Source organism: Streptomyces sp. NPDC006208, from assembly GCF_040613775.1.
Classification (GTDB): Bacteria; Actinomycetota; Actinomycetes; order Streptomycetales; family Streptomycetaceae; genus Streptomyces.
This window is the reverse complement of the sequence record NZ_JBEXSW010000046.1, coordinates 1-56,391: the sequence shown is the minus strand read 5'-3', so window position 1 is coordinate 56,391 and position 56,391 is coordinate 1. Positions and strand designations below refer to the sequence as shown.

The 56,391-nt window shown below is 68.4% G+C and carries 52 protein-coding genes and 8 pseudogenes (1 of these 60 only partly in view); 28 read left to right on the top strand and 32 right to left on the bottom strand.

Going from position 1 to position 56,391, the window contains the following annotated elements:
• Together ABZ208_RS30875 and ABZ208_RS30870 are read left to right on the top strand one after the other, a co-directional pair.
• A protein-coding gene (locus ABZ208_RS30875; RefSeq protein ID WP_356912744.1) for a SpoIIE family protein phosphatase crosses the window boundary here: on the top strand, positions 1-860 show its end. Its footprint begins 1,540 nt before the window's first position; the window shows 860 of its 2,400 coding nt (coding positions 1,541-2,400); the start codon falls outside the window, past its left edge; it ends in the stop codon at positions 858-860.
• 19 nt (positions 861-879) lie between these two features.
• Positions 880-1,008, top strand: coding sequence for a hypothetical protein (locus ABZ208_RS30870; RefSeq protein WP_356912743.1), 129 nt, complete (start codon positions 880-882; stop codon positions 1,006-1,008).
• Positions 1,009-1,017: 9 nt separating this feature from the next.
• Here the strand turns inward: ABZ208_RS30870 and ABZ208_RS30865 are convergent, their stop codons facing one another.
• The 5 genes from ABZ208_RS30865 to ABZ208_RS30845 all read right to left on the bottom strand — a co-directional run bounded on the left by ABZ208_RS30865 (position 1,018) and on the right by ABZ208_RS30845 (position 5,903).
• Positions 1,018-2,064 (bottom strand): NAD(P)-dependent alcohol dehydrogenase, encoded by a 1,047-nt coding sequence (locus tag ABZ208_RS30865; protein WP_356912742.1) that lies wholly within the window; start codon positions 2,062-2,064, stop codon positions 1,018-1,020.
• Between the two features lie 23 nt (positions 2,065-2,087).
• A complete protein-coding gene (locus tag ABZ208_RS30860) occupies positions 2,088-3,311 on the bottom strand; it encodes a cytochrome P450 (RefSeq protein WP_356912741.1) in 1,224 nt (407 codons plus the stop codon).
• A 55-nt stretch (positions 3,312-3,366) separates the two neighbouring features.
• Complete coding sequence (locus ABZ208_RS30855; protein ID WP_356912740.1) at positions 3,367-4,770, bottom strand: FAD-dependent oxidoreductase; 1,404 nt, start codon at positions 4,768-4,770, stop codon at positions 3,367-3,369.
• Positions 4,767-4,985 (bottom strand): ferredoxin, encoded by a 219-nt coding sequence (locus tag ABZ208_RS30850; protein WP_356912739.1) that lies wholly within the window; start codon positions 4,983-4,985, stop codon positions 4,767-4,769. The genes ABZ208_RS30855 and ABZ208_RS30850 overlap by 4 nt, the downstream gene beginning before the upstream one ends.
• A 507-nt stretch (positions 4,986-5,492) precedes the next feature.
• Complete coding sequence (locus tag ABZ208_RS30845) at positions 5,493-5,903, bottom strand: SRPBCC family protein (RefSeq protein ID WP_356912738.1); 411 nt, start codon at positions 5,901-5,903, stop codon at positions 5,493-5,495.
• Positions 5,904-6,119: 216 nt separating this feature from the next.
• Here ABZ208_RS30845 and ABZ208_RS30840 point away from each other — a divergent pair, with 216 nt between their 5' ends.
• Positions 6,120-6,305: a DUF6207 family protein gene (locus ABZ208_RS30840; RefSeq protein ID WP_356912737.1), complete on the top strand. Its 186-nt coding sequence runs from the start codon at positions 6,120-6,122 to the stop codon at positions 6,303-6,305.
• A gap of 42 nt (positions 6,306-6,347) precedes the next feature.
• On the opposite strand, the pseudogene ABZ208_RS30835 reads toward ABZ208_RS30840, so the two are convergent.
• Positions 6,348-6,504 (bottom strand): annotated as a pseudogene (locus ABZ208_RS30835) (HNH endonuclease); the annotation flags it as partial.
• A 197-nt stretch (positions 6,505-6,701) separates the two neighbouring features.
• Between ABZ208_RS30835 and ABZ208_RS30830 the strand changes: the two are divergent.
• Positions 6,702-7,199, top strand: a complete 498-nt coding sequence (locus tag ABZ208_RS30830) for a hypothetical protein (protein WP_356912736.1) — start codon at positions 6,702-6,704, stop codon at positions 7,197-7,199.
• Positions 7,200-7,618: 419 nt separating this feature from the next.
• On the opposite strand, the gene ABZ208_RS30825 is transcribed toward ABZ208_RS30830, so the two are convergent.
• From ABZ208_RS30825 to ABZ208_RS30815, 3 genes and pseudogenes are all read right to left on the bottom strand, one after another.
• The gene (locus ABZ208_RS30825) at positions 7,619-8,746 is read right to left on the bottom strand and encodes an NADH:flavin oxidoreductase (RefSeq protein ID WP_356912735.1); all 1,128 of its coding nucleotides are present in this window, start codon (positions 8,744-8,746) and stop codon (positions 7,619-7,621) included.
• A gap of 131 nt (positions 8,747-8,877) precedes the next feature.
• Positions 8,878-9,435 carry a carboxypeptidase-like regulatory domain-containing protein gene (locus tag ABZ208_RS30820; protein ID WP_356912759.1) on the bottom strand — a complete coding sequence of 186 codons (558 nt, stop codon included), beginning with the start codon at positions 9,433-9,435 and terminating at the stop codon, positions 8,878-8,880.
• A gap of 36 nt (positions 9,436-9,471) precedes the next feature.
• Positions 9,472-10,911: pseudogene (locus ABZ208_RS30815) on the bottom strand (MFS transporter); the annotation flags it as partial.
• A 137-nt stretch (positions 10,912-11,048) separates the two neighbouring features.
• On the opposite strand from ABZ208_RS30815, the gene ABZ208_RS30810 reads away from it, so the two are divergent.
• The 3 genes and pseudogenes from ABZ208_RS30810 to ABZ208_RS30800 all read left to right on the top strand — a co-directional run bounded on the left by ABZ208_RS30810 (position 11,049) and on the right by ABZ208_RS30800 (position 11,876).
• Complete coding sequence (locus ABZ208_RS30810; protein WP_356912734.1) at positions 11,049-11,489, top strand: MarR family transcriptional regulator; 441 nt, start codon at positions 11,049-11,051, stop codon at positions 11,487-11,489.
• Positions 11,474-11,675, top strand: a pseudogene (locus tag ABZ208_RS30805) (IS5/IS1182 family transposase); the annotation flags it as partial. The gene ABZ208_RS30810 and the pseudogene ABZ208_RS30805, both read left to right, overlap by 16 nt.
• Positions 11,676-11,684: 9 nt before the next feature.
• The gene (locus ABZ208_RS30800; RefSeq protein WP_356912760.1) at positions 11,685-11,876 is read left to right on the top strand and encodes a hypothetical protein; all 192 of its coding nucleotides are present in this window, start codon (positions 11,685-11,687) and stop codon (positions 11,874-11,876) included.
• Positions 11,877-12,553: 677 nt separating this feature from the next.
• On the opposite strand, the gene ABZ208_RS30795 is transcribed toward ABZ208_RS30800, so the two are convergent.
• Both ABZ208_RS30795 and ABZ208_RS30790 read right to left on the bottom strand, forming a co-directional pair.
• A complete protein-coding gene (locus tag ABZ208_RS30795) occupies positions 12,554-12,940 on the bottom strand; it encodes a hypothetical protein (protein ID WP_356912733.1) in 387 nt (128 codons plus the stop codon).
• 769 nt (positions 12,941-13,709) lie between these two features.
• Positions 13,710-14,456, bottom strand: coding sequence for a dienelactone hydrolase family protein (locus ABZ208_RS30790; protein WP_356912732.1), 747 nt, complete (start codon positions 14,454-14,456; stop codon positions 13,710-13,712).
• A 110-nt stretch (positions 14,457-14,566) separates the two neighbouring features.
• Here ABZ208_RS30790 and ABZ208_RS30785 point away from each other — a divergent pair, with 110 nt between their 5' ends.
• Together ABZ208_RS30785 and ABZ208_RS30780 are read left to right on the top strand one after the other, a co-directional pair.
• Positions 14,567-15,052 (top strand): MarR family winged helix-turn-helix transcriptional regulator, encoded by a 486-nt coding sequence (locus tag ABZ208_RS30785; RefSeq protein WP_356912731.1) that lies wholly within the window; start codon positions 14,567-14,569, stop codon positions 15,050-15,052.
• Between the two features lie 422 nt (positions 15,053-15,474).
• Positions 15,475-15,666, top strand: coding sequence for a hypothetical protein (locus ABZ208_RS30780; protein ID WP_356912730.1), 192 nt, complete (start codon positions 15,475-15,477; stop codon positions 15,664-15,666).
• 143 nt (positions 15,667-15,809) lie between these two features.
• Here the strand turns inward: ABZ208_RS30780 and ABZ208_RS30775 are convergent, their stop codons facing one another.
• Entirely contained in the window at positions 15,810-16,862 is a 1,053-nt protein-coding gene (locus tag ABZ208_RS30775; RefSeq protein ID WP_356912729.1) for an alcohol dehydrogenase catalytic domain-containing protein, read from the bottom strand.
• A gap of 175 nt (positions 16,863-17,037) precedes the next feature.
• Between ABZ208_RS30775 and ABZ208_RS30770 the strand changes: the two genes are divergently transcribed.
• The 5 genes and pseudogenes from ABZ208_RS30770 to ABZ208_RS30750 all read left to right on the top strand — a co-directional run bounded on the left by ABZ208_RS30770 (position 17,038) and on the right by ABZ208_RS30750 (position 20,682).
• Positions 17,038-17,751, top strand: coding sequence for a TetR/AcrR family transcriptional regulator (locus ABZ208_RS30770; protein ID WP_356912728.1), 714 nt, complete (start codon positions 17,038-17,040; stop codon positions 17,749-17,751).
• Between the two features lie 488 nt (positions 17,752-18,239).
• Positions 18,240-18,545, top strand: coding sequence for a hypothetical protein (locus ABZ208_RS30765; RefSeq protein WP_356912727.1), 306 nt, complete (start codon positions 18,240-18,242; stop codon positions 18,543-18,545).
• Positions 18,546-19,618: 1,073 nt separating this feature from the next.
• Positions 19,619-19,840: a hypothetical protein gene (locus ABZ208_RS30760; RefSeq protein ID WP_356912726.1), complete on the top strand. Its 222-nt coding sequence runs from the start codon at positions 19,619-19,621 to the stop codon at positions 19,838-19,840.
• Positions 19,776-20,125 (top strand): annotated as a pseudogene (locus ABZ208_RS30755) (winged helix-turn-helix domain-containing protein); the annotation flags it as partial. The gene ABZ208_RS30760 and the pseudogene ABZ208_RS30755, both read left to right, overlap by 65 nt.
• A pseudogene (locus ABZ208_RS30750) lies at positions 20,122-20,682 on the top strand (transposase). The pseudogenes ABZ208_RS30755 and ABZ208_RS30750, both read left to right, overlap by 4 nt.
• A gap of 94 nt (positions 20,683-20,776) precedes the next feature.
• Here ABZ208_RS30750 and ABZ208_RS30745 read toward each other — a convergent pair.
• The 3 genes and pseudogenes from ABZ208_RS30745 to ABZ208_RS30735 form a co-directional block, all read right to left on the bottom strand.
• Entirely contained in the window at positions 20,777-21,751 is a 975-nt protein-coding gene (locus ABZ208_RS30745) for a GNAT family N-acetyltransferase (protein WP_356912725.1), read from the bottom strand.
• A 304-nt stretch (positions 21,752-22,055) separates the two neighbouring features.
• Positions 22,056-22,193 (bottom strand): annotated as a pseudogene (locus tag ABZ208_RS30740) (DDE endonuclease); the annotation flags it as partial.
• A complete protein-coding gene (locus tag ABZ208_RS30735) occupies positions 22,154-22,381 on the bottom strand; it encodes a hypothetical protein (protein ID WP_356912724.1) in 228 nt (75 codons plus the stop codon). The pseudogene ABZ208_RS30740 and the gene ABZ208_RS30735, both read right to left, overlap by 40 nt.
• A gap of 282 nt (positions 22,382-22,663) precedes the next feature.
• Between ABZ208_RS30735 and ABZ208_RS30730 the strand changes: the two genes are divergently transcribed.
• A complete protein-coding gene (locus ABZ208_RS30730; RefSeq protein ID WP_356912723.1) occupies positions 22,664-26,155 on the top strand; it encodes an NB-ARC domain-containing protein in 3,492 nt (1,163 codons plus the stop codon).
• A gap of 345 nt (positions 26,156-26,500) precedes the next feature.
• On the opposite strand, the gene ABZ208_RS30725 is transcribed toward ABZ208_RS30730, so the two are convergent.
• A complete protein-coding gene (locus ABZ208_RS30725; protein WP_356912722.1) occupies positions 26,501-27,817 on the bottom strand; it encodes an MFS transporter in 1,317 nt (438 codons plus the stop codon).
• 89 nt (positions 27,818-27,906) lie between these two features.
• Between ABZ208_RS30725 and ABZ208_RS30720 the strand changes: the two genes are divergently transcribed.
• The gene (locus ABZ208_RS30720) at positions 27,907-28,863 is read left to right on the top strand and encodes a winged helix-turn-helix domain-containing protein (RefSeq protein ID WP_356912721.1); all 957 of its coding nucleotides are present in this window, start codon (positions 27,907-27,909) and stop codon (positions 28,861-28,863) included.
• 480 nt (positions 28,864-29,343) lie between these two features.
• On the opposite strand, the gene ABZ208_RS30715 is transcribed toward ABZ208_RS30720, so the two are convergent.
• Together ABZ208_RS30715 and ABZ208_RS30710 are read right to left on the bottom strand one after the other, a co-directional pair.
• Entirely contained in the window at positions 29,344-29,925 is a 582-nt protein-coding gene (locus tag ABZ208_RS30715; protein ID WP_356912720.1) for a hypothetical protein, read from the bottom strand.
• Between the two features lie 657 nt (positions 29,926-30,582).
• Entirely contained in the window at positions 30,583-31,458 is an 876-nt protein-coding gene (locus ABZ208_RS30710) for a VOC family protein (protein WP_356912719.1), read from the bottom strand.
• Positions 31,459-31,543: 85 nt separating this feature from the next.
• On the opposite strand from ABZ208_RS30710, the gene ABZ208_RS30705 reads away from it, so the two are divergent.
• Together ABZ208_RS30705 and ABZ208_RS30700 are read left to right on the top strand one after the other, a co-directional pair.
• Positions 31,544-32,497, top strand: a complete 954-nt coding sequence (locus tag ABZ208_RS30705; RefSeq protein WP_356912718.1) for an AsnC family transcriptional regulator — start codon at positions 31,544-31,546, stop codon at positions 32,495-32,497.
• A gap of 247 nt (positions 32,498-32,744) precedes the next feature.
• Positions 32,745-32,924 carry a hypothetical protein gene (locus ABZ208_RS30700; RefSeq protein WP_356912717.1) on the top strand — a complete coding sequence of 60 codons (180 nt, stop codon included), beginning with the start codon at positions 32,745-32,747 and terminating at the stop codon, positions 32,922-32,924.
• A 325-nt stretch (positions 32,925-33,249) separates the two neighbouring features.
• On the opposite strand, the gene ABZ208_RS30695 is transcribed toward ABZ208_RS30700, so the two are convergent.
• The 3 genes from ABZ208_RS30695 to ABZ208_RS30685 form a co-directional block, all read right to left on the bottom strand.
• On the bottom strand, positions 33,250-33,390 hold the full coding sequence (locus ABZ208_RS30695) for a hypothetical protein (protein ID WP_356912716.1): 141 nt from the start codon (positions 33,388-33,390) through the stop codon (positions 33,250-33,252).
• Between the two features lie 793 nt (positions 33,391-34,183).
• Entirely contained in the window at positions 34,184-35,188 is a 1,005-nt protein-coding gene (locus ABZ208_RS30690; protein WP_356912715.1) for a helix-turn-helix domain-containing protein, read from the bottom strand.
• 381 nt (positions 35,189-35,569) lie between these two features.
• A complete protein-coding gene (locus ABZ208_RS30685) occupies positions 35,570-36,157 on the bottom strand; it encodes a peptidoglycan-binding domain-containing protein (protein ID WP_356912714.1) in 588 nt (195 codons plus the stop codon).
• Between the two features lie 615 nt (positions 36,158-36,772).
• On the opposite strand from ABZ208_RS30685, the gene ABZ208_RS30680 reads away from it, so the two are divergent.
• From ABZ208_RS30680 to ABZ208_RS30665, 4 genes are all read left to right on the top strand, one after another.
• On the top strand, positions 36,773-37,222 hold the full coding sequence (locus tag ABZ208_RS30680) for a hypothetical protein (RefSeq protein WP_356912713.1): 450 nt from the start codon (positions 36,773-36,775) through the stop codon (positions 37,220-37,222).
• Between the two features lie 18 nt (positions 37,223-37,240).
• Complete coding sequence (locus ABZ208_RS30675; protein ID WP_356912712.1) at positions 37,241-37,711, top strand: hypothetical protein; 471 nt, start codon at positions 37,241-37,243, stop codon at positions 37,709-37,711.
• Positions 37,708-38,076 (top strand): transposase, encoded by a 369-nt coding sequence (locus ABZ208_RS30670; protein WP_356912758.1) that lies wholly within the window; start codon positions 37,708-37,710, stop codon positions 38,074-38,076. The genes ABZ208_RS30675 and ABZ208_RS30670 overlap by 4 nt, the downstream gene beginning before the upstream one ends.
• Positions 38,077-38,152: 76 nt before the next feature.
• Positions 38,153-39,199 (top strand): hypothetical protein, encoded by a 1,047-nt coding sequence (locus ABZ208_RS30665; protein WP_356912711.1) that lies wholly within the window; start codon positions 38,153-38,155, stop codon positions 39,197-39,199.
• Positions 39,200-39,390: 191 nt separating this feature from the next.
• On the opposite strand, the pseudogene ABZ208_RS30660 reads toward ABZ208_RS30665, so the two are convergent.
• Positions 39,391-39,489 (bottom strand): annotated as a pseudogene (locus tag ABZ208_RS30660) (helix-turn-helix domain-containing protein); the annotation flags it as partial.
• A 325-nt stretch (positions 39,490-39,814) separates the two neighbouring features.
• Positions 39,815-40,450, bottom strand: a complete 636-nt coding sequence (locus tag ABZ208_RS30655) for a hypothetical protein (protein WP_356912710.1) — start codon at positions 40,448-40,450, stop codon at positions 39,815-39,817.
• Between the two features lie 270 nt (positions 40,451-40,720).
• Between ABZ208_RS30655 and ABZ208_RS30650 the strand changes: the two genes are divergently transcribed.
• On the top strand, positions 40,721-41,263 hold the full coding sequence (locus ABZ208_RS30650; RefSeq protein WP_356912709.1) for a hypothetical protein: 543 nt from the start codon (positions 40,721-40,723) through the stop codon (positions 41,261-41,263).
• A gap of 975 nt (positions 41,264-42,238) precedes the next feature.
• On the opposite strand, the gene ABZ208_RS30645 is transcribed toward ABZ208_RS30650, so the two are convergent.
• The 3 genes from ABZ208_RS30645 to ABZ208_RS30635 form a co-directional block, all read right to left on the bottom strand.
• Positions 42,239-42,823, bottom strand: a complete 585-nt coding sequence (locus ABZ208_RS30645) for a hypothetical protein (protein WP_356912708.1) — start codon at positions 42,821-42,823, stop codon at positions 42,239-42,241.
• A gap of 34 nt (positions 42,824-42,857) precedes the next feature.
• Entirely contained in the window at positions 42,858-43,016 is a 159-nt protein-coding gene (locus ABZ208_RS30640) for a hypothetical protein (RefSeq protein WP_356912707.1), read from the bottom strand.
• Positions 43,017-43,479: 463 nt separating this feature from the next.
• Complete coding sequence (locus tag ABZ208_RS30635) at positions 43,480-44,820, bottom strand: LCP family protein (protein WP_356912757.1); 1,341 nt, start codon at positions 44,818-44,820, stop codon at positions 43,480-43,482.
• A gap of 716 nt (positions 44,821-45,536) precedes the next feature.
• On the opposite strand from ABZ208_RS30635, the gene ABZ208_RS30630 reads away from it, so the two are divergent.
• Positions 45,537-46,526, top strand: coding sequence for a HAMP domain-containing sensor histidine kinase (locus ABZ208_RS30630; RefSeq protein ID WP_356912706.1), 990 nt, complete (start codon positions 45,537-45,539; stop codon positions 46,524-46,526).
• A 316-nt stretch (positions 46,527-46,842) separates the two neighbouring features.
• Here ABZ208_RS30630 and ABZ208_RS30625 read toward each other — a convergent pair whose 3' ends face one another.
• Positions 46,843-47,391 (bottom strand): GNAT family protein, encoded by a 549-nt coding sequence (locus tag ABZ208_RS30625; RefSeq protein ID WP_356912705.1) that lies wholly within the window; start codon positions 47,389-47,391, stop codon positions 46,843-46,845.
• A 306-nt stretch (positions 47,392-47,697) separates the two neighbouring features.
• On the opposite strand from ABZ208_RS30625, the gene sulP reads away from it, so the two are divergent.
• Both sulP and ABZ208_RS30615 read left to right on the top strand, forming a co-directional pair.
• Positions 47,698-49,413: a sulfate permease gene (sulP, locus tag ABZ208_RS30620; RefSeq protein ID WP_356912704.1), complete on the top strand. Its 1,716-nt coding sequence runs from the start codon at positions 47,698-47,700 to the stop codon at positions 49,411-49,413.
• A gap of 555 nt (positions 49,414-49,968) precedes the next feature.
• The gene (locus tag ABZ208_RS30615; RefSeq protein ID WP_356912703.1) at positions 49,969-50,439 is read left to right on the top strand and encodes a universal stress protein; all 471 of its coding nucleotides are present in this window, start codon (positions 49,969-49,971) and stop codon (positions 50,437-50,439) included.
• 305 nt (positions 50,440-50,744) lie between these two features.
• Here the strand turns inward: ABZ208_RS30615 and ABZ208_RS30610 are convergent, their stop codons facing one another.
• From ABZ208_RS30610 to ABZ208_RS30595, 4 genes and pseudogenes are all read right to left on the bottom strand, one after another.
• Positions 50,745-52,160 (bottom strand): SPFH domain-containing protein, encoded by a 1,416-nt coding sequence (locus ABZ208_RS30610; protein ID WP_356912702.1) that lies wholly within the window; start codon positions 52,158-52,160, stop codon positions 50,745-50,747.
• A 57-nt stretch (positions 52,161-52,217) separates the two neighbouring features.
• Positions 52,218-52,724 (bottom strand): hypothetical protein, encoded by a 507-nt coding sequence (locus tag ABZ208_RS30605; RefSeq protein WP_356912701.1) that lies wholly within the window; start codon positions 52,722-52,724, stop codon positions 52,218-52,220.
• A 349-nt stretch (positions 52,725-53,073) separates the two neighbouring features.
• The gene (locus ABZ208_RS30600) at positions 53,074-53,370 is read right to left on the bottom strand and encodes a hypothetical protein (protein WP_356912700.1); all 297 of its coding nucleotides are present in this window, start codon (positions 53,368-53,370) and stop codon (positions 53,074-53,076) included.
• 58 nt (positions 53,371-53,428) lie between these two features.
• A pseudogene (locus ABZ208_RS30595) lies at positions 53,429-53,554 on the bottom strand (response regulator); the annotation flags it as partial.
• Positions 53,555-54,038: 484 nt separating this feature from the next.
• On the opposite strand from ABZ208_RS30595, the gene ABZ208_RS30590 reads away from it, so the two are divergent.
• The gene (locus ABZ208_RS30590; RefSeq protein ID WP_356912698.1) at positions 54,039-54,698 is read left to right on the top strand and encodes a response regulator transcription factor; all 660 of its coding nucleotides are present in this window, start codon (positions 54,039-54,041) and stop codon (positions 54,696-54,698) included.
• Positions 54,699-55,037: 339 nt separating this feature from the next.
• Positions 55,038-55,199, top strand: a complete 162-nt coding sequence (locus ABZ208_RS30585) for a hypothetical protein (RefSeq protein ID WP_356912697.1) — start codon at positions 55,038-55,040, stop codon at positions 55,197-55,199.
• Positions 55,200-55,534: 335 nt separating this feature from the next.
• Here the strand turns inward: ABZ208_RS30585 and ABZ208_RS30580 are convergent, their stop codons facing one another.
• A complete protein-coding gene (locus ABZ208_RS30580; RefSeq protein WP_356912756.1) occupies positions 55,535-56,242 on the bottom strand; it encodes an immunity 49 family protein in 708 nt (235 codons plus the stop codon).
• Positions 56,243-56,391 lie beyond the last annotated feature (149 nt).

The window sequence follows — 56,391 nt, the reverse complement described above, 5'->3', positions numbered from 1 at the left end:
CGGACGAGTTGCTCACCCGGATCGCAGACCTGGTCCAGCGCCTCGCAGCCGAAGCACCGCTCGGCGACCACGACGACGTCGGCGCCACCTGCCTGTACGCGGTCTACGACCCGGTCACCAGGCGCTGCGCCATAGCCAGTGCCGGCCACCCGCCACCCGTCCTGGTCCGGCCCGACGGGACCACCGAAGTCGTCGCAATCTCCCCGGGACCACCACTCGCCATCGGCGGCCTGCCGTACGAGACCACCACGATCGACCTCGAGCCGGGCAGCGTCCTCGCCCTCTACACCGACGGCCTGGTCGAACACCGCGACCGCGACATCGACCAAGGGCTGCGGTGCCTGACGGATGCCCTCGCCGCGTCCTGCCGTCCGGATCGCCCTCTGGACGAAACCGGCCGGGCTCTCCTCGCCGGCCTGACAGACCAAGCGCCGCGCGACGACGCGACGCTGCTCCTGGCCCGCACCCGCGCCGTCCCGGCGGAGAACACCGCTCACTGGGAAATCCCGGCCGACCCTGCCGCCGTCTCCAAGGCCCGAGAATGGATAACCCGCCAACTCACCACGTGGGGGCTGCAGGACCTCCTCTTCACCACCGAACTCATCGCCAGCGAACTGGTCACCAACGCCATCCGCTACGGCCGTGCACCGGCGGAGCTGCGGCTCATCCGCCACAACGTCCTGGTGTGCGAGGTCACCGACTCCAGCAGCACCCAGCCCCGTCTACGGCGCGCCCACACCACCGACGAGGGAGGACGCGGTTTGTTCCTCGTCGCCCAGCTCGCCGAACGCTGGGGCTGCCGCCATGGCCAGAACCGCAAGACGATCTGGTCCGAACAGCCCATCGAGTGCCCCCGCTGACCGGAGCCTGGCCGAAGGCATGGCCGTCCTGGCGAACATGGGCCGGCAGATCCTGCTCGCCATGGGCCTGGCCACCACCGACCTGGGCGTCATCGCCCAGGTCCGGCCAGGCGCAACGCTGCGGGTCGGCACCGGCCCGGTCGCCTGATGACAGTACTCACGAGTGGGGGGTGATGACGGCGCGTCCTTGGATCTTGCCGTCGTGCAGGAGCTGGTACGCCTCGTTGGCGCGTTCCAAGGGGAAGTGCTCGACCAGCATTTTGATCTTTTGCTGCTGGGCGAGCGTGATCACTTCCATCAGTTCGGGAAGGGAGCCCCAGTAGGGCGAGGCGACCGAGCACTCGTGCGGTGGGCTCGAGAAGTTGACGGGCAGGGCTCCGCCGCCGAGGCCGACGATGGTCAGGTGGCCAAGCACCCTGGCCACCTGAGCAGCCATGCGCAGAGTCGGCTCTATGCCGACCATGTCCAGCACGAGCTGGGCGCCCTGCTGCTCCGTCATGTCCTTGATGCGCGTGACTGCCTCCTCGCCCGAGAGCAGCACCTCGTCCGCACCCATGCGCTTGGCGATCTCCAGCTTGCCGGCATCGGTGTCCACGGCGACGACGGCGGTCGCCGCGCTGAGCGCTCGCACCATCTGGATGGCCATCTGGCCCAGACCGCCCACCCCGATCACCACCGCGGTCGAGCCCGGCCTCAGCAGGTGCACCGATCGTTTGACGGCGTGATAGCTGGTCAGCCCCGCGTCGCTGAGCGGGGCGGCCTGGCGGGGGTCGAGGGTGCCCAGCGGAATCAGGAATCGCGCCGCCGGGACCAGCAGGTACTCAGCCATTCCGCCGTCGTCACCGCTTCCCAGGCCCCCGCCCTGACCACTTACCTTCTGGCAGTAGTTCTCCCGGCCCTCCCGGCAGTTGGCGCACGCCCCACAGCCCCAGGGGCCATAGACCATCACAGGGTCTCCGGGCGCGAACCCGGTGACACCCGATCCCAGTCTCTCCACCCATCCCGCATTCTCATGGCCGAGCGTGAAGGGCAGTTCCGTGGCGAAACCGGGTGGTGGTCCGGGTGCCTCCATGATGTGCAGATCTGAGTGGCACGCACCGGCACCCCCGACCTTCACCAGGACCTGCCCCGGCCCGGGCTCGGGCACCGGCACCTCGCGCAGCTCGGGCGGTTGCTGCCATCCGACCAGTTGAAAAGCCCGCATAGCGATCCTTTACGCATGCCGAGTCAGTCGCGGATCCCGTCGATGTCGACCAGGAGGTGGCGCGGGCCGCGGAAGATCTGGTTACGGCGGTAGGGCGGTGGGTCCTCGACGAGCCGCGGGTTCTCCACGCGGCGGAAGAACTCGCTGACAGCGGTCTGGACCTCCAGCCGCGCAAGCGGGGCGCCGAAGCAGTAGTGGATGCCCTGACTGTAGCCGACGTGCTCGTTGTTCGGGCGCTCGAGGTCGAGCTTGTCCGGATTGGCGAACCGCTCCGGGTCGCGGTTCGCCGAGGCGTAGCACAGGAAGATCGTCGAGCCCGCCGGGATGGTGGTGCCGGCGATCTCGATGTCCTCGACGGCGGAGCGGGTGTGCCACAACTGGACCGACGACTCGAAGCGCAGCAACTCCTCGATCCCGGGCACGATGAGCTCGGGCCGGCGGCGCAGTTTCTCGAGCTGGTCGGGGTGCCGCAGCAGGGACAGCACGCTGTGGGCGATCAGGTTGACCGTCGTCTCATGCCCGGCGAAGAGCATGAGCATCGCATTGCTGACGAGTGACTCCTGGGGCAGGCGCCCCTCCGGGCCGTCGTCGTTGCCCATCCCCGACAGCATGCCCGGGCCGGGCTGCTTGCGGTACTGGTCGAACAGGTCGGCCAGGAACTGCCCCATCTCGGCCACCTGAGCGGGAACCGCCGCCAGGCGGCGCTGCTGCTCCGGGTCGCTCGCCTCCGGTCCGAGGTCCAACCCGTCCAGGGCTGTCTCGATCCAGCCGTGGAATCGCGGGATGGACTCCAGCGGCACGCCCAGGACCTTGCAGATGACGGTCACCGGCCCCGGGAAGGCGAACTCGTCGACGACGTCGATGCGGGTCTTGCCCTGCATGTCGTCCAGGAGCTCGGCGAAGATCCGGCGGATCTCGGGCTCGAAGTCGGCGATCATGTGGGGACACTCGGGCGGCACGAAGTGCCGCATCATCCGGCGGCGATCCACATCGTGCTCGGGCGGGTCCTCGGTGATGATCGTCCCCTCGAAGGGGTCTACCCCCAGGATCGCCCCGGGGCGCTTCCTCGTATCCGAGCTGACCAGGGGGTCATGGAGCAGCTGGACGACCTCTCGATAGGTGCTGACGACATAGCTGCCGTCCGGCTGCCGCGACACCGGAGCCTTCCGGAGCTCCTCGAAGAACGGGTACGGATTGGCGCGGTTGGCGTTGCGGAGGGCCTGCTGCCAGGGGGTTTCCTCGGCCATGATGCTCTTCTTCCTGTTGGCGCTGTCCCGTGACGCGCTGGTCCAAAGGGGCGCGTCAGCGGCTTCGAGGCCGGAACTCGGCCCTCCGCTCGTTCGGGTCGTGGCCGGTCAAGACAACGTCGGGCAACTCCGTCGGGACGCCCGGCGGGGGGAACTCGGCCGGCATCGAGTTCATGTCGTCGGGCCGGTCCCAGCCCGGCGGCGGGGGCGGGAACGGAGCCGATTGCTCGATCAGCCGCGCGTAGTGCTCCAGCCACCTGCCGTGATCGAAGGTGACCGCAGCGACGATGCGGCCCCGGCGACCGTAGGCGGCGGCGAAGCGGCGCTCCTTGACGGACCCCTGCGTGAAGACGATCTCGTCGCCGAAAGGAGGCACACCGACGGACTTGATGTTGACGCCGAACTGACCGGACCAGAAGCCGGGCAGCAACAGATGCGGGCGATAGTGGGGCTCGAGGTTCACCATGTTGTGGGCCGCGACCGCGGCGCCGAGAACGGCATTGTCCCAGTGCTCCATCGCGAGGAACTGGTACTCGTACAGCACGTGGGGCGCGCGCGCCACGTCCCCTGCCACGTAGATGCTGTCGGTGACCACGCCGTTGACGTCGAAGGCGCGACCGCCGGCGTCGCAGCCGATGCCCCAGAAACCGGACGCCAGCCCGGCGCCCTCCAGCCACTCCACGTTGCGGATCGACCCCAGCGAGGCCACCACCACCTCAGCCTCGACGATGCTCCCGTCCGAGAGATGAGCACGCCGCACGTGTCCGCTCCCGTCGCCTTCCAGTGACGACACGCCCAGCCCGCAGCGCAGGTCCACGCCGTGTTCGCGCTGCATCTCCGCGGCGATCTTCCCGATCACCCCGCCGAGCGCGCCGACCAGCGGCGCCGAGCCCCGCTCGACGACGGTCACCGACAGATCGAGTTCCCGGCAGACGGAGGCCATCTCCGAGCCGATGAACCCGGCTCCGATGACCAGGACCCGCGACGGCCGCGCGGCCAGCGCCTTTTGCAGCTGTGCGGCATCATCACGCGAGCGCAGCGTGTACACCCCATCCAGGGCGGCCTCGTCCGGGTTCGGCCACCGCCGCGCGCGGGTGCCCGTGGCGATCAGCAACCGGTCGTACGGGATCTGCTCGCCGTCGGCCAGGCGCACCTGCCTGGTGGCCCGGTCCAATCCGGCGGCGGCCACCCCGAGCCGCCACTCCGCACTCACTTCTCGCAGGCGGGGCAGCTTGGTGTGGTCGGCCGGCACCCAGCCTTTGAGCACCTGCTTGGACAGCGGAGGACGGTCGTAGGGCTCATACGGCTCGTCCCCGACGAGGGTCAGAGACCCGGTGAAGCCCTCATCACGCAGGGCCTCGGCGGCCCGCAGCCCGGCCAGGGACGCACCGACGATGACGATCCGGCCGTTGGCTCTGAACTCGCGCACCAGCTCTGCGACCGTTGCCGGCACGGTCATGATGCCGCGCTCCCCTCGGCGCCGTCCAAGCGGTCGATCACGATCGCTTGGACCGGACACGCCGCAGCGGCTCGCTCAACCTGCAGGCGCCGCTCGTCATCGGGGTTCGGCTCGTAGGTGAGCGCCTCCTGGCCAGTCAATCTGAAGACCTCGTGCGCCAAATACACGCATTGTGCGTATCCCTGGCACCGATTCAGGTCCACGGCGATTCGCATGGGCAGACTCCTTCCGACCGGCCGCCCAGCTGGACAGCCCACCCGTCGCCCCACGCGTCGCCCCCGGCCGACGCCCCCGGCTGAGCACCCGGATGTTCGATCTCCTTCGCCACGGCAGTACCTTGCGGTGACGCTTACTGCCGGTGAGCCTCACGGTCCGAAGGTCGCGTTACACATCCGATGGCGTCGGCATCAAGTTTCGCCCCGGCCGTCCCCCTAAAAAATACTCGCCCCGTCTTCCGACGACCGCAAATGCGCTGTGACGGAAGACATCTCACAGGACCGCTGCCGTTCTTGATCACTGACCGGTCCGCGCAGGTCGGGGACCTTCCGGAGTGCCTGCCCGCATGGAAGCGGCCACCGTGATCAAGATCATTCGTGGAGACAATACGGCATGATCGCGCCGTTGGACGCGGCCCGGCCCAGTCCGCCGTCCCGGCGCAGCCGCTCGGCCGCCGCAACCGACACTCGCGCAAAGGGTCGACCACCTCCACGCTGACACCCGGTTCACCGTTCAGCTTTTTCCACCGCCTGCTTGATACCGCGCAGTGCCTCCTTGAGGCGGTGCTCGACCTGCTCGCCCGTGTGCCCGGTGTGCAACTCCACCGTCAGTCGACAGGTGCCGGCGTCCTCACCTTCGTCCACGTGCGCCCTACCCCGGTAGTCGTGCGGGCCGGGCGCGGCCCATTCCAGGCTCTTGCCCTCCTCGACCACATGCACCCACGCCTCGCTGGTCACGTCCTGCTCCGGGGCGTCAGCGGGTTCGATATGGGCGGTGACGGTGACCTGTTCGCCTTCATGAGGGTGCACGGAAGTCAGCCGCGGCATGTAGGAGGGCAGGTGCTCCACATCAGACAGATAGGCAAAGAGCCGGTCCGGCGGGACGTGCACGGTAATGCTGTCGCTGTATTCACCCATAGCCAACCAGGTCCCCGAAGCAATTGGTTAGCAAACGGAAAAACGCACGCTTCGCCCGGCAAGCCCACACCTCGTGCCACGCTGCCTCTCCCCGAATCCTGCGTCTCCCAGGTTGCCCGCTGATTGCTCCTGTGACTGATGCGGGTGGGCTATGTCATTGTCGTCCGCCGGGCGACGAGGCCAGAGTTGGGTTCTGCGGTTCATTGAAAGGTGCCGGTGGCGGTCGCAGTCGTGGGCGGAGGCCGCGCCGCGGACGAAGCGACCTCACAGACCGTCATGCACGACCTCGATCAGTGCTGGGCCACCTCCGGAACCAGCCCCGTCCATCGCCGGCCCGGCGAGCCCGGCGTGAGGGTGCGCGTCTATGCGGACGTAGGACGCCCCGGCCGCCTGCCCGTCTGAGACCAACGGGGCGCCACACCACCTGGTCCGGGCGGACCGCTTCTACGGTGCGGGCGTGTACTGGACGACCGTGATCTCGCACGGCTCGTCGGCGAACACCTTCAAGGCCTCCAACTCGGCTGTGTCCCGCGGCCAGCTGCCGGCGGAGCTTGGTCACAACCCACTCCCCCACATACCGACAGTGCGCATCCGCAGTCGGGCAGCCGCATTCCGAACAACGCTATTCCGGGAGCGGATCCTGCGCCGTAGGTGTACCTGATGGGCCTTCGGGGAGAGCATCCAGTCAGGCTGAGTGCTCGGGGCACGTGACGGCACGCGGGGGGCTTGTGAATGCGCTCCTGTATGTTCTTCCGGACGTGCGGAGGGCGCGTCCCCTGGTGGCTGAAGAGGTCGATCGTGGCTGATGAACGGCTTGATGCCAAGTGGGTCCGAGTCTGGTGCGAGCAGGCGGATGCGGCACTGACGGAACTCATGCAGTCGTTCGAGGCGCGGCACGGCTTTCCGCCCGATAGGAACGTGGTCGCGCTCGCAACGGAGGAGAGTCACAAGGCTACGGACGCACTCGTGGAACTTACGCCGATACCCTCGGACCTGACGACGATGTACTGGGTGATCGACGAGGTCTCCCTTCCCGATGTGGACAGCGGCTTTTTCATCCATCCGTCATCAAGGGTCGCAAGCCACTTCCGTGAGTACGGATCCATCCAGATCGACGGGGATGAGCCTGCCCTGGTGTTCGCCGGCGACGGCGGCGGCCATCTGTTCGCACTGGCAGGATCCGGGCGGGTTTGGAGGTCCACCACCGCCTCGTGGCTCGATCAGTTCGACCTCGCCGCAGCCAGCCTTCAAGAGCTTTTCGAAGTGCTGACTCAACGCATCACCGGTCAGCTGTAAGCGGCTGGGTAGTCGTTGATCCAGGGCAGGCCCCGATGTCGAGGCGGGCTCGGGTGACGGCTACGTAGGCGGGGCGTGCCTTCCCTTCGCTCGATGGTGGGAGCGAGGGTGTCGGGGCGGCCGGCTGAGCACGCAAGAGTGCGGCTGGTCGCGTGGATGAGGGTGTGCCAGGGTCGGCAGGCACCGCCTGCACCGGAGTCGAAAGCGGTCACCGCTCCTCCGACCGGCCGCAAGCGGGGCAGCAGGGTGGGGCGGGCATGAAGGGCGCACCCGGCCGCTGAGGCCGACAGGACACGCCCGGAGAACAGCAGGTGCGGCTGGTCGTGTGCCCACACGGGCCGGGAACGAAGCGGCCCCGCGCCTGCCGGATGGCGAGCGCGGGGCCGGAGGTACAGCACGAGACGGGACAACGGGTACGCCTAGCTCAGCGTCTTCAGCGCCGCCGCGTCGTACGGCTTCAGCTCCTCGAACCGGTCCCCCAGGACCTTTGCCGCCCACTGCGGATCCTGGAGGAGGGCGCGGCCGACGGCGACCAGATCGAACTCGTCGCGCTCCATGCGGTCGAGGAGATTGTCGATGCTGCCGATCTCGGCGCCCTCGCCCGCGAACGCGCGGATGAAGTCGCCGTCGAGGCCGACCGAACCGACGGTGATGGCGGGCCTGCCGGTGAGCTTCTTGGTCCAGCCTGCCAGGTTCAGGTCCGAGACTTCGAACTCCGGGAGCCAGTAGCGGCGGGTGGAGGCGTGGAAGGCGTCGACGCCGGCCGCGGCGAGCGGGGTCAGGATCGCCTCCAGCTCCTCCGGTGTCTCGGCGAGCCTCGCGTCGTAGGCTTCCTGCTTCCACTGCGAGTAGCGGAAGATCACCGGGAAGTCGGGCGAGACGCTCTCGCGGACCGCGGCCACGATCTCGGCCGCGAACCTCGTACGGGCCACCTGGTCGCCGCCGTAGGCGTCGGTACGGCGGTTTGTCCCCGCCCACAGGAACTGGTCGAGGAGGTAGCCGTGGGCGCCGTGCAGTTCGACGCCGTCGAAGCCGATGCGTTCGGCAGCCGCGGCAGCCTCGGCGAAGGCACTGATGACGTCGTCCAGGTCGCGCCGGGTCATCGCCTTGCCGGCGTTCTCGGTGCCGTCGACGCGGATGCCGGAGGGGCCGATGGCGGGTGCCTCGGCGTAGGGCCCATCGCCCTGCTTGCGCACCATGCCGATGTGCCACAGCTGCGGCACGATCGTGCCGCCCGCAGCGTGAACGGCCTCGGCGACCTTCGTCCACCCCGCCAACTGCTCCTCACCGTGGAACCGCGGCACACGGTCGCTCGACCCGGCCGACTCGTGGCCGACATAGGTCCCCTCGGTGACGATCAGGCCGACACCCGCAGCGGCGCGACGAGCGTAGTAGGACCGCACGTCCTCACCCGGGACGCCGCCCGGGGACAACATGCGTGTCATCGGCGCCATCACGATGCGGTTCGGGACGGTCAGGCCGTTCAACGCGACAGGCCGGGACAGGATCTCGGCCGCACGGGAGGCGGAAGACGTAGTGACGGTCATGGGGGTGCTCCTTGTGTCAGTCTCAGTAGATATGTGTAACGCGCATTGAATGCGTACAGGGGTCGACCGTCCGGGCGGTCACGGCATTCCGCCAGTCCGGCGAGCTGCCCTGTGGTCCCGGACACCGCCGCCTACTGCGTAGCGTGGTGCGCCAGTGTCATGTCGAAGCGGTCCGTACCGCGGCCCTCGGCGACGGCCAGCGTCGACGCCACGGGCGGGTAGCCGGCGGCGATGAGCGAGTACTCCCCCGCGGTCAGGTCGGTGAAGGCGTACGCGCCGTCGGCGTCCGTGCTGGTGGTGCGCACCACGTTCCCGGCGGCGTCCACCAGCGTCAGCCGGGCATCGGGCAGTCGGCGGCCGCCCTCCCCGGCGCGTACTGTGCCTCGCACCTGCAGACCGGCCGGTCCTGTGGCGCGGGGGAGCCTGACGCCGTACGCAACCGGGGTGGCCGCCGCCATGACCGTGGCGGCCTGCGGCTGATGGCCGTCGGCGATCGCGATCAGGACGTACGGGCCACCGGTCGGGGCGTCCAGTGCGTACCGGCCGTCGGGGTGGGAGATCGTGCGGCCCACTTGCCGTCCATCCGGCGAGACGAGGGCGAGGGCTGCACCGCCCAGCACCTCGCCGTCGGCGTCCCGTACCAAGCCGTGGAACCCGGCCCCGGCCGGGACAGCAACGACCGTCTCCACGGCCGGAGTTGATGAGGTTCCCGCGCTTGCCTCACCCGCCTCGACGACCCGGAGGCCGTGCTGTCCGCGCAGTCCGAGCAGGCTGATCACCGCGACCAGCGCGAAGGCGACAGCCCCGATGCCGAAGGTGAGAGTGAACCCGGATTCGGCGGGCAGCGGCGGAACGCCCGCCGGCAGGTGCTCGATGGTCTTGGACGCCAGGATCGTGGTGACGACGGCACTGCCGATCGCGCTGCCGGTGGAACGGGAGATCGAGTTGATGCCGTTGGCGATGCCGCTCTGGTGGTGCGGGACGCTCGCCATGATGACGGCGGGCATGGCGGCGTAGCCGAAGCTGACGGCCGCGCCGGTCATGAGGCCGGCTCCGATGACCGAGGCGGTGTGGGCGTGGTCGAGGGCCAGCCAGCCGAAGCCGGCGGCCCCGAATGCGGCGGCCATGCCGAGCACGTACCGGGGGCCGCGGTGGCGGACGAGCCTGCCGCCGATGGGCGAGGCGAGCAGGGAGACGATCGCGCCGGGCAGCAGGAACTCGACGGATGCGCGCAGGATGGACGCGTCGAAGCCGAAGCCGCTGAGCGCCTCGGGCATCTGCACGAGGTAGGAGACCCCGAGAAAGTTGGCGAACATGCCGAAGCCGACGAGGATGCCGGCCAGGTTGGCCATGAGGACCGGGCGGTGGACGAACATCCGCATGTCGACGAGGGGCTCGCGGACCTTGAGCTCGACCAGGATCCAGATCGCGGTCATGACGACCGCGCCGACGAAGGTGCCCAGCGTGCGGCCGGAGGCCCAGCCCCACTCGTGGCCCTGGGAGATCGGCAGCAGGAGCAGCAGCAGGGCGATGCCGAGGGTCAGCGCGCCGAGGAAGTCGGTGCGTCCGCCGGTCTTGTGCCGGGTCGCCGGGACCAGGGATACGACGGCGATCAGGGCAAGGACCGCGAATCCGGTCGCCATCCAGAAGGCGTTGCGGTAGTCCGCTTCTTCGCCGGAGGTGAGCAGGCCCGTGGCGACGAGCGCGAGCCCGCTGCCGAACGCGAGGGTGCCGCTGACCAGTGCCATGGCGCCGGGCAGCTTCTGCGGCCGGACCTCTTCACGCAGGACAGAAAGGGCCAGCGGGAAGATCGCGGTGGCGGCACCCTGGAGCACCCGGCCCAGGATCAGCAGCGGCAGTGAGCTCGCGACCGCGGCGATGACGGAGCCCGCGACCATGACGACGAGCACGGCCACCAGGGTGGGCTTCTTGCCGTGCTGATCGCCGAAGCGGCCGAGCAGCGGGGTGAAGACGGCGGCGGAAAGCAGGGTGGCGGTGGTCACCCAGCTGACGTTGGCGGTCGAGGTGCCGAGGTCGCCCTGGATCAGGCCCAGGATCGGGACAGGCAGGGTCTGCATCATCGACACGACCATGGCGGCCAGGCTCAGGGCGAAGACGATGACCGTCTCGTTCCGTTGCCCAGGGCTGGATACGGAGTGGCTCATGGGTGGCGGGACCTTCTCAATGCTTCAGATCTTTGATGTTTGATGACATCAAGTACTCCCCGGGACGGTAGAGCCTAATACTTAAGGTAGTCAAGTAAATAATTGATAATGAGAAGCATCTTGAGTACGCTCCAGGCATGAGCGCCACCACCCCGCAGGCACCCACCAAGCTGCAGCTGCTGGAACTGCTCGCCGCCATCGGCACCGCCCAATGGCGCGATTTCGCTGCCGCCGCCGCCCATCACGGCCTCACCGCCATGCAGGCCAAGGTCCTCGCCCAGCTCGACGGCCCGCTGCCGATGCGCGGAATCGCCACCCTGCTGGTGTGCGACGCGTCGAACGTCACGGGGATCGTGGACCGCCTGGAGGCCCGCGAGCTGGTACGCCGTGAAGCCGACCCCGCGGACCGCCGGGTGAAGAACGTCATCGCGACCGACGCGGGCCGCCAGATCATCCGCCGCGTGCGTGAGGAGATGCAGGAGACCCACGGCGCCCTCGACGCCCTGGGCGAAGCCGACAGCGCGACGCTCTACGCCCTGCTGCAACGCTTGCGACCGACGATGGACCAGGACGCCTGACAGGCCAGAATCCTGTCGACCCGGGCAAGTACGGCTCGAAGATCCATTTGATCACCGAGCGGACCGGTCTGCCCCTGTCCGTCGGTATCTCGGGGGCGAACGTGCACGACAGCGAGGCCTGCTCCCCGTGATGAGCTCCACGCAGGCAAGGGTTACGACTGCTCTCACCTGCGTCGATGGCTGCGACGCCTCCGGTTGGGCCAGCTCGAACATCCGCTCCAGATCGGTACCCCGGACGCGAACGGGGAAGCCATCCCGGACATCTGGGCCGTGAAGTCCGACGATTCCGTTCGCTTCTACGCCAGCAGCAAGACCGCGCTTGCAGGATCCGGCACAGAGACCACCGCTCCCGCCGGCTACCGGCAAACACGTATCGCCATCGGCTGACGTGTAGTGCGGACGTCGTGAAGGGTCAAGGCAGCCACCTGCCTTGGCCCTTCAGTCGTGTACCCCTCAAGGCGCGCAGACGAAGCGTGAGCCCAGCGCCTGATGACTGCTCGCAGTGGCGGCCGGGGACTGCCCAAAGATTGCGTACGCCCCGGTGTGAACCATCCGGCATGAGACGTCGTTTTCCGCCGGGAAGGTCATGGATGGGCCGGGACGGCGATGATATCCACGCGGACGGCGGCGAGGTCCGGCCAGGCGGAACCCACGGGCTTGACGCTCGTCGCACTGGGTTCCTCGCTGGAAACAACCCAGTTGAGCGCCTCCGCCCAGAACCGGCCCAGCGCCGAGTCGTCCCGGGCTTTGAAGTTCAGCTCAATAGTTGCAGCGCCATGCCGCCAACCCTAGAACCAAGGGATGAACTGACAGTCGAGACCGCCGAATTGGGACGGGCGGCCGGAAGCCGATCACGACTTCCCACCGGGCCGGGGCGGAGGCCACGGCCGCATGTCGCGTGACTGTCACAAACGTGCCGACTTCCGGCCGACAATCCCGTCCCCCGCCTGTCGGATGCCTGCGCGCCCCTGCCGTGCCGGGTTGCGGACCAGGACCACCGTCGGACCGTGCCCCGATCGTCGTCGCCGGCGACTTGGTGAACTCCTGTCAGAGGCAGGGAGGCGTCACTGCGAGAGCGGGGATTCCTGAGCCGTGATCTTCTCGTGGACCACGTAGTCGAAGTCGTTGCCCTCCCGATACTTCCACCTGCCCAGGTAGATCGGATCCATACCGGCGCGCTGGAGGCCAGCGACGAGCTGACGGAGTGTGCGCTGGGGAAGCTCGCGCTCGTCCGAGGGCCCTGCGACCCGGAAGATTCGGGTGTCGGTCTTCTCGGGCGCCGTGGTGTGGGTGCGCGTGATGTCGATCTCGACGCCCGCGAGGTCGGCAATGACCCACTCCCAGTAGTTCTCCCCGTCGGTGATGCGAACTGGTGCATCGAGCACTGCCGCGATTTCTTCGAGTGGCAGGTGCGTCCGGAACCAGACGTCGGTGCACTCTTGGGATTCCATAGTTGCTTCGGCTCCTTCGGCCGGAGTTCCGGCCCGTAGGTTGTTGCGGCGGCGGCGCTGTGGAGGTCGGGCAGAGGTCGCCACCGCGTGATCATCAGTGTTTGTGGAGTTGTCAGTAAAAGCGGAACGGACCTTCTTGACCGCGGGATCCGCCTACCGGGAAGACTGCGCCGCGACCGTCCGGCCGACGAGTGACGAGTCGATATCAACTTCGTCAGCGTGCAACTTCACGCTGGACATGGCCTTTTGCCGACAACTGGGCTCGGCCGTGCCACGGAAGTCCGCCTCGCGCCCCGGGCTGGAGCGGAGCGTACCTGCAGGCTTCGCGGCACTGCAAAGCCTTTTCGATCAGGCTGAGCCTGACGGGTCGCACAACGCGGATGCTGTGCGAGCACGACGAACAGACGGCCGCAGCCGCCGTGGCGGAGGGATCGTGACCACGTACCACGCCCTCCGGAAATTCCGCATCCTCGCAGGTCCTACTCCGTGGCATTTTCCGCGAGTGCTACCGGGACCCCGTCTCCCGGGAAGACTTCTTCGCGCCCGCTGGACAGTTCGACTGCTGGTCCAGCGCCGCAACCACTGACCTTGCGCAGGGTGCGGCCGCCGCGGTACCGGCTCGTCGCTGAGGAAGCTCCCACCAGGTACCCGCGATTGCGGCGCATGACCACGATCACCAGGTCCCGGCCGCCGCGTCCGCGTTGCGGCTGGCGTGCGAGCTACGGGCTGCGAAGCCGTGCACTTCGGGTTTGGTTTCCGGGCCGGAGCCTCAGCCGTTGGCCAGGGTGCGGTCGAGGAGGGGCAGCAGGCGGTCCCAATGGCGCTGCAGTGCGGCGGGGTTGAAGGCGTCGGTGTCGGACATGGTGAAGCCGTGGATGGTGCCGGGGTAGATCTCGGAGGTGTAGCCGACACCTGCGGCATCCAGGGCCTGGTTGAGCTCGCCGAGGGCCTCGGGCGTCATGTCGGTTTCGGCGTGGCCGAGGTGGACCTGGGCGGTGAGCTTGGAGAGGAGGCGGTGCAGGCTGTCGGGCCCGTCGGCGCCCACGGGGCCGTGGAATCCGGCGACGGCGGCCACCTGGCCGGGGTGGGCCGCGGCGGTGCGCATCGCCAGCAGGCCGCCTATGCAGTAGCCGGTCACCGCGACCGGTCCGGCGCCGACCTCGGGCTGGGTGGTGAGGAACCTGAGGTAGGCGTCGGCGTCGCTCAGGACACGTTCGGCGGTGAGCGCCTCGAGCAAGGGCATCAGCTGGGCCATGACCGAGGGCCGGACCTCTTCTCCGATGTGCTCGGGAAGTTCGATCAGTGGTGCCGGGCCGTGCCGGTAGAGGAAGTTGGGGACGAGCACGTAGTACCCGTGCCCGGCCAGTTCGCGGGCCATCTCCCGCAGCACGGGCCGGATGCCGAAGCCGTCGGCGTACATCAGCACCCCTGGGTGCCGCTTGCCGTGGTCGGGGAAGGCGGCGAATGCGTCGGCCTGGCCGTCCGCGGTGGGAATCTGCAGTGTCTTGGTGGGCAAGAGCTTCCTTCGTCGGAGTACACTCAATCTAGCGTTAGTGGCACTAACGGTTTAGGCACCAGTGAACGTATATCGTTAGTCGGACTAACGCAATGGGAAGAGTGGATGCCATGACCAGACCCGAGGCCGCGGACATGCCCGACGACGGCGCGCCCAAGACGCCCGACAGGCTGCGCCGACGGGCGAGCCGACTGTTGTCGCAGCTGTCCGCGCGGTCGGACCGGCTGATTAACGAGGGGCTGGCAGCCCAGGCCGACGCCCGCAAGTGGCACTACGCCGTGCTCGCCTCACTGCAGGATTTCGGGCCCGGCAGCCAAGCGACGCTGAGCCGGCGCACCGGCATCTACCGCAGCGACATGGTCGGCGTGCTCAACGAACTGGCCGAGCGCGACCTCGTCGAGCGGGTGCCGGATCCCGACGACCGGCGCCGCAACATCATCACGATCTCCCCCCGAGGCCGCCGTCACCTAAGCCTGCTCGACAAGGTCCTGGACGACCTCCACGACGAACTGCTCGCGCCGCTGAGTCCGGCCGAACGCGACCAGTTCGTGCAGTTGCTGACTCTCTTGCTGGACCACCACGCCCGGACCTCCTGAGCCGCGTAGTGGCATGCGGCACAACGCTGCCCGGGGCGCCGCTTCATAGGTGGTCGCCCGTGAAACACCGCGCCGCCCGCTGATCATGCTGCAGGTTCTCTGTATTCATGAGGTGTTGCAAACGGCTGGGCGATTGAAACGACCGCCGCGTCGGATGCCTGTGCGGTCAGAGCGTGATGGGCAGTGGTCATGAAGAGTGCTTCCGGCGGAGCTGCAACAGCTCGTCCACTGCTCCAGGCGAGGCAGGGGTCGCTGATCGGCGTGCAAGACGCGGGCGAGACGGCGCGAGGTCAGGGGCGTGACCTGGGCCGGGCACAGATCCAACGGCTCCGAGGCGAGGCTGCCGGCGGTGACGGGGCGGTGCCCGCCCGGCTGCCTGGGCCGCTTTGCGGGCCTCCAACACGATGACGTCCTCGTTGAAGGTGCCTGCCGCAAGGGCCGTGCGGATCCCGGCCAGGCCGCGGGCGCGCCACGACCCGGCGGAACGCGTCCGCTTCATCGACCTGCTCCTGACGGCCCGACAACCGCAGAGCCGCCTGCGGGTGCTGCTTGCGGTGCGGGCCGACTTCTACGGCCGCTGCGCCGAGCACCGCGACCTTCCCCTCGACCACTGACAGTGCACCCCGCAGCCGCGGTTGCCAGGGGTCGGTGACCGCCGTGACCGCGTGCTGCGCGGGCTGCGCCGGTGTGCGACGGCCGTAGGGGGTAGTGCTGCCGCCGTCCGAGGTGCCTGACGCGACGGCAGCAACGAGAGGGATCAGCGGGTGGGGTCGAGAAGGACCTTGCGAACACCATCGGCGCGGCTGTCGAACAGCTCGTATGCCGCCGGGCCCTCGGAGAGGGCGTAGCGGTGGGAGACCACGACCTCCGGCGTGATCCGTCCGGCCTGGGTGAGCGCGATCAGGGCGGGGAGTTCGTAGTGGACCGAGCACAGCCCGATGGCGAACTCCAGCTCCTTCACCTGGGCAAGTCCCATGTGGAGGGGGAACGCCTTGTTCTGGCTGACCCCGATCACGCTGACTCGTCCTGCCTGCCGGACGGCTTTGAGGGCGAGCTGGATGGTGGCGTCCGAGCCCACAGCTTCTACCACGGCGTCCGGTCCGCGTCCTGCGGTCATCTCCCGGACGGCTGTCCGTGCATCCTCGCCCTCGACCGGCTCGATGCCCAGGGTGGCAGCGAAGGCGCGGCGCTCGGCGACCAGGTCCGCGCCCAGCACACGGGCGGCGCCCATGGCGAAGGCAGACTGGGCGGCCATGAGGCCGACCGGTCCGAGGCCTATGACCAGAACCGTTTCGCCGGGCTGGATGCGGGCGCGGCGGCAGCCGTACCAGGCGGTGGGGGCGTTGTCCGTCAGGACGACGGCGGCCTCGTCGGAGATACCTTCGGGCAGGTGCACCAGGTTGACCTCGGCATGGGGCACGGCCAGAGCCTGGGCCTGACTGCCCTGGAGGTGTGGGCTCACTCCGTAGCAGAGGTCCGTCGAGGACCGGGCGCGCTCGCACCTGGCGGTGAGCCCGGCCGCGCACGCTCTGCACAGGGTGCAGCCGGCCGAGGCGGGAACCAGGACCCGGTCGCCAGGCTTGAACCGGGCGACCTGGCTGCCGGTGTCGACGACCACGCCGACGCACTCGTGTCCCGGGGTGTAGCCCAGCTCCGGGCTGAAGGGATTGCCGCCGTAGATGTGCAGGTCGCTGCCGCAGATACCGGCTGTGGTGACCTGGACGACCGCGTCGGTGGGGCTGGTGACGGCCGGGTCGGGAACGTCCCCGTACCGGATGTCGTGGCGGCCGTGGAAAGTCAGTGCCTTCACTGGCGTCCTCCATTCAGGCGCAGGACGGCGCCAGCGGCGATCCGGGCTGGTTGCCGCTGGACGTCGGGATCGGTCTTGAAGTCCGAGGAAATGGACAAGCCCCGATATTCAGGAGCTCGCTTTAGCATTTAATGCGACCGTATCACTCTGGCGGATGACAGTATCATGGGCGACCGTGACAGCCCATGAGACCCCAGAGCCGGATGCGTCGGCCCGGAGCCGGAAGCCCCGTGACACCCGCGGCACACTCATACGGGCCGCCGAGCAGCTGTTCGCGGAGAAGGGTGTCGACGGGGTCTCGCTCAGCGAGATCAAGCGGGCCGCCGGCCAGCGCAACGCGATGGCCCTGCAGTACCACTTCGGCGACCGGGCAGGTCTGCTGCGGGCCGTACTCGACAAACACACCCCGGCCGTGGACGCCCGCCGGGAGGTGCTGCTGCAGCAGTACGAGGACAGCGGCACCGTCGATCTCCGCTCCCTCGCCGCCGCCCTGGTGCTGCCGGCCGCCGCGAAACTCACCGATCCCGACGGCGGCCGCGCATTCCTGCAGATCGTGGCCGAACTGCTCAACCGGCCCGAGCCCCTGGTAGAACTCGTCGTACCGAACGAGGAGTCGAGCATCTACGCCTGGCGGCGCCTGGTGGAGCCTCTGCTGCCTCCCGAGTCGACCGCGGTGCTCCACACCCGCTTCACGACCCTGCGCTTCTGCCACGCAGAACTCGCTGCCCGAGCCGCCGCCCGCCCTCGCAAGGACGACCGGCTGTTCACAAGCCGGCTCGTCGATCTGGTCACCGCCCTGCTGGCCGCACCGGTGTCCGAGCAGACCGCCCGACTGCTGCAGGAGCGGGACCTGAAAGACCGGACCGGGCAGCAGGCCCCGGGTCTGTGACCGGCCGGACCATCCGGGCCGGTCAGTACGACGCCCGGCAATCGCAGAGCCCTCCGGCCCATCCCCGGGACGCGGGTGTGCGGACCCTCCTGCCCTCGACGGCCCCGCTCCACGGTGCACGAGCATGGGCCCCGCTCGCACCGCAAGTCAGTCCGCTCGGTGCGGCAGGGCGTGGGTTGGGCGTGTACGGCTGCCGGTGCGGCGCGGTTCGTGGCTGGGCAGTCACCATGGCTGGGACACGATCGGGACAAGGCGCTGACCAGGTCGGACAGGAGTGGACTGTCCGGGACAGCCGATTGCTGTTGCCGCAACCGATCCGCACCAGCAGGCTCTGAGCAGCCCGGTCGTCGTTGTGGATTGACCTTCACAGGAATCGGTGATCGATCCACGTCAGATTTCTGCCGGCGGGCTCGTTCACGAAGGAACGCACTCAAGTAGCGCGGCGGACACCAGCGCTGCCGCACGCAAAAAGAGGGGGAACGCAGCAAATGCGCAAGAAGTTTCGGGTCCTGGCAGGGAGCATCGTCCTTGTCACCGCGCTTGGAATGAGCGGCTTCACTACGGCCTCCGCCGCAGTGCAGGATGAGGACGACTGCTACTTCAGGACCTCAGGGACCTCGGTGTGGGGCTGGTGCGACGGAAACGGACCGGAGCGCTATCGCATCTGGGCCGACTGCGGGAACCGGATCGTGGTCTCCAGTCCGAACGCGCCCTGGTACGGCGACCGACGCGGTGCGACCGCAACCTGTCCCACCGGCAAGTACGTGGACAGCTACTGGGGCTCGGACGCCTGACGTTCCCGACCCATTCTTGGCGCGCGTTGCTCCGGAACCGACCGAGGGTCAATGGCGCGTATTGCTGCACGACAAGGCAACTCACGGGGGCACTCTCCGTGAGACATCGAGGGAGTCATACGTGCGCGTTCGTGCTATGGCGGCAGCTGTGGGGCTTGCCGCGACCATGCTTTCAGGCCTCGCCGGTTCCGGAACGGCCTCGGCCAACGACTGGATTCATGACTGTCACTACAGCTCATCCGGAACATCGGTGTGGGGCTGGTGCGACGGAAACGGACCGGAGCGCTATCGCATCTGGGTGTGGTGCACTGATGGCGTCAAGATTCACAGCCCCAACGCTCCATGGTTCGGAGATCGCCGGGGCGCTACAGCAGTATGCCGTCCCGGCGCATACGTCCGCACCATGGGACATGACGACGCCGGAACCTGATCCTGAGCAGCCAGCAAGCCCAGGACCGATGAGCTGCTCTCGTCCTGAGGCAGTCCGCTTCCCCCGGGCCTCGCAGACTGGACAGTCCAAACGCGCGGTCGCCCGCTGTCCCCGGAAAACGGGCACCCGCCGGCGACACGGCCAATCCTCCGGCCGGTCCGGTCCATGACGTCTGGAGCGGATGGCCCCAGACCAGGGCCAGCATCACCGCCACCACAAGGTGTAGTGGGAGACGTGTCCCAAGCACACGGCCCAGCCCAACCGCGGGGATGCGCGGCGCGGTCGGCAACCGAGGTCGCCGACCGCGCCGTCTTGCCCGCGTCCTGGTGGCCGGTCGCTGCCCGATCACCGCGGGGTTGTGGCGCCCGCGATCATCGCGCATACCGCGCCAAACGTGAGGGCGATGCGCGCCACCGGGCACGCCAACAACCGCTCACTCTCCGGGTGCACGGCCGTGCATCCAGCTGGTGTTCCGGGCCCGAGCCTGGTCCGGCACCCCCGAGGTACTGGAGCCCCACCGGTGCGTGGAGTGGCGGTGGTGGCAGCCGCAGGATCTTCCCGCGGAGGTCGTTCCGTACACCCAAGCAGCGATTGAGGGCATCCTCGCGGGTCGGCTGTACACAGAGATGGGCTGGGAGTGACCGTGGAGTTCGCCACCGCCCAGGCGGCCCACCCCGACCAGACGGCCGCTGAACTACTCGGCTCCTCGACTGCGGCCGCCGTCGACGAGCCGAGCGTCACGGCCGCCCGGACGGCAATGCTCGCTCGCCTCGAGGACGCCGGCGAACTGCACGACGGCCGCCTCGAAGGGCCCGGCATCGCTGCCGCTGCTCAGCGGCGAACTGTTCGCCGTGCTGGAGCGTGAGCTGGCCAAGGGGCCGGTGGCACATGGGTGTCCGGACCAGACGTGGACCCTGTCGCGGATCAAGACACTGATCGGGCGCCGCTTTCACTGGAGCTACACCGTGCAAGGGGTGGCCGCCCTGCTCAAGCGGCACGGCTGGAACTGCCAGGTCCCCGCCCGGCGGGTGGTCGAGCGGGACGAGAACGTGGTGGCCGGCTGGATGAAGGTGACCTGGCCGCAGGTGAAGGACCGTGGCGGCGCTCGACGCCTGGCTCGTCTTCGAGGACGAAGCCGGATTCTCGATGACGTCGCCGACCACCCGCACCTGGTCCCGCCGCGGCCACACCCCTGTGGTCCGCGTGCGGGGCTGCTCCCGCCGCCGCTTATCGGTGGCCGCCCTGGCCTGCTACAAGGCCGGCGAGTCCTCGCGGCTGATCCACCGGCCCTGCCCGGACGCCCGGCCCGATGGGCGCAAAAGCTTCTCCTGGAAGGACTACCGCGACCTGATGCAGACTGCCCACCAGCAGCTTGGCGGTCCGATTGTGCTGGTCTGGGACAACCTCAACACCCACCTCACCGCCGGCATGCGCCGCTACATCGCCGACCGCGACTGGCTCACTGTCTTCCAACTGCCGCCCTATGCACCCGACCTCAACCCGGTCGAGGGCATCTGGTCCGTCCCGCGACGCACCACCGTGGCCAATCGTGCCTTCGCCGACGCCGATGACTTGATCACTGCCGTCCGACGCGGCCTCCGCCATCCAGTACCGCCACGACGTCCTCGACGGCTGCCTCACCGGCACCGGCCTCCGACGCCGGCCACCATGACGACATCACGCATTCAAGGTCAGCAGGAACGGTGACGGGCGGTCAGCGGCAGGTCGTTGCCTGGAGTCCTGGTGTCAGTCGTCTCCTGACGGCATCGGGTCTTCCCCGAAGCCGAGTATGGCGGCGGACTCAGCGCCAGTCGTCGATCACGTAGGCGTCTGGGTGGTTGTAGCCAGGTTCGTTGGGCTTGTGCATGGTCACGCCTTGCAGCCAGGTACGGAAACCGCGGTCGACCATGCGCCGGTAGGCATCCTGGCGGGCCAGGTTCATTCCGGCGTCCAGTTGCCCCAGTCCCTTCTCGGTGGCCAGTTGCTCGCACGCATTCAGCAGTCGTTCGAACCGGTCCGCGGCGTCCGGGCCAGGGCGTACGGCGCCGAATTTGACGAAGCACACGTCCTCACCCGCCTCCGACCCCGCTCCGCAGTGGCAGACAGCCAGACCGTCGAGGTCGGAGTCGGCGCCCTCGAGGAGGATGGTGTCACCGAGCCCCTGCGCCTGTGTGGCCATGATCTCGCGCTCCAAGCTCAGGCCCTCGTACACGGCCCCCGTCAGTGTGCGACTGAGGCTCAGTGCGTCGGGCCGCTCAGCGGCGGTCAGCTCGCCGTACAGCACTCGGCCGGGGACTGCGGCACTGACGGCGACCTGTTTCTTCATGATGGCTGTAAGGAATCGGGGCCAGAAACCGTACCGGCGGTAGAGCTCGAGGTGCTTGGGACTGTGCGAGAAGGTGAACAGGCCGAGGTGGCGGTTCTCCCAGGTGTCGAAGCAGGCCATGACCGGTTCCATGAGGCGCCTGCCGATGCCCTGGTCCCACAGATCCGGACGTACGGTCAGCGGGCCGAAGAACCCGACGCTGCCCCAGTTGGCGGCGAAGTTCGATCCGACGACCTCGCCCTCGACGGTCGCTGCGAAGGCCGCGTGCGGATCTGCCGCCCAGCGGGTGCGGACATAGTCGGCGGTCCCGAAGAACGTCTCCGGCTCAGGGGCCCCGAGGAAGGTCCCGAAGGCGACCCTGAAGATCTCGTCGGCCCGATCCAGGTCCGGCTCAACCAGCGGGCGGACCGACACCGAGGCGGCGACACTCGTTCGCTTCGCTGCGGGCATGATCGCTCTCCTTTCCGCCCCCAGTTCCATCGCACCACGGACGTGCGCCGCGGGCGAAGCGACAGGTCCGGCGGTACCTCAAGGATCGAACGGCCGCGTTCCCCGACGACCGGGCGGCCGTCTTCCTGCCGATCGACGACCCGCTGGGCCCCGGGTCCGCCGGGGGCCTCCGAGGAGCCGGAGGCGCGCCGACTGTGCCTGCTCTACCGCCTCGCCCCGCCATGGTCACCACCGCCGTCGACAAGTTCGCCCAGTGAACTGTTGGAGCCCGCCATGGCTACCTGACCTTGAATGCGTGATGTCGTCATGGTGGCCGGCGTCGGAGGCCGGTGCCGGTGAGGCAGCCGTCGAGGACGTCGTGGCGGTACTGGAGCTGGCGGAGGCTGCGTCGGACGGCAGTGATCAAGTCTTCGGGGTCGGCGAAGGCATGATTGGCACGAGTTCGGGTCTGAGGGCTGAGGCCACGGCAGCGACAGCGCGTTCTCCGGCGGTGGTGATCTGTTGGTCTCGAAGGGTGAAGCCGGCCTGCTCGGCGAGGGAGTTGAGCAGTTCGGCTCCGTCGGCCCCCTCGGGGAGGCCGTAGGCGCGGGTGTAGCGCTGAACGCGCGGGGCGAGCTCGCGGGTGTCCATGAGTCCATGTCGAACGGAGCGAGGGCAGCGGCCAGCGCCGCCTCCCTATCGTCCCCGGCCTCCGCAGGAAGGCACACCGTCACCTTCAACCAAGCCATTTCATGGCCCCGCTCCCGTACTCCGACCAGGTGTCTCATCTTGGAACGGGCAACCGAACCCCGTAGATGGGCATCTATGGGTCTTGTGACGTTCCGCTGATGGCATGAGTGCCCGGTCGCTAGGGTCCAGCGCAGGAGATCGGGTGCCGGGGGTGGGCGGGTGCGTGCGTGGATGGCGGCAATCGTGGCGCTTGCCAGCCTGGGCATTGCACTGGCGATCGTGCTGGCCCTGGCGGGGAACGCCGCAACGGCTGCCTCGCGCTGGCCCGGGTTGCTGGATGAGCTCCGGCAGCACCCGTGGTGGTCGGTCGGCGTCTTCGGGCCACTGGCCGTCGTGGCAGGCGGTATCGCGGCGTGGCTGCAGTTGCGTCCCCCAGTGGCCCTGAACGATCCCCCGCCACCCCCGCCCGTGGCCGTCCCGGACTGGTTCGTCGATCGGGCCCAGACCCGCACCACGGTGTCGGCCGTGTGCCGCGGCGGCCGCGCCGTAGGCATCACCACCTCCCTGTGGGGGGCGGGAGGGTTCGGGAAGACCACCCTGGCGACTGCCGTGTGCGCCCGGCGGCGCGTGCGGTGGCGGTTCCGGTCCCGTATCTATCTCGTCACCATCGGCCGGGACGTCCGCGGACGAGCGGCTTTGGCGGCCAAGGTCGTCGAAGTCACCCGATTCATCACCGGCGACACCACCGAGTTCGACGATCCGGACCTGGCCGGCGCCCATCTGGGCAGGCTCCTCGACCAGCGCCCTCGCACCCTGCTCGTCCTGGACGACGTGTGGGAAGCCGAGCAGCTCGACCCCTTCCTGACAGGAGGCCGCCGCTGCGTACGGCTGGTCACCACCCGCAACCCCACGCTGCTGCCACCCGGCGCGCAGCGCATACCCGTCGACCAGATGTCCCACGCCCAGGCCAGGGCCGTGCTGACCTGGACCCTGCCGACGCTGCCCGAGCCCGTGGTGGACGCCCTGCTGAAGGCCACGGGCCGCTGGGCCCTGCTGCTGCGCCTGACGAACCGCCTGATCGCCGAACAGTGCGCCGCCGGCGCCGATCCCACCGCCACCGCTGAGCGGATCCTTCACCGGCTGCGCGGCAACGGGCCCGTTGCCGTGGACGATCCCGCCGCCACCTGGGATCTGGACGACCCTCGCCTGCGCAACCAGGCCGTCAAGGCCTCGATCGAGGCAGCAACAACCCTGCTGCGGCCCGGCAGCCCGGACCGCTTCACCGAGCTCGGTATCTTCGCCGAGGACGAGTCCATCCCCGTCACCGTCGTCGCCCTGCTGTGGCAGGCAAGCGGCCAACTGACCGAGGACCAGACACGCGTCCTGTGCCGGGACCTCGAACAGCTTTCCCTGCTCACCCTCGACCCGCAGCACGGCGGCAGGATCAGCCTGCACGACGTCATCCGTGACTACCTCCGCGGCGAGCTCGGCACCGCGGGCCTGACCCGCCTCAACGGCCTCCTGCTCGACGCCATAGCAGCGCCCCTGCCCCCGGCCCAGCCCCTCGCCCCCACCACACCCGATCCCGAACGCGCCTGGTGGCAGTTGCAGGATGGCTACCTCCTCGACCACCTCATCGACCACTTCCTCGCAGCCGGACGCACCACCTCCGCCGAGGCGGTGGCGGGCGACCTGCGCTGGGTTGAGACCCGCCTCACCCAGCGCGGCCCGAGCGCTCCCTGGAGCGACCTCACCCGCATCGACACCCCCCACGCCCGCCCCCTGGCCCGCAGCCTCGCCCAAACGGCCCACCTCCTCACCCCCACCGACCCACCCCACGCCCTCACCGGCGTCCTGCACACCCGTCTCGACATACACCGGCACTGGCAGCCACAGATCACCGCGCGCCGACAGGATCCCGCCCAACGCCCCTGCCTCGCCAACCGATGGCCCCTGCCCGACGCCCCCTCCCCGGCACTGCAACGCACTCTTACCGGCCACACCGACGAGGTGTCGTCGGTGGCGATCTCGCCCGACGGCACTTGGATTGCCACCGTCGGCGGTGACGGGGACGTGCGGATCTGGGACCGGGGCACGGGAAGCTGCACGGCCACACTCACCGGCAACATCGGCCTGGTGAAGTCGGTGGCGATCTCGCCCGACGGCACCTGGCTCGCCACCGCCGGCCACGGCCGAACAGTGCGGATCTGGGACCGGGCCACAGGGAGCTGCACGGCCACGCTCACCGGCCACACCAACCCGGTAAATGCGGTGGCAATCTCGCCGGACGGCACCTGGCTCGCCAGCGCCGGCCACGGCCGAGCATTGCGCATCTGGGACCGGGCCACAGGGAGCTGCACGGCCATCCTCACCGGCCACACCGACCGGGTGCAGTCGGTGGCGATCTCGCCCGACGGCACCTGGCTCGCCACCGCCGGCGACGACCAGACCGTGCGGATCTGGCACCGGGAGACCGAGACCTGCACCGCCATCCTCACCGGCCACACCGACCGGGTCCTATCGGTGGCGATCGCCCCGGACGGCACCTGGCTCGCCACCACCACCGCCAGCGACGATCAGAGCGTGCGGATCTGGCGCCGGGACACGGGGAACTGCACGGCCATCCTCACCGGCCACACCTCCTGGGGGCTGTCAGTGGCGATCTCGCCCGACGGCACCTGGCTCGCCACCGCCGGCGACGACCAGACCGTGCGGATCTGGCACCGGGAGACCGAGACCTGCATTGCCACCCTCACCGGCCACCACAGCTCAGTGCATTCAGTGGCGATCGCGCCGGACGGCACCTGGCTCGCCAGCACCGGCCACGACGGGACCGTGCGGATCTGGGACGCAACGTCCGTTGCTCACACCGGCTCGCTCTCCCGACGGACCAAATCGGTGCGTGCCGTGGCGATCTCGCGGGACGGCACCTGGCTCGCAACCGCCGGGCTCAGCAGAAGACTGCGAATTTGGGACCGGGAGACCGAGACCTGCACCGCCACACTGACCGGCCACACCGCCTGGGTGAATTCGGTGGCGATCTCGCCCGACGGGACCTGGCTCGCCAGCGCCGGCGACGACGGGGCGGTACGGATCTGGAACCGGGGCACGGGAAGCTGCACGGCCACACTCACCGGCCACACCGACCAGGTGAATTCGGTGGCGATCGCCCCGGACGGCACCTGGCTCGCCAGCACCGGCCACGACCAGACCGTGCGGATCTGGAACCGGGACACCCAGACCTGCACCGCCACCCTCACCGGCCACACCGACCAGGTGAATTCGGTGGCGATCTCGCCCGACGGGACCTGGTTCGCGACGGCTGGCGGCGACGGGAACCTGCGGATCTGGGACCGGGACACGGGAAACTGCACGGCCACACTCACCGGCCACACCGACCAGGTGAATTCGGTGGCGATCTCGCCCGACGGCACCTGGCTCGCCACCGCCGGCCACGACCAGACCGTGCGGATCTGGAACCGGGACACCCAGACCTGCACGACCACCCTCACCGGCCACACCGACCAGGTGAATTCGGTGGCGATCTCGCCCGACGGGACCTGGCTCACCACCACCAGCACCGACGTGACGGCGAGGATCTGGGCCGTCGCGGATCAACGCACGGTGACCATGGCACGAGCCGAAGGGGCGCTGCTCTCATGTTCCTGGGGAGCTGCTGGCGAACTCGCCGTGGGAGGGGAGCGGGGCCTGTACCTCTTCGCCCTCCTCACCTGAGACGCGGCCCCAACGCGAAGGGCACGCGAGCGATCGACGCCGGCCTGCGGCAACCTGCCGGTCGTACCCGGGCCGGTCCACCCCGTCCGCCACGCCGTGAGACCGGCTCGAGCAAAGCCCAACGGGCATCGGACAGGTCGCTGCGATACGGGCGCCGAGGACTCACGAGACGTGCAACGACCCAACGGCGCCCCAGTCACTTGAATGGATCAAATCACCAGCAACCCAGATCAGATGCCCTCTTAGGACTCCTAACAACACAATGAACTATCGGGAATGGCTGTCTGTCAGAGAGACGTGGGGGTGGGGTGCGTGACGGCTCGCGGCCGACCCGACCTGCGACGGTTACTGCGCAGGAGAACTACACGCATGCTGTTCGGTGCCGTTCTCTGATCCCGTTGAGTAGTTCGGGACGGGGACCGAGGAGGTGGGCGGGTGCCAGCTGAGAATCCAGCCGGCGGTCAGCGACGCCGCGCCGCCTGCCAGAGCGATTGCGCCACCTGTTCCGATGCCTGCGGCCACCGAGCCGAAGCAGGCCGGCCCGACGCCCTGCAGCATCATGCTGCCGGAGCCGAGCAGACCGAAGGCCTGGCCCTGGCCACCCTGCGGCAGGGCGTCCAGGAACGGCCGTTGCAGGCCGAGACCGTAGGCGAATCCAAAGCCGCAGAGCAGCAGCAGACAGGACGAGACGCCCACTCCGGGCTCGGCAGCGAAGCCGACCAGCGGCAATCCCATCAGCGCAATCAACGGGACCACCAGTCGCTCCCGGGTGGGTGGCCGTAGCAGTCGACCCACCAGCAGGTCACCAACAAGCATGCCGACCGGCAGACAGCCCATCAGCACCGCGTACCAGCCGGGCGCGAAGTGGCGTCCTCCCGCGTAGGCGACGATCAGGCCTTCCGCGCCCGCTACGAACGCGGACGGTAGCCACTGCGCCAGCATCAGTCGTCGCACCGTGCGTCCGCGCAGCAGCAGGCCGGCACCGTGCAGGCTTGCCCGGACGGCCCCGCCATCGCCCCGAGCGCTGCCGGGCGTGCTGCCGAACTCTCCCAGCTGCAGCCGGGGTAGCCGGATGCGGATGGCGAGCGCGCAGCCGAGGTAGAGGGCGGCGCTTACCGCGAGCGCACGGTGCGGGCCGAGTACCGCGACGGCCGCACCTCCCAGCGCCAGACCGAACAATTGCGCGCCGGAGGCAGCGATGTTGTTCAGTGAACGGCCCAGTACATAGGCGTCGCCCTCCAGCCACTGCGCGACCAGCCGACTCGACGCGCCGCTGAACACCGGTGTGACGAGGGCGACCAGCGCCACGACACCGAGGCTTGCCGCGATCGGCATCCGCACCAGGGCGAGCAGCAGGGCGGCGGTGCACTCCAAGGCGTAGCCGCTGACGATGAGCGCGCGGGGCGGCAGTTGGTCGGCCAGTGAGCCCAGCAGCAGCGAGCCGAACAGCTGCGGGAGAAAGCCGATACCGAAGGCCAGTGCGCTGAACAGCGCGGAGCCGGTGGCCGCGAAGACCAGCACCGAGAACGTGGTGATCCGCAGCGAGCCCGCAGTGATCGCGACGGTGCGGGTCGAGAAGAGCAGCCGGAATCGCGGCTCGGCCAGCACCTCCCGGTAGGTGGCACGGTGGTTGCCCTGCGCGGGTTCGGCGGTTGGGGTCATGACGCCCAGCCTCGCCGTGCGCCCACGCCACTCACCAATGATTCGTCGCTGGACGAATCGGTACAGACGTCCCGCGGCAGCATGACAGCGTGCTCCGCTTCGAAGTCTCCATCGAGGACCTGCTGCGCAGCCGCTTCGCACTGTCGCCCGCGATGGACCTCTGCCTACTGCTACGCTCGCTCGCCGGCCAAGACCGGCCGCTGCCGCGAGCCTGGGCCACCCGGCTCCTGCCGGCCTTTGAACGGCTTCGCCGCGAGACCGAACTGAACGCCGCCCTCGCCCTGCACACCCCGCAATCCGGACCGAACTTCGTCGCCCCGCCCCCGCGCGGCCTCAACCAGACCTGGGCAGACGACCTGGCCATGATCCGGGCCACACCGCTGGAAGCGGCCCGCCACGAATTCGCCACCACCGCGACCGGCCCGTCCGCCCGTGATCCCCGCGTACGCGCAGTGCTGGACTCGACGGACGCCGTCCCCAGGATCGCCGAGGCGATGGATCAGGCGTGGCACGAGCTGCTCGCCACGGACTGGCCGCAACTGCGCGCGATCTGTGAGCGCGATGTCGTGCACCGGGTGGGTGTGATCGGCGAACACGGCTGGGCCACGACCATCGAGAGCCTGCACCCGAGCATCGCCTGGCGCGCCGGCGGTATCGAGCTCGGCTTCTTCCCCCGAGGCGGAACAGTCCACCTCGCCGGCGACGGGCTACTGCTGATCCCTTCGGTCTTCGTCGGGCATATCGCCGCCCACCTGGAAGACCCCTGGCCCAGGACCTTGGTCTATCCTGCCCGCGGCACCGCCGCCCTGTGGGGCGAACAGGAGACCGTCCCCCAACCGGACGCGCTGACCGCTCTGGTCGGCCAGGCCCGAGCCCGGCTGCTGGTGGCGCTGGACGCCCCGGCCAGCACCAGCCACCTCGCCCGAAGCCTCGCCATGGCACCCGGCGCGGTAGGTGACCACCTCGCCATCCTGCGAGGCGCGGGGCTACTCGTCCGCGCCCGGGCCGGACGGTCGGTGCCCTACCGGCGCACCCCGCTCGGCTAGGCACTGGTCGGCGGTTCGGACTGAGGGCTCGGATCAGCACTATTTTTGAGGCGCCGCCAGCAGATGATTGCGCAGCCGAGGGTGAGGAGGGCCTGGTGGATGCCGGCGCGGATCTCGTCAGCCCGCCGCACGCTCAGCTGTACCAACGCAGCCGGCTTCACAACTCTCATCGGCTCTCCAACCCCGCGTGACAGGCTGCGTTTCTGTCCACCAGCTGTGATCGGCGTTCGGCCCCTTCACGGGAGGGCTGCGAGGCAGCGGCTGACCGCCAAGACAGGCCGCGAAGAAGCTGGCCGACCGGCTCGCAGCCGAGAATCAACTGACGCATGTCGTCTACCGGAACGGGGCCCACGTGCCTGTGCGGGGCGGGAAGGCGGCGAGCCTGGCCAAGTCGGCCGTCGCGTACAACGCTGGAACTCTCAGCCGCACCCGCGGGGCTGGCGTCATGCACGTCGAAGTCTTCGACGGCTAGTGGATTGACTAGTCGTTTGCTCCCCTGACGTTGGGCCGCTCCGTACGCAGCGCCTGGGGTTGGTTGCCGTAGAGATTTCTGTGGGCTGCCCTTGGCCATGCGGCGTGGTCCGGGCCGGGCCTGGAGAGCCGACCGGCTCCCCAGAGCGCGATCGTGATGAAGACGATCTGCTCTGGGATCCTGAACCACAAAGGCGTGGCCGGGTCACCGTCAAACGTCACGTCAGCGATAGCGGCGTACACGTTGGCCGGGAACATCAGCACGAAAAGCGTGGCAAGGGCCGTCCCGGCCGCAGAGCGGGTTGCGATCAGGACGAGTCCCAGGGCGCCGAGGAATTCCAGCACTCCGGTCGCGTAGACCATCAGGCCAGGGAACGGCACGAACGGCGGGACCATGGCCACCATGTCGGCGTGACCGGGCATCACCGTGACACTCTCAGGGGCGAAGTGCGCGGCGCTGGTGAACACAAGCATGACCGCCAGCCCGTGTGCGGCACTGTCCCGCCAGGTGGCGAATCGGCCGACTCCCAGAGCGCCCAGCAGGCGAAAACCCAGCCAGGGGGCCGCGAGAAGTATGAGGGTTCCGAACATGATCGTCCTTTCGCGCGGGAAGGCGTTCGTAGTGATGGGTGAAGTGGTGGGTCGTGCCGCTTTCCCAGCCGATCGCCCTGCCCGACGAATCCGGTTCAGGAACGGCGTACTTGGCGAACGAGGCCGGGCGGTGGGGCCGTCGGCAGGGGCGCATCGCGCCGCTTGGCCGCGTTTGCGGGCATGAACGGCGGTTCGACGTAGGCGCATGCGCCGTGCGGGCAGCCTTCGGGGTGCGGTCCGGCACGCGAGCCTGCGGCAGGCGCAGGAAGCCGAGCACGCTGAGCCGATTGTTTACAGCCACCACGACGACTTCGCCATGCGCCGCGAACTCGACGCCGTCGTACCAGCCGAGGTCGCCCCCCGCTGGAGAAGCCACCGCAGTGCAGGAGCACCATGTCCGGATGGCCCTCTCCTGCGGGTGCTCACCCGTTCAGTGACAGGCAATCCAGCGCCTGGGGAATCCGGAAGCCGCCCATCACGCGTTCCGGCGGGGAGAGGAGCTACGGCGGTCGGCCCGATACGGCCGCGTTCCGCACGTTGGGCCACGGTTCGGCGGGGCGTGGCTCCCAGAATCCTGTCGTCGTGTGCGCAGGGGATGTTGCGGAAACGGAGACATTGCCGACGGCTCTGTCGAGGGCCCCCGCGGTGTCTCGACGATCACCGGGTGGTGAAGAACAGGCCGGCGCCGTAGGCGTCGCACGGGGAAACGAAGAACCCATCACCGGTCGTCCGGGTCGCGGTGCCGCTCCGCTCGATGGTCGCGCAGGCGGTATCGACGTCGTCGACCAGCACGGTCATGGCGGCCAGGTACGACTTGGAGGGCGCGGGTTCTCCGGGCAGCACCTCCCCGGCGTCCGAGGCCCGGACGATCTCCAGTTGCCCGCTTCCCATGTCCAAAACGGTGCGGGGGCCGTCCCGCTCGGGCCGTGCCTGAAGGACTCGCGCGTATCGGTCAGCGATCGCGTCGAACCCGTCGTCCTCGGCCACTACGAGCACGGCGGCGATGCCGCGCGCCCCGTTCGGGTGAGCGAGATAGCGCGGCTGGTGGACGTACTCGCGCGTCAGGTGCTGGGCGATTCCCACGTAGCCCTCCGGGGTCGAGGTGCCGTCCACGTGGACAGCGCGGGCTCGCATGGTGCGGGGACCGCCCTCCGTGTCGACCTCGCGCTCCAGGCCCAGCACCCCCGACGTGCGCAGCCCCGCACGGGTCAGCAGGCGGTCGCCGGCCTCGGCGTCGTCGGTGTCGAGGTTGAGGATGCGGAATCCCTCGTATTCGTCGGCCATCGCCTTGGTGTGCCACGGGTCGGGCGCCGACTCGTCGACGATACCGAGCAGTTCGATGTAGGACCCGCCGAACAGCACACACAGGTTGGCCGTACAGCCCGGCACCGGCGCTGCGCCCGGCCGCTCGCTCAACAGGTGCCGCGAACGGGGGCTGAGCGTGAAGCCGAACTCCGTGAACCTCCGTTCCAGCCCGTCGAGATCGCGGGTCAGGATGCCCATGTGATGGAAACCGCGGATGCTGCGTGTCATGCGCCCGAGTCTGCCCGGACGCCCGCATCCCGGCCCGGGAATGCCGCCACGGCGCCGGTCTGCGACACGAAAGTATCCTGACGAGGTGGATACGGTCACCCTGGACTCGCTGGACCTGAGACTGCTGCACGCACTCCAGCTCGACGGACGCGCCCCGTTCAGCAGAATCGCCGATGTCCTCAACGTCCGTGACCGCACGGTGGCCCGTCGTTACGAGCGGCTGCGCGCCGCGGGCGCGGCCCGGGTCGCGGCCGTGACCGACAGGCGCCGTACCGGCCATGCGGAATGGTTGATCCGCCTCCGTGTCCTGCCCGGCGGCGCCGCCGCCATCGCCCACGCGCTGGCCCGGCGGGCCGACACCGCCTGGGTGACACTCGCGTCCGCCGGCACCGAGATCGTGTGCATCTTCCGTACCGCCGACCAAGGCCCGGCTCCGCTGGAGGCCCTGGCCCGCCATCCGCAGATCCTCAAAGTGGACGCGCACTGGCTGCTGCGCGACCTGATGGACAGCCGCTGGCTCGCCCGCACCTCGGCACTCACAGCCGAAGAGATCTGTGCGCTGCGCTCACCAGGTCCCGCCGACGCCGCCCCGATCCGGCTCACCGACCTCGACCGCCGTTTGCTGCCCGCCCTCGCGTTGGACGGCCGCGCCGCCTACCCGGCCCTCGCCAAGCAGACCGGCTGGTCGGAATCCGCCATCCGTCGCCGTCTGGAAGAACTGCGCCGTTCCGGCTTGCTTCAGTTCGACGTCGAGACCGACCCGGAACTCTTCGGTTTCTCCGTGCAATGCCTGATCTGGCTGACCATCGCCCCCTCCCAGCTCGCCACCATCGCCCAGATCCTGGCCGCGGACCCCGAAGCGGCCTTTGTCGGCGCGACGACCGGCACGCACAACCTGCTCGCCATCGCCATCTGCCGGGACGCAGACGCCCTCTACACCTACGTCACCGATCGAGTCGGCTCCCTGAACGGCGTCGAACGCGTCGAAACGACCCCGGTCACCTCCTACATCAAACGCGCCGCCCCAACGTTCTCGTAGGGCTTTGGGACAGGTCCGCTGTTGCTGGTCCAGAGCCCGGCCCGTTCTTCAGAGCAGTGACCGCCTCGATGAAATGGCCGCCGAACTGCTCGGGCAGCAGTGACGACCATTTCGTCGAGCTGCTGGTTGCGTGTGAAGCCGCCCGTATCCGGATCCAAGGCTTTGCGCAGCAGCCCGGAAGGCCTTCGAGGCCTGGCAGTGGAGAAAGGGGGCAGACGAGTCACACGCCCCCGAAAGGAGCTGGGCCATGCTTGCTATAGCTGCGGCAGTGTTCTTCTTCATCGCCTTCCTGATCGACGCCGCCGAGATCACGACCGACGAGGTCTTCTCCTCAGGCAACGTGATGCTGCTCGGCCTGGCACTCCTGGCCCTGCATGTCGCGGGGATCGGAACCGCTTGGCGATCCGGCCGGGCCCGCCGACGCTGACAGCATCCCTCGGGGCGAACGGCGTGTCGTGACGGCGCGTCATTCCAGCTCCCCGGGGTGCACGCGGGCATGCTCCCGAAACCCTCTCACCCACTACCGCAAGGCAGTCCATCAGAAGCAGCATCACCGCCGCCCCACCCGTACGGCACAGGCCGCACCCCGTGGGACGGAGCCCCCGCCCCAGACCACGAAACGAACAGGAGCCCACGATGACCTCGCCCATGACAGCCGCTGCGGATGCCTCGGCTGCCCCTGCATGGCTGCATGTGACCGTGATGGCTGTAGCTGTGCTCGTCCTCGTCCTCAGCCTGGCCAGGCGCAGCAACTAGTGCTGGTCGCGTGCGGCGAGAAGACTGTCCGTCGCCGGCTGCACCGCTTCAACCAGGCGGGTCTGGAGGGCCTGGAGGATCTGGGAGCCCAGGGCCCGCAAGCGGCGGATCATCGAGGCCGAACGGTCGGTGATCATCGGCCTGGTCAGGCGGCCCTTCGAGGGAAAAGGACGCGGATCATCGATCCGGACGCCGGGCAGGACGTCGAGAAGGTCGGTCGGCGCGGCACGGGTGCTGTGCGCGGGCGCCTCAGGGCCGGGGCCTGGGGATCGACGGACGGTCTCGTGCGCCCGTTCGCGGGACTGCCGTAGTGCCTCGGCCTCGTATTACTGCCGCATCTGCTCGACTTCCTGCTCCTGCCGCACGCGCTCGGCCTCGGGCCCGGCGTTCCTGTTCCAGCTCGGGTTCCACGGCGGGCCGGCTGCACGTCCTCCGGCAGTTCCACGATCTCCGCTTCCGGCGCGCGGAGTTCCAGCTGGCGCTGGTCCGTGCTTGGTGCCAGCAGTCGGATACTGACTTCCCGGAGCAGACGCAGTCGTTCCAGGGGCGCCACGGCTTCCCACCTGGCGAGAACGTGATGGTGCTCAGCTCGGAGGAGAGCCACGAGGCAACGAGCGCCGCGACGGCGTCGGCCAGGTGATCGTTCACCTGCGAGTCGGTCATCGCAGCGTGGACGGCAGTGTCGGCGCACAGCACTACCCACTCCGCATCCAGGCGGTCAGAGATTCCACCGGCGGTGGGGGCGGGGTACTTCGAGCACGGCACGTCTCCTTTCGGATCTCGTGCCTCCTCGGACGGGCTTGCTCGAAGGCTTGCCCAGCTCCCTGAAAGAGCAGGTGAAAGGCTTGCCCATGTGCTGGGCAAGCGTCCGTGACCGATCGGGCAAGCCTCCCCGGGGGCTGGGCAAGCCCCGTGACCGGTCACGGCAGGTCAGAGCGAGGGGCCACGCTCCTCGGCCTTCCGGCCGGTCCGGGCCGAGGGCGCGCCCTGTCCGCGGTACTCCTGGGGCGTCAGACCGTACGCCGTGCGGAAGGCTCTGGTGAAGCCGGCAGGGCTGCTGTATCCCCATCTCGCCGCGACCGTCCGGATTGGCATGTCCCGGCTCATAGGGTCGGTCAGTTCGCGTCGGCAGCGCTCCAGCCGGCGTTCGCGAATCCAGTCCGAGACGGTGGTGCCCTGGTCCGCGAACAGCCGGTGCAGCGAACGGACGGAGAGATGGTGGGCCGCGGCGATCGTCACCGGGGACAGCTCCGGGTCACCGAGCGAGCGCTCGATGTGGGCGTGAATCCGCACGAGCAGTGCACTGCGACCGCTTTCCTGGGGCATGGCGTTCCCGGCGGCGATGTGGTGGGCAAGCAGGGCCGTGATGAGGTCGACGAGCACATTGCCCAGCCGTACCGCGTCCGCCGGCCGGTAGTCGGACGGGTCCAGGACGATGCAGGTCACGTACTGGCTGAGCAGCGCGCCCATGCCCTCCAGGGCGGGTAACGGCACTGTGGTGATCCGGTCGATCCGATCGGACGGCCAGGGGATCAGCGTCCGGGGGAACTGGACGTGTACGGTCGAGACCGATCCGCCGCCTGGACAGACCGCGTTGCCGCCGAGCCGCCACGCGCCGCACAGCATGACGTCGTGATGCCTGGAACCGCCGCTCGGGACGGACTGTGAGACCGTGACCAAGCCCCAGTTCTCCGGCGGCAGTTGACGACAGCCAGGGGGAACGTGCCGCACGGATTCGGCCGGTCGGCGTGTCCGGTCCGGGTAGGGGACGACGGCGGACACGCGTACGGCCCCGAGATCCCGCACCCGCACGGTTGTCTGTCCGTCGCCCGTGTGGCTGACGCGGGCCTCCGAGGGCGAAAGCGCGCCGGCCAGAGGTTCGTGCCAGTGGGCGAGGCAGTCACCGGTCGGCGGCCGGGAACGGTGGTCGGTCATCGTCGGTCCCCCCTGCGAGTCCTCGTGACGGCTCGTCAACACAGTGCACGGGCCGCATGGTTGTGCCCGGTGCCGCTCCCCCGACGCGGCCCTCAGGCACAGGGTAGTGTCCACTTGTTCGAACGGCCCCGGTTCAGGGGGTGCGTACTCGAGCTCGTCAGGCGGCCCCTGAAGGACCTCGGTCCGGTTCGGGACACCGCAGCATGGCCAGCGGCCTTCCGTCGGGGCAGCAGGACACCCGCCGTGCCCAGGACACGAACTGGTCCGCCAGGTTCACCTGGGAAAGCTCGCGGGGGCCTGACCCAGTTGCCTTGCCGCCGTCGGCCCCGCCTGCCGGGAAGCCCTCCCCGCAGGCGCGAACTTCGGCTGAGGCGAGGCCTTCTAGCCTCTCAGGACGGTCCGCTGGTAGTACTGGATACGGTCACCGCCGTGGAAGAAGTTGTACCCCAGGTCCGGCTGCTGGGCGACGGTGAGGAGGTACGCACCGTCGTCCTGGTACGTCTCGTCCCCCCTCAGGAAGTACACCCCTCCGTTGCCCTTGCCGTCGTAGTAGACCTCGTACGAGTCGTTGTAGTGCAGCCAGCGGAGCCGGTCGTCGGCCTTGGTCCACGTTTCGTTCCCGACCCAGCCGTCGTCGTCTATGCCGTACAGCCGCTGCCACTTGACCGTGGCCGCAGCCGTGTTGGGCCCGAACGAACCGTCGATCCCGGACGCCGGAAGCAGCCCCTCCGCGACGAGGATCGACTGCCACATCACGACCAGATCCGTGTTCCGCGAGTCGGCGCAGCCGTTGCACAGCGAATTGCCGAGTTCGGAGTAGTGGTCGCCGAAGTCGTCGGTCAGGACTCCCCCGCCGTCGACGAACGTGGTGCCGTACACACCGGAATTGCCAGGGACGGCGTTGGCCGTGCCGGCGAGCAGGAACATGCTCACGACAGCCGCAAGCACAGCGAGAACCACTCGTCTCATAACAGTCTCCTCGTCGTCCGATGGCTCAGGTCGTGCGGCCGGAAGCAGAGTGGTGGTCTGTACCTTCCGGCGGCGAGGAGAGTGTCGCCTGCCCGAAGCGCGCTTGTCGTTGTCGCGGAGCGCCAAGCAGTTGTCTGCGAGCGCCAGTTCGAACGACGGCTTCGCGGGGGGAACGCCTCGCGTCACACCACGCCTCCCGCGGCGTTCACCTGGACCCGAGAACGTGCTGAAGGACTCGGCGATCCGATCGATGAGCTGGGAGAGAGGCGACGATCACGCACGCCCGGAGCGGGAAGGAGCGCACGCTGCGACGGCGTCCGGGTAACCGCTTCGGCATGGATGCTTTCGCCGCCGACCCGTCGGACGTCGCCTCAATGTCGGCTACATCATTGCTTGTTGACCGCCTGGGTCTGGAGCACACTGGCGTTCGCTTCACGCACAGGCTCCCCTCGGCGGCACGGGAGACCGCCCGGTCACGCCTGCGCGGTGCCGCCGGCTGCGCCATGCCGGCCAGATCCTGTCCTTGCTCCAAACCGCTGCTCCAGCGGTCCTTCGTGCAGGTACCAATTCATGTGGGGGGAATACATGTCCGCACGTCTGCCACGGAAATCTTGGGTGAGAGCCGCCACCGTCTCGGCCCTGACGCTGGCCTCTACGCTGGCCGGAGCCGTGGTCGCGCCGACAGCGGCCGTCGCCGACACCGGCGACCGTACACAGACCGTCAGCTGCGCATCCCTGTGGGTCAACGACTCCGCCGGAGTGACCCATGCCAGGCTGCAGAACTGCACCGTCACCTGGGGAAAGAACATCTTCGACGGCTCCTACTGGCAGACGGTGAAGTTCCAGCTCCTCGACTCCAGAACCGACGGCGTCTGCGCCAAGGCACTCGTCATTCCGTCCGACACCGGGGCAAGCGCTGCCTCCAGCGAGTGCAACGGCGTCTGGACGACGAAGACCGCGAACTTCAGCGGCCGGACCTCGAACATCTTCATCAGGATCGCCTATGGTTCCAATTCCACATACGGCAAGATCAGCACCAATGTCACGCCGCCGTCCGGTTTCTGAGATTTGAGGGGGAAGGCAATGTCAGCACATCCGCAGAAGAAGTCCATGAGGTCCCTGGCGGCCTCCGCCCTGACGCTGACCGTCGGAATCAGTGGGGTCTTGCTGCTGCCGACCGCCGCGGCCGCCGACGACGGTGATCGTACGCAGACCGTCAGCTGCGGCACGCTGGAGAGCAAGGACACCAGCGGGATCATCCATGCGAAGATCCGGAACTGCACCGTCACCTGGGGAAAGAACATCATCGACGGCGCCTACTGGCAGACGGTGAAGTTCCAGCTCCTCGACTCCCGCACCGACGGCGTCTGCGCCCGGTCGAGAGTCGCCGGGGAGCACGGCGTCAGGGACTTCAGCGAATGCAACGGCGTCTGGACGACCAAGACGGCGAACTTCAGCGGCCGCACCCCGGACATCTTCATCTCCATCGGGTACGGACGCTCAGCGGGCGATCTCACGCATTACAAGGGCATGATCGCGCCGTCCGGTTACTGAGCCCGATCGCAGCCCGGGCCGGTTCAAGCTTCCCCTGCGGCGGAGCCCCTCATCGTCCCTGGCGTGGGGCCATGGCCGACAAGGCGCATTCCTCCCTCGCGATCCGCGACCACCTGAGCAAGCGCGGCATCCGTGCGGTGGTCCCCGTGCCGGCAGATCAACGTGGCCATCGGCTGCGGTGGGGCAGCCGGGGCGGGAGACCGCCGGCGTTCGACCGCGAGACCTACAAACAGCGCAACACCGTCGAACGGTGCATCAACCGCCTGAAGCAGTGGCGCGGCATCGCCACGCGCTACGAGAAGACCGCGACCATCTACCTGGCCGGACTCCATATCGCCGGCATCTTCCTCTGGTCCGCCTGCTGACTCAGGACAGCTGCGTGGGTGTCGGCTGACAAAGATCGGTACACCCATTGTCAGATGCTGCTGGCAGCATCACCGTATGAATGCCATCTTTACCACCCCACCGCGACCGTTCGACGTGACCGCGCTCTTCCCTCAACTGGCCCCGCTGGCGCGGGCGGCGACCCGGCTGCACCCGCGGCCGGGGTCGCCGACCGTGCATGACAGCTCCGTCGGCGGGCCGCTCTTGTGGCCTGCCGACGAGCCGTGGCCGTACTGCGATGAGCCGCACGACAGCCGTGCGTCGCCAGCGGTCCACTCGCCGGACGACATCCGGCTCCTGCGCCGCGACCGGGCCGCGGCGGCCGAGCGGCTGCGTCTCGACCCGGAGGCACCCGAGTGGACCCCCGAGGAACTGGAGACCTGGGAGCGGATCAAGGTGGGCCGCCCGTGGTTCGACGGCCCGATCCCCCTCCTCCCTGTCGCCCAGCTCTACGCCCGCGACGTCCCCTTCCCGTGTCCGCCCGACGCGGATCTCCTCCAGGTCCTGTGGTGCCCCTTCGACCACTCGATGGCACACCCCAAGACCGCACTCTTCTGGCGCTCCTCCGCCACGGTCACCGATGTCCTCGGCGCACCGCCCGAGCCGCCGATAGTCCAGCTCGGCTACTACCTCCCCGAGCCGTGCCTGTTCTCACCGGAACAGGTCACCGATTTCCCCAACCCCTTGGAGCTGAGCGAGGAACTGCGGGACCAGCTGGACGACATGAGCCGCTGGGAGACGATCGATCCCGCGCTGTACAGCTCGTACGCGGACGACCCGGGCGAGCTCTACCTGAACAATCTCTGCACCGCCCCTGGCTGGAAGACCGGTGGCTGGACCCGCTGGGACCCCACCGACCCCGTCGACCGCTCCTGCCCCGAGTGCGGCACCGAGGCGGTCCCGCTCCTCACCATCGCCTCCTGGGAATGGGACGGCGGCAGCGGGACCTGGATCGCCGAGGAGGAACGGACGACCCCGGCCCCGCCTCCCCTGGGTGCCCAGGACGGCAACTTCACCTTGATCGACATCGTCGGAGGCCACAACCTCCAACTGCACGTCTGCCCCGCCTCCCCGGACCATCCCCACTTCGAACTGATCCAGTGAGCCCCTGCGGAAGTCCTCCGCGCCACCGCGTACACCACAATCGGCACCGCGATCGTCTCTCCAGTCAGCAGCCTTGTCCCACTACCAGATGATCCAAACGGCAGGCCCTGGGCCAGCCAGGCGCGGGCTTCGGTCCTCTTCGCTTCGGTGCGGGCCAGAACACCCGCCCCGATCCTCGACCCATCCGCCGCATAGGCCGTCTTCCGGGCGGTCAGCGCATCGTTGAAGACCACCCTCGCGCAGCCGAACGTCCGTGCCCGCGCCATGCACTGACCTGACGTCGGCTCGATACGGAAGGACTACCTCAGGTGCATGTGATCAACCTACGGCCGCCATTGACGACGTCGTTCCGCTCAGGGGACGACCCAACCTTCCCTGTCCTGCTCCGCAGGAGCCTCGTTTCCTCCCCGGGACGAAGCTCAGGCTTTCCACGAAAGAGACGCGATGAGGATCGGCGTGCTCGGGTCGCTCAGATTCGGCGCGGCCACCGAGTGATCTGCGGATCGCTCGGAAACCTGCCCCGGCGGAGCCGGTCACCATGAAGTCAGCCGCTTGGCCAACGAATCCAGCCGAGTGACGAGTCGCTTCCCGTCCTTCAGAAGCGGGAGGGGCCCTTCAGAACCCAGCGGGTCGCTCTTTCGGGTGCCAGTCCGCCTCAGACCAGTCGTACTCCACGAACTCGTCGGGAACCTGCCCACAAGGGGCGTAGACGCTGATGAACAGAGTCGTGGTCGAGTTGTTCCACCGCACGTCGACCTGGTCGCCGCCTTCCGGGTTTTCGAATCGGAAGCCCAGTTGGCGGAAGGCTGCGCCTGCACGGTCGCCTTCGTGGGTGAGTTTCCAACCCTTCTGCACCAGTTGCCGGCGCACGCGCCGCTGCGCGACTCGGGCGGTGGCTTCGGGGACGTCGGGCACGCTCCAATCGAGACCGAAGCTGCTGACGTCGCTTCGTGCCTCGTCAATGTGGGCGATGCTCCTCAGCCCGCGGTAGTAGCAGGCGCCGGTATCGACCCTGCCCGAGTCCGCAGTGTACTTTTCGGGCAGCGCGAAGCCGTCGTACACCTCGTCGGACCGGGCCTTGAGCCGTTGCGCGACCGCGTCGGGATCGACCGAAGGATACGGCGCGCCGTTCCACATGACGTTCCCCACCACTACGGCAACGACTAGCAGCGCCACCGTCACGAGCCCTGTGACGGCATACAGGACGGACCGCCGTGAGGCCCGGGCTCTCGATACAAGGCTCTTGAACATGCATGTGACAGTAGGCGTCACCATTGCGCGACGCATGAGTAGCCGTACCCAGGAGAGTTCTGGAGCACTCACTGAGTCGGGTGCCGTAGCGACGATCGCAGGGAGCCAAGCCACCGGCACGAGCCTTCTACGAGTCGACGTCGCTCACGGCGCGGACTCGCAGCACCGGGTCACACGGCAGGCGGTCCGGCAAACCCAAGCTGCCGCTGAGCAGACGGCTTGGTGCCACGCTCTCGAACAACGAGGCCGGATGCGGGCCATAATCTACCGATGGACAGCGAGCAGGCGATGGGCCGCCAAGATCAGGGCCCGGCAGGCCCGTTACCGGCCGAGGTGGGCGGTGCGGGCTGGCCGAGGTGGCGCGGCGACGAGCCGGTCACCGCTCCGGGCGGGCACCCGTATCTTCTTGCGGCCGTGCGGATGACGGTTCCCGCGGGCCGGATGTGGCAGCGCCACCGTCTCGTCGAGAACGAACAACTGCATACCAGGCTCGTCCCGCTGCTCGGCAGCCTGCCCCTGAGTCACTCCCTGCTGCAGGAGCCGCACGGCGGTCTGCCCTGCCGCTTCCATGACGGAACTCTCTCCCTGTGGCAGGACCCCGACCCCGGCCACTGGCCCAACACCCTCTACCGCCTCTACACCGAACAGGACGGCCCCCGCCTGGGCATCGGCGAAGTCACCGTCACCCTGCGCCTGGAGACCAGGACCGGGCAGCTTCACCAGCACCGCCGGATCGTCAGCGAGTGCAACGTCCGCGCCGATGCGCGCCTCATCCTCACTCAACTCCCCCACCACCACCTGCCCCGTCCCTGACCCAGTGACGACTCGGTGGCGGACAACTGCCTGGCCAAAGCGCGGTCAGGGTCAGCTTCGGGGTGTGTGCCACGGCACCAGGCGCAGCAGGAGGTCGAGGGGGGCGGGTTAGGGCCGGTGCCGGTGGCCCGTGGCCGGGGCAACTGTCCGTTCAGTCCCGGACGTTGGCTGTCGGCGACGGTTCACTGGCCGGGCCGGCGGTCTGCGGGGCGCCGTCCTCTGGGCTCGACCGGTCAACAGGTAGCGGTCGACCCGCTCGGCGGCGTACGTGCCGTCGTACACCCGGACATCGGTGAGCTCGAACCGCTCCGGACGCCTTCAACGCGTGCCGGCGCCTGGTGGCTGCCGGTGGTGCGGCATCGACGCGCCTGGACATGTCCTGCAGTGGGTTCCGGAGGCAGGCCGGCACACCTGGACAGCGGCCACGGCCGAGCAACGCAGAGAGCGCATGCGCAAGCGGCGCCGAATCCGTCCGCACACAGGTCAGTGAGCCAGCCGCTGCAACTGTGTGAGGAACTCCGCAGTTGCGGCGGCACGCCTTCTGTTCTTTGAAGCGTGGTGGTGAGGCTGTAGAGCATGTCGGGTTTGCCGCTGGGGCTCCGCTCCCGTGCCTGGTCCCTGATCATGTGGAGGACTCCTTCACTGAACCTCCTGCCGTCGCGGTGCCCAGCGAAGTCGTCGGGGCTCCAGGCCTGTGGAGCAGAGCGGGGCCAGCGGACCGGCGGGCACGGATGCGGCGCTCGTCAAGCCTCGCCGGCGGTGAGGTCTGCTGTCCTCAGTGGCCGATCGCGTGACCGATCACCGAAGAGGCATGACCGATCCGGGCGCGCGCACCACCAACGCCCACCTCAGCGCTGTGAACGATCCGTGCAACCTTCCCCGGCCGAGGACATGGACCACCGTGTCGCCGGGATACCCGATCCCTACGACAGCCCCGGTGTGGTTGTCCCAAGCGTCGGCGGACTCGTCAGGCGGTCAGCGGGTGCGTACCGCCGTGACGGTGAAGCGTTCGACTTCGGCGACGTGCCCGCCCGTGGATGCGACAACCGTGAGCACGGGGTCGCGTGCCCCGGAGAAGGCCACCGTCACGTTCCAGGGCTGGTCGTCGCCGCCCGCGGACGTACAGCACGGGGAGGTGCCCAACGGCGCCGCGGACGACGGCTGGCGCACCTGGACGCGGATGCTCTCATCCACTCCGGAGATCCGCCCGCCGGTCACCAGCGGGGACCGCACGATCGACCCGTACCCGGGCTTGGTCAACGAGAACGTCGTGTCGTCGGTGCCCACGACCTCCCACGGGGCGTCCGGGCCTGTGCCGAACCGCACCAGGTGAATCACCGCTGCGGTGCCGCCCTCAGGACCCGTCGGTGCGACTCCGATGCGGGCGTGTCGACCGCTGACCCTGCGCGAGGAGACGCGGTCGATCTCCTTGAAGCCCAGATAGTCACGAGTGAAGGACAGCGCGGTCTGATCGGGGTCGAGATGCCAGGGCTGGTGGCCGCCGGACCGGTAGGTACGTTCCCACGCCTGGGCCTGGGCGAGCGTGGCGAACGGCCACACCGGCTGGAGGCTGCGGGAACCGAGCGGTGGTGTGTCACGGGCCGTAGGCGTGGTCGGGGCTTGCGTGGCCCCTGGGGTGGCCGCCGACGATGCCTCGGGCCGGGGCGTTGTGCGTGACTGCGACGGCGCGGACGTCTCCGGTGCGGCGGATGACGACCCCGATGCATTCGGGGACCCCCCGGAAACGCTGCACGCGGTGAGCATCAGGCCAGTCGCGGTCCCTACGGCGAAGAGCCTGAATGGGAGCCAGATGTTCATAGGTGCCCCAGGAGAGGTGGAAACCGAACGCCGATCGGCCTGTCCGGCTATCGTGCCATCAGTCCGGTCCGGGTCACAGAGGCTGCGCCGTACTGCTCAGAGGACTTCGCTGTCAGCATCGCCGACGCCGACCCCCCTCACGCAGGTGATGCGCTGACGACCGACGGGACACCTCGCCCCCCACCGACCGGCCGGAGGGCCCGAGCGCGGGCAACTGCGCCTCGCGCAAAGGGCCGAAGTGGTCCCACTCCGTCCGGGCACCCGCCTGCACGGTCGCCGACCGATCCCGCCGCGAAGAACACGCGGTGCCGCAGCAGCCGGCACAGGAGATCAAGCAGTCGGCCGGCGATCTGGCGCCCGACCTGAGCTCGCCCCCGCGCAGCACGTCGCGCTGCTGATCAGGGACGCGCGACGGGCTGTGCAGGTGATGTTCCGGTGCAGCGCAGGCTTTCCGCCGTGACAGGCGCGCCTTCGGCGACATTGCGGTCGTAGGTGACGGTCTTGATCACGACGGGTTGCGAACCTACGGCGACGTCGAACGCGGCGTTGCGATCCCCCACGACTCGCAGGCGCGAGCCCGGCAGTGCGGCAGCAAGGGTGGACGCGTCCGCTTCCCGGCCGACGGGGTAACTGATGACCGGGGGGCCGGCGGGACGGACAGGCGGGGCCGAAGCCGAGGTGTCCGTCACAACGAAGCCGTTGCGCCGCAGACCCTCGGCCACGGTGGCATCGTCCACGCGCACGTGGACAGCGGCAGGATTGGTAAGGGCGGGTGTTTCCGGGACGGGCTGGATCCGCGGATCGCCGGTGATCGGGCGGTCTGCGCGCAGAGCTTCCCACAGCGCGCGGGAGCGGGCTTCATGCCAGATCAGTGTGGAGCCCACGCCCGGTACGCGGTGATCGAAGTCGGCGATCGGGACAGTACTGAACTCGGTCCGGTCCGCCGACAGCCTGCCCAGCGCCCAGCCGATGCGCACGAGGTCGTCCAGTCCGGTCCGGTCGTCGGTGCGAACGGACTTCAGCAACTCCTGCACCGTACGTAGCGTGTTGACCGGGTCGGCGAGGGCCCCTTCGCTGCTGAGCCGCGCAAGCATGTCGGACACCATGCGCTGCTGGCGTCGGACACGGCCGAGGTCCCCCGCCCGGTTGATGTGGCGGGCCCGGACGTAGCGCAGGCTCTCGTTTCCGTCGGTGCGGTGGGTGCCGGCGGAGATGTCGAGACCTGAGTTCTCGTCCTTGAGCGGCTTGTCGGTGCACACGGTCGCCCCGCCGAGGTTGTCGACGGCTTGCTCGAAGCCGGCGAACCCGGTTTCGAGGTAGTGGTCGATGCGGAGGCCAGTTGCCTTTTCGACGGTGCGTACGGTCAGCCGACCCCGGCCGATCTTGTAGGCACCATTGATCTTGCCGCGGCGGGCAGGGCCGAGGGCGTCACCGGAAGCGGCGTACTCGACGTACGAGTCACGCGGGATGGAGACGATACTGGCGCGCCGCTGGTCCTCGGACAGGTGAACCAGCATCATCACGTCCGTGCAGTCGCATCCTTCGCCTCCCACATGAAGCCGCCGCTTCTCGGCTGCCGACAGACCGCTGCGGCTGTCGACCCCGACGACCAGGATGTTCGTACCGCGACCGCCGGTGCTGCCCGACGGTTCACTCGCGGCCGAGACAGCCTGGCTGCCCAGGTACGAACCGGAGGTGAGGGTGACGATCAGGGTGAGCCCCAGGGCAAGACGATGCATCACGAACCTCTGGATAGGAACGGATCTGATCATTTCCGACGCTATCCGGCTCTGATGCCCCTGGTCGCGTTACGCGCCGGTCATTGGCCCGCTTCCTCCCTTGGGCGGCAGCAGAACAATCCTGGAACGGCACCTGGGCGGGTGATCCTGTGCGCGGCAGTGGTGCCGGGGCGTGGCAGGCCGGAAACCCGTGCCTCGAAGGTCAGCACCTCGCCCACGACCACCCCCGCGCTCCGAGACCGTCTCCGTTCAGCGAGCTACCAGGACACCCGGTGACGGTGAAGCTGTCTGGTCAAGCGAGAGCGCGTCGCAACCCATGAACCGATCCAGGCGGCTCGGGGGTTTTAACGTGAGGCCGGTGTCGGATGTCGCCGCCACAATGTTCGACGGGCGTGGCGTCTCCCGGACAAGCGCTATGTCCAGAGGGCCCGGTTGGGACACCCGACGTTCAGCGGTTCGGTGGAACGTGATGCTCAGCTGACCGACGTTGTCGCGGCCCTGCAGTGACGACGAACATGATCACATCAGGTTGCCCGCCCGCACGGACGCCGAGCTGGTCGGCGGCCTGCGTCGAGAGCGAGACATCGCCACCCTGGCTCGCTCTCGCATCAGCGCAACTACGGGCCAACCTGGAGCCGAGTGAGTCGGCGTCCGACTGCAAGAGGCCCGAACCGTAACGAGATAGTGGAGTGAAACACTCCGAGGGGAGACACGCGGTGTCACTGTTCTGGCGGATCTTCCTGCCCAACGCCTCGGTCTTGGTGGTAGCAGCGCTGCTGCTGCTCGGCCCTGTATCCGTCTCCACCCCCACGCTGCTCGGCGAGGCCGTCGTGGTGATCACGGGCCTGGTCATCATGCTGATTGCCAACGTCGTGACCCTGCGTGTTGGACTCGCCCCGCTCAAGCGGCTGACCAGCGCAATGTCGACGGCCGATCTTCTACGCCCCGGACTGCGACCATCAGTTGGTGGTGACAACGAGATGGCAGACTTGATCGCTACCTACAACACCATGCTCGACCGGCTGGAAAGCGAACGTGCCATCAGCAGCGCACGCGTACTGTCCGCACAAGAAGCCGAGCGCCGGCGCATCGCCCGTGAGCTCCACGACGAGGTCGGTCAAACCCTCACCGCCGTCCTTCTCCAGCTCAAACACGCTGCCGGCCAGGCCTCGGACTCACTGAAGGGCGACCTCCTTCAGGTTCAGGAGACAACCCGGAGCAGCCTGGACGAAGTTCGGCGAATCGCCCGACGGCTCCGTCCCGGAGTCTTGGAGGACCTCGGCCTGCAGAGCGCCCTGCGAGCCCTGGCTGCCGAGTTCACCACGACTGAACTGACAGTGGGCCACCTCTTCGAATCGGGACTGCCTGCGTTGGATGCTGAAGCCGAACTCGTCATTTACCGGGTTGCTCAGGAGGGACTGACCAACGCCGCGCGCCATTCGGGAGCCAGCAGAGCGGAGTTGTCCCTCCAAAGCCGAGGCGAAGGACGGGTCGAACTACTGGTCACGGACAATGGCGGGGGCCTGAGGCAGGTGTTGGAGGGCGCTGGTATCCGCGGCATGCGTGAGCGTGCGCTGCTCATAGGCGCCGACCTCCACGTCGGCTCGCGCCCGACAGGCGGCACCGAAGTGCGGCTGGACATACCTCTTGGGCAATCGCATCCGCCCCGCCGCTTGACTGATCTGCCGACGCTTCCCGTCACATAGCCGCCCCGCCTGGCAGCCGCTACCCCCACTCAACGTCGCCTTCCTGCCGTCGGCCGGCGCCTGGCACGAGCGGAGCAACGAGAAGCAATTCCGTGAGCAGGATCGTGCAGCCCGGGGCCGGCAAACCTCGAGGAAGGGGTGGATGCGGGCAGTGCGGCCGGATCGGAATGGGTGTCAGCACGTATGGACGGGGTCGGCAGGACAGTCAAGGCTGGCGTGGCCACCTTCTTGATCACTGATCAGGACGTATCACCCGCAAAAGCCCCCGCACCAACTGGACCACGAAACGCGGCTCCACTTCGTGAACCGACCGTCTCTACGTCGGCATCACTCCGCCGTCTTCAGCACGCCATTCCTCTTCGAGAATGCTGAACGTCAGGGAGTCCCGCCAGCCGTCCCGTATCCATGCCGTGTGTCGAAGGTGCCCCTCGCACGTCATGCCGAGCTTGGCCAGCACTCGGGCGGAGCTGAGATTCCGCGGGTCACAGGTGGCGAAGATTCGATGAAGCCCCAACTGGCCGAAGCCGCGTGAGAGAAGCCGGCGCCCGATTCCTGTGCCGATGCCTTGCCCCCATACCCGAGGATGCACAATGTAGGAGATCTCGCCCTGGCGCTGCGTGTGACTGCGGACATGCAGCTCGCCCACACCGACAACGTCGTCCCCGAAGCGCGCTACATGGGCGAACCTCTGCTGGGGTGTGCTCGACCAAGCTTCGACTGCGGCCTTCACGAAATCGCGTGTCTGGTCCTCAGTGTTTGGTCCCCAAGGCTGGAAACGACAAGCCTCTGGGAGACAGGCCCATGAGTGAATGGCTTGCCAGTCATCAAACGAGATCTTGTCCAAGGCCACCGAGTGCTGACTCATGGGTTGATCTTGTCAACTGGAGTCAGCCAGCGCTACGAGTTCAAAAGCACCTACTGAAGGGGTTCGGGGCAAGCAGCCTGGCTTCGGCACCGGTTCAGGACGCCCCTCGATCGCCATCCTCTTGGTGCCCGCCAAGGCCGCCGACCCAGCAGGGCCTGTCCGCTGCCGAACGGACTCACCAAGAACAGCCCGCCGTGCGCGCGGCCCATTGAGGCTCGGGCCGACTCTGGGGCAACGTTGCGGTCACGCCTCGGCGCTGGCCAACGAGCCTCGGACAGATCCTGAAGGGGCGTCGAAAGGAGATCCATGTCCCGTCCCGCGCGAGTGGACGACTCGTCGTGGTGGCGCCTGGTGCCCGGCGCACCAGGGATCGCCGTACTCGCCGGTTACCGGCGTTCCTGGCTGCGGGGCGACCTGTTGGCGGGAGTGACCGTCGCGGCGTATCTCGTGCCGCAGGTCATGGCGTATGCCGGCGTGGCGGGACTGCCGCCGGTCGCAGGGCTGTGGGCGATCCTGCCCGCCCTGGTGCTGTACGCGGTGCTCGGCTCGTCCCGGCTGTTGTCGGTAGGTCCCGAGTCGACGACGGCTCTGATGACCGCCACCGTGGTGGGACCGCTGGCTGCTGGGGACCCTGGGCGTTATGCCGCACTCGCGGCCACACTCGCGATCGCGGTCGGGCTGCTGTGTCTGGTGGCGTGGGCGGCGAGGCTCGGCTTCGTCGCCGATCTCCTCTCGCGGCCGGTCCTGGTCGGCTACATGGCGGGCGTGGCCCTGATCATGATCATGGACCAGCTGCCCAAGCTCACCGGCGTATCGACGACGGGCTCCGGCTTCTTCCCGCAGTTGTTCTCCTTCGTGCGGCATCTGCCCGATGCCCAGCCGGCCACGGTGGCCTTCGCCGGTGCGGCCCTGGTCCTTCTCTTCACCACTCCGCGCTTCCTGCCGGCCGTTCCGGGTCCCCTGCTGGTGGTCGTGCTCGGCACCGCCATGGTGGCTGCGTTCGGTCTCGACGAGCACGGGGTCGCTGTGATCGGTGAGGTCCCCGCTGGTCTGCCGCGTCCCGCGCTGCCGGACCTCGACGAACTGCCCCGCCTGCTGCTGCCGGCGCTGGGCCTCCTGCTCGTCGGCTACACCGATGTGATCCTCACGGCACGCGCCTTCGCTGCCCGCGACGACGGGCGGCTCGACTCCGACCAGGAGCTGCTGGCCCTGGGCGCGGCGAATCTCGGCGCGGGCACAGTGCACGGCTTCCCGGTGAGCAGCAGCGCCAGCCGTACGGCGCTCGCCGCATCGGCGGGCGGTCGCAGCCAGGTGTACTCGCTCACCGCCGGCGTGGCCGTGCTGGCCGTACTGCTCTTCCTCAGTCCGCTGTTGGCCCGCATTCCGGTGGTCGTGCTCGGCGCCCTTGTCGTCTACGCTGCCGTCCGGATGATCGACGTGCCGGGCTTCCGGAAGTTGGCCGCCTTCCGGCGCCGGGAACTCCTGCTGGGGCTCGGCTGCCTGGTCGGGGTCCTCGCCCTGGATATTCTGTACGGGGTGCTCGTGGCGGTCGGTCTTTCGGTTGCGGAACTGTTGAGTCGCGTGGCCCGCCCGCACGACGCCGTCCAGGGCTTGGTGCCCGGCATGGCCGGCATGCATGACGTCGACGACTATCCGCAGGCCCGGACCATTCCCGGGCTGCTCGTCTACCGCTACGACTCCCCGCTGTTCTTCGCCAACGCCGAAGACTTCCGGCGCCGGGCTCTGGCCGCCGTGGCGGAGCAGGAAGGTCCCGTGAACTGGTTCGTCCTCAACACCGAGGCCAATGTGGAGGTGGACATCACCGCGCTGGACGCCGTCGATTCCCTGCGCCGCGAACTGGCGGAGCGCGGGATCGTTTTCGCGCTGGCACGAGTCAAACAGGATCTGCTCGACGACCTGAGCGCCTACGGGCTCACCGAGTCCGTAGGCCCGGACCTGATTTTCCCGACCCTTCCGACCGCGGTGGCCGCCTACCACGATCGGCGCCGCCGTCCGTCGTAAGGCCCTCGCGGGCCAGGGCAGTTGGCGAGACAGGTGGCGACCGGGCTCCAGCACATGGCACAGGGACGAGCGTCGGTCCCAAGCACCCGCTGGTGGCATCCGGACGCCTGCACATCTCCCGGCTCGTCACGCTCACCTTGGGCCTCCACCAGACGGAGAATGCCTACGACGTCTTCTCTCGGGGCACCGACACCAGGCCCTCAAGGTCCTGCTGCACCGCGAATGAAGCCCTGAGCCCTACGGGGCTGGTCGGCCCTCGGTCTGGACCGATCGGCCCTGCTGCTTGCCGACGAGTGGTGGTGGTATGGAGCTGAGTCGAAGGCAACTCATCAAACGCGGGAAGCGGTTCGAACCGCGCACCGCGCAATCTCGGTCCGCGAGAAGCGGACAGCCCTCGGCTCGATGACTCAGGGAGCCTGCCCGTCGAGTTCGAGCAGTTCCGCATCGCAAGGGGGCCGAATTCCGGCCCGGTGGCTGATCGACCGTCGATCCGGTGAGTTCGGCGAGACGGTTTCGCACGGCGTGGATGCAGATGACATCGGAAGGGTGAACGCCATGAAGAGGCAGGAGTCCGCATTGCACGTCGTGGTGGGTCTCGACGGCTCACCTTCTTCGCACGCCGCGCTTCGCTGGGCTGTCCGTCATGCGAGCCTGATCGGTGCCGACGTGGTGGCGGTGGCGGCCTGGGACCTCCCAGGAGCGCACGGGTGGTCCGCTCCCGCGGTGGACACCGATTTCGACGAGGAGGCCGCCGAGCAGAGCCTCGTCGACGAGGTGCACAAGGTTCTCGGCGAGTCGGGCGCCGCCCAGGTGCGCAAGCGTCTGGTGCGGGGAAACCCCGTCGAGGTGCTGCTGGGCGAGTCGGAGGGTGCCGAGGCGCTGGTCGTGGGAAGCCGGGGTCTGGGCGGATTCCGCCGTACGCTGCTCGGCTCCGTGAGCCAGCAGTGCGCACTGCACGCCACGTGCCCCGTCGTCATCGTCCGTCCGACCGTTGATGTGAGGGACTCCGGCGCGCAGGCCGGGTGAGGCGCCACAAAGATGGAGACCAGCGCGGTCTGCACGGTACGGGGCAGGCAGCGCAGAGCGAGCCACTGCAACGACTTGGCACCCGCTGCCTCTGAAGTCCAGCGCGATTCCCCTGATGACGGCGGCGACGAAGAGGGGGAACAGCAGCGCGAAGCCGATATCCGCCCCGACGCCTGTGTTCAGCAGTGGCTCGCACGGCTAGTAGGTGAGGGCGGCCGGCAGGAGCTCAGGCACACGCAAAGCCAGTGCCAGGCCTGCGTGCACCTTGAAGCTGGTCCTCATGGCCTCCCCCACCGCACTCCGGGCTAGTCCGTGATCTCGATCTGTCCGTTGTCTCCTGTCTTGCTGGGTGCCTTCTTCTGGGTCATGCCCCGGAGCAGCTCGGCGAGGTCAACGCCCGTGGTGGAGCCCAGGAGTTCTATGCCTTGGGCGACGTTGTCCGCGACCGCTCGGGGCAGCTTGGCCGCTCCGTCGGTGGAGATGACGGTCATCTTGTCGATCGCGCTCAGCGGTTCGGCGGCCTTGGCGACGACCTGCGGCAGGACCTCGACGAGCATCTGCAGCACGGCGGCGTCGCCGTACTGGGCGAAAGCGTCGGCCTTCTTCTGCATGGCCTCGGCCTCGGCGGATCCCCTGGCTGCGATGGCGGCGGCTTCTGCTTCGCCCTCGATGCGTACGGCGTCGGCGAGCGCCGCGCGGTGGGCCTTCTCGCCCTCACCGGTCAGGCGAGCACGCTGGGCATCGGCCTCGGCTTCCTTGACCAGGCCGATACGGCGGGCCTCGGCTTCCTGCTCGGCCTGGTAGCGGGCGGCGTCGGCGGGCTTGCGGACCTTCGTGTCGAGTTCGCGGTCGGTCAGGGCGGCGCGGCGCTCGGCGACCTTCTCCTGCTCGGTGAGGATCTGCTGCTGCCGGTCGGCTTCGGCGAGCGGTCCCGCGGCGGCGGCTCTGGCGGCGGCCTCGTCCGTCTCGGCCTTGATCTCGGCCTGCTTGAGCGCGAACGTCCGCTGGGCAATGGCGATTTCCTCCTCGGCCTTCAGACGCGCCTGCTCCGAGGCGCGGCGGGCGACTGCCTCGGCGATGTCGGCCTCCTGCTTGGCCCGGGCGGCTTCCGGTCGCCCGAGGTCTTCCAGGTAGGAGCCCTCGGTGGTGATGTCCTGGATCTGGAACGCATCGAGCACCAGGCCCTGCCCGGACAGGCTCGCCTCGGCCTCTTCCGCGACCTGACCGGCGAACGCGGCCCGGTCACGGATGATGTCCTCCACCGACATCCGCCCCACGATGGAACGCAGCGCACCCGAGAGCACTTCCTGGGTGAAGCCGACGATGCCGTTCTGCTGCATCAAGAACCGCTGGGCGGCGGCCCGGATGGAGTCCTCGGTCCCACCGACCTTGACGATCGCGACGCCCTCCAGGTTCGCCTTCACACCGCGCAGGGTGACGGCGCCACGCACCGCGACCGGGATGTGCCGACTGGAGAGGTCCAGGGTGAACTTCTGCTGCACGAACGGAACGACGAAGACGCCGCCGCCGACCACGACCTTCTGGCCGCTGTTGTCCGTGAAGACCCGGCCGGTCTCCGGGTCGGTGGCCTTCTTTCCACGTCGGCCGGTGATGATGAACGCCTCGCTCGGCCCTGCGACCTTGTAGCGGGTGATGACAACGAGTGCGAGCAGCACGACGAGAACGACGATGCCCACCACAGCGGTGAGTACAGGGCTCATGGCGAATCCCCCTTGTATGGAAACAGACTGAACAAATCGGTGCGGATGGTGTGCCGGTCAGCGCTCGACGGGGCGGACCGCGAGGGACGTGGCAGTGAGCGCCGATTCGACCCAGACTTCCGTGCCACGAGCGATCGGGGCGGAGCTCTTTGCAGCGAACTTCGCAGGCTGCCCGCCGAGATGGACCAACACCTCGCCGTAGCCGCCTGCGGGAATCCCCGTGACAACGATGCCCGAACTGCCCACAAGGTCCTGACCACGCGGCGCGTCCGAGTCCGCGTCACGCATGAGAACGCGGCTGAACTTCCACGTCAGCCACCCCGCACCGGCCCCTGCCAGGACACCCACCCCAGCGGCCGCTCCTGCTCCGAGACCGGTGGTACCCAGCGTGATTGCGCCGGCGAAACCGAGCATCGACAGGAACCCGGCGATCACTGGCAGCGACAGGAATCCATCCAGACCGCCGCTCAGGCCGTCGAAGACCCCTTCCAGAAGACCGTCGAAGACCAGAGACAGCGCAAGAAGCACCAGACCGGCTATGCCAAGACCGAGAAACCAGCCCATGTTCCACCCCATGCCATGCCTGGTGACCGAAAGGTACGATGATGATCTCACGTATCTACGCAGCCATTCACTGCCGGAATCCGGCAATCTTCACGCGGCTTTGGTGCCGTGAGGGAACTGCTGGATCGCATGCCGACACCGGGACAGCACCCGGGTAGGCGGTGACACCTGAGCCCGAAAACACAACGCCCGTCCGCCAGCGTGTTCTATACCGTCGTTCAGCGCTCGCAACCACCCTGGACTCCTCGCCGTCGCCCAGGATCCGGCCGTGCCGACCGGTACCCCGGACGACGCGCCTGGGGACATGGCGGAGCAACTCTCTGTCGTGCCGGAGTCGAAGCTGCCCTCGTCAAAGCCCGGCGGTGCAGGTGGCGCGATCGCCGATCGCGCGACGACTCTCGCGGGTCCGTTGTGCGGCCACCTCGCGCTGGGACAAGGCGATGGCCGCGAGATTCAGTGGGAACGCGATCGTGTTGGCCACTTCGGGGACGTCGAAAGCACGCAGCAGGCTGGCGGTGGCGGCGGCAAGCAGGAGTGCGACAGGCAGATATCGGCGCCACGTGGGTATGTCACGGATGCGGGTGACCCGCAGGGTGCAGGTCAGCGCGAGGGTGAACAGGACCAGGAGCAGGGCGAGGGCCAGCATGGCTCGTTCTCCGGTGCGGTGAGTGGCGGGTCCACGGCTCGATCAGGCCGACGCGGATTGCGGCCTGCAGCCCGGTCTGGCGAGGCATCGCGATGTCCACAACGGCCAGGTCGACCTGCTCTGTGTCGGCCTGGACGACGGCCTCGGTACCGTTGTCGGCCTCGGCGACGACGGTGAGGCCGGGTCCGATGCCCTTCGCGCGATCGATCCCATCATGGACGTCCACGGGGCGTAGTGAACTCGAGCCGCAAGCGCTGATCGTTGAGAAGCGGAGCAGACAGATGGTGGCAACCGGGATCAGGGCTCGCCCGCTGGCACGACTCCACCGGCCAGATCAGGGAGCAACTATCCGTGCATGGCTAGGGGACGACAAGGTCGACCGTTCCGGCGCCGGTCTCCCACCCCTGACTCCGATGGCCATTTCGGTGGTTGCCCCGTTCGTCGCTGACTCGACCGTACTCGGCGCTGCAGAGTGAGCCTTCAACTACGCCGACACCTGGGTCTTCCGCAGGATCACCCGGATATGGGTGTCGCCACGGATGGACACGGTCCTGTCGTGGCTTCAGGCTGAGGTGGGAACATGGGTCCCGCCGCAGGTCGATTGCCGCTGGACCGCGCGGCGGTACCGGTCTGCGACTGGACGTCTTTGCAGCTAAGGAACCCGTCTGATGACCGAACCGTCCGCCACACGGATCCTGCTGGCCGACGATCACGCGCTCGTACGCCGGGGTGTCAGGCTCATCCTGGACAGTGAACCGGACCTCACGGTGGTCGCCGAGGCGGGTGACGGCGCCGAAGCCATCGCCAGGGCCCGGGCCGAGGAGGTGGATCTGGCGGTCCTCGACATCGCCATGCCCCGCATGACCGGGCTGCAGGCCGCCCGCGAACTCTCCCGCCTCCAGCCGGACCTGCGGATCCTCATCCTGACGATGTACGACAACGAGCAGTACTTCTTCGAAGCCCTCAAAGCCGGCGCGAGCGGCTACGTGACGAAGTCCGTGGCGGACCGCGACCTGGTCGAAGCCTGCCACGCCGCCATACGCGACGAACCGTTCATCTACCCCGGTGCCGAAACCACCCTCATCCGCAAGTACCTCGACCTCGCGCGCCAGGGCGGCCCGCTACCGGCGAAGGCCATCACCGACCGTGAGGAGGAGATCCTCAAACTCGTCGCCGAAGGCCACACGTCGAAGGAGATCGGCAGCATCCTCGTCATCAGCACCAAGACCGTCGAACGCCACCGGGCGAATCTGCTCCAGAAACTCGGACTCCGCGACCGCCTGGAACTCACCCGCTACGCAATCCGCGCAGGACTCATCGAACCGTAGGCTGCAAACTCGCCGATTCCTCCCGGCAGCCTTGCCCGCTCGACTGTATGAGTGGGCTGCTCCTCCTCATCCGCACGTGATCCTGTTCTGGGCTTGATTCGCTTTGACGGACATCTGAGATCAGAGGTTCTGCCCCGGGAGGATGTCCATCATGGAGAGCATGGGGAAGTAGAAGCCTCGGCCTCGCCGTTCGTTCACGCCGGAGTTCAAGGCCGAGATCGTCGAGCTGTGTCGGCGCGGTGACCGGTCGGTTGGCCAGGTGGCCAAGGACTTCGATCTGCACAGGCGACACCGACCGGGTGCGACTCGTCGAGGACGAGCCCCACGTTCGCCTACGGAGTGTGCACCGACGTGTCGCGCGGCGGCTGGTGGCGCCTCGGCATCCGGTGCTCGGACGGCGACTATCGCTGGTCCGACGAGAAGCGCACCACGCAGCGCACGAGTCTTCGCTGCCTCAACAGCGGGACCGTCATCACGCACGACTGGATCGACACATTCTGACCTTGAGTTTTGACCTCTGGCTGGCTCCCCTCTCCAGCAGAGCCATGCCTCATCGCCGTCAATGTGCAGGAGGAGTCGGCCACTGGGGACCCACCGTGACACGAACGTCAACTCCTGGCATCACGAGGCTTCCACACATCTCGGGTGCTCCGGGCAGGACGGTTACGGAACATCTGTGGATTGGCCTGCTGGTGCCCTGGTGTTCCGCAACCTCTTGTCGTCCGTCCCGGATCGGGCAGAACGGGCGGGGAACACCGCGTAGACGAGGCGAGCCAGTCGGTCGGGCGTCAAGACTCTGCTGAGGCAGCACCCGAGACAGTGGTGAGGGCACAGGTTCAGTCACTGGCCGACGGCGTGCCTTCGGGGGCGCTCAGCATGGCCTGCGGCAGGTAGGCAGATTGGACGCGCAAGTCCCAGCCGTGTGCTTGGACTGCCAGGGCGGCCAGGGCGATGGTCTTGTGCGGCAGGAGGCTGCGGGGCGCCGAATCGGAGGGTGCGCTCTCCCGGTGCTGGACAAGACGATGCTCCAGGGCTTGTTCGAAGGCCAACTGGTCATCCTCCAAAAGCACGTGCAGGAGGCGCTGATCTGGCGTCAGCGCATCGAGAGTATCCAGCTGCCGCTTTGCATCGGTGCGCTCGCCGGCATTCGGCTTGCACAGCGTTACCGACGGCCAGTGCCGGGGCAGATGCCCTTCGGCCTGGGTGAGGTAGCCGCACAAGGCGTCCATCTCCGCCAGCTCGCCCGGGTCCGACTTCGATTCCAGCTTCGAGTGCGGCACACCGTTACGGATGTCAGGCGCATAGTCGCCGCGCAGCAGCAGCCCGATGACCAGATCCTGTTCCCAGACCATGCCGCTGGTCACAGACAAAGCGAATGCGTCCAGCCAGGTCCTCGCGGTGGCCACCTGCTCCACCACAGCCTCGAAGTCTATGTCTTCGCTGCTGAGCTTCTCGTCAATGAGGGTGAAGGAGATCTCTTGGTCGCCGTTGGGGTAACAGCCCAGGCTCAGGAGTCCCAGGGCGCACTCGGCCGCGGTGCGCAGGATGATGCGTGACGGGGCGGTGCCAGGCTCGGGGTCCGCTACCGTGCGGGCGGCTAGGACTTGTCCGGCCGATCATGTGCGGAGCCAGATGGTGAGGGCTGCGGCGGTGGCGGTGCCCAGGTAGACGTAGCGGCGCTTGTCGTAGCGGG

Coding starts and splice junctions, on each gene's coding strand:
- ABZ208_RS30870 (WP_356912743.1), top strand. CDS start 880: ATGGCCGTCCTGGCGAACATGGGCCGGCAGATCCTGCTCGCCATGGGC.
- ABZ208_RS30865 (WP_356912742.1), bottom strand. CDS start 2,064: ATGCGGGCTTTTCAACTGGTCGGATGGCAGCAACCGCCCGAGCTGCGC.
- ABZ208_RS30860 (WP_356912741.1), bottom strand. CDS start 3,311: ATGGCCGAGGAAACCCCCTGGCAGCAGGCCCTCCGCAACGCCAACCGC.
- ABZ208_RS30855 (WP_356912740.1), bottom strand. CDS start 4,770: ATGACCGTGCCGGCAACGGTCGCAGAGCTGGTGCGCGAGTTCAGAGCC.
- ABZ208_RS30850 (WP_356912739.1), bottom strand. CDS start 4,985: ATGCGAATCGCCGTGGACCTGAATCGGTGCCAGGGATACGCACAATGC.
- ABZ208_RS30845 (WP_356912738.1), bottom strand. CDS start 5,903: ATGGGTGAATACAGCGACAGCATTACCGTGCACGTCCCGCCGGACCGG.
- ABZ208_RS30825 (WP_356912735.1), bottom strand. CDS start 8,746: ATGACCGTCACTACGTCTTCCGCCTCCCGTGCGGCCGAGATCCTGTCC.
- ABZ208_RS30810 (WP_356912734.1), top strand. CDS start 11,049: ATGAGCGCCACCACCCCGCAGGCACCCACCAAGCTGCAGCTGCTGGAA.
- ABZ208_RS30795 (WP_356912733.1), bottom strand. CDS start 12,940: ATGGAATCCCAAGAGTGCACCGACGTCTGGTTCCGGACGCACCTGCCA.
- ABZ208_RS30785 (WP_356912731.1), top strand. CDS start 14,567: ATGACCAGACCCGAGGCCGCGGACATGCCCGACGACGGCGCGCCCAAG.
- ABZ208_RS30765 (WP_356912727.1), top strand. CDS start 18,240: ATGCGCAAGAAGTTTCGGGTCCTGGCAGGGAGCATCGTCCTTGTCACC.
- ABZ208_RS30745 (WP_356912725.1), bottom strand. CDS start 21,751: ATGCCCGCAGCGAAGCGAACGAGTGTCGCCGCCTCGGTGTCGGTCCGC.
- ABZ208_RS30735 (WP_356912724.1), bottom strand. CDS start 22,381: ATGGACACCCGCGAGCTCGCCCCGCGCGTTCAGCGCTACACCCGCGCC.
- ABZ208_RS30725 (WP_356912722.1), bottom strand. CDS start 27,817: ATGACCCCAACCGCCGAACCCGCGCAGGGCAACCACCGTGCCACCTAC.
- ABZ208_RS30715 (WP_356912720.1), bottom strand. CDS start 29,925: ATGTTCGGAACCCTCATACTTCTCGCGGCCCCCTGGCTGGGTTTTCGC.
- ABZ208_RS30710 (WP_356912719.1), bottom strand. CDS start 31,458: ATGACACGCAGCATCCGCGGTTTCCATCACATGGGCATCCTGACCCGC.
- ABZ208_RS30700 (WP_356912717.1), top strand. CDS start 32,745: ATGCTTGCTATAGCTGCGGCAGTGTTCTTCTTCATCGCCTTCCTGATC.
- ABZ208_RS30695 (WP_356912716.1), bottom strand. CDS start 33,390: ATGATCACCGACCGTTCGGCCTCGATGATCCGCCGCTTGCGGGCCCTG.
- ABZ208_RS30690 (WP_356912715.1), bottom strand. CDS start 35,188: ATGACCGACCACCGTTCCCGGCCGCCGACCGGTGACTGCCTCGCCCAC.
- ABZ208_RS30685 (WP_356912714.1), bottom strand. CDS start 36,157: ATGAGACGAGTGGTTCTCGCTGTGCTTGCGGCTGTCGTGAGCATGTTC.
- ABZ208_RS30675 (WP_356912712.1), top strand. CDS start 37,241: ATGTCAGCACATCCGCAGAAGAAGTCCATGAGGTCCCTGGCGGCCTCC.
- ABZ208_RS30665 (WP_356912711.1), top strand. CDS start 38,153: ATGAATGCCATCTTTACCACCCCACCGCGACCGTTCGACGTGACCGCG.
- ABZ208_RS30655 (WP_356912710.1), bottom strand. CDS start 40,450: ATGTTCAAGAGCCTTGTATCGAGAGCCCGGGCCTCACGGCGGTCCGTC.
- ABZ208_RS30650 (WP_356912709.1), top strand. CDS start 40,721: ATGGACAGCGAGCAGGCGATGGGCCGCCAAGATCAGGGCCCGGCAGGC.
- ABZ208_RS30635 (WP_356912757.1), bottom strand. CDS start 44,820: ATGCATCGTCTTGCCCTGGGGCTCACCCTGATCGTCACCCTCACCTCC.
- ABZ208_RS30625 (WP_356912705.1), bottom strand. CDS start 47,391: ATGAGTCAGCACTCGGTGGCCTTGGACAAGATCTCGTTTGATGACTGG.
- sulP (WP_356912704.1), top strand. CDS start 47,698: ATGTCCCGTCCCGCGCGAGTGGACGACTCGTCGTGGTGGCGCCTGGTG.
- ABZ208_RS30615 (WP_356912703.1), top strand. CDS start 49,969: ATGAAGAGGCAGGAGTCCGCATTGCACGTCGTGGTGGGTCTCGACGGC.
- ABZ208_RS30610 (WP_356912702.1), bottom strand. CDS start 52,160: ATGAGCCCTGTACTCACCGCTGTGGTGGGCATCGTCGTTCTCGTCGTG.
- ABZ208_RS30605 (WP_356912701.1), bottom strand. CDS start 52,724: ATGGGCTGGTTTCTCGGTCTTGGCATAGCCGGTCTGGTGCTTCTTGCG.
- ABZ208_RS30600 (WP_356912700.1), bottom strand. CDS start 53,370: ATGCTGGCCCTCGCCCTGCTCCTGGTCCTGTTCACCCTCGCGCTGACC.
- ABZ208_RS30590 (WP_356912698.1), top strand. CDS start 54,039: ATGACCGAACCGTCCGCCACACGGATCCTGCTGGCCGACGATCACGCG.